Here is a 43524-nt window from a genome sequence, read left to right on the forward strand (position 1 = left end):
GAGCTATTCTTTGGTGATTTGTGGTGTGTGGTCTGGGGTTATGGTGGCATGCGGACACACTTTTCTTTACTTAACCCTCAAAAGCTGCATATTAGGTTATGCTAAGTTAATTCACGCTTGCTGCACTTGTGCCACCACTTTGGCCAACGCAGCCCATAAACCCGTTATTTCCGCATCATGAGACAAGGAGCGCGTGTTGTCTAGCAACCCGTTTGATGACGAACAGGGCAGCTTCTTCGCCCTTATCAACGACGAGGGACAGTACTCGTTGTGGCCTACGTTCGCCGCCGTGCCAGACGGATGGACCGTGGCTCTGGGAGACCCTTCCCGTGGCGTAGACGGCGGGGTATCGCGGGACGAGGCGATGGAGTTCATCGACCGCGAGTGGACCACCTTGCAACCGGCAGGAAAGTCTCACGCTTAAGTGAGTGCCGTACTTCCCACTGCTTTGCCTGGTGAGTCCGCTGCGGAGATTGGCCGCCTGCTCCGTCGCACCGCAACTCCAGCAATTAGTGCGGTGCTGTTCACTTTCGCCGGTGCCTTGCTCTCTCTGGTGCCCATTTATCTGCTGGCCAGCGTCATCGATGCGGTAGCCGCCGGTGACGGCAAGTCTGGCGTGCTGAAGGTGATTGTGTGGGCTGCCGTGGCGTGTGTTGGTACTGCCGTTGTCGCTGGCCTTGCGGAGGCGCTGACGGGTGTGACGATTGCCCAGGTAGTTGCGAAGTTGCGTGAGCGCGCCGTCGCCGCGGTGCTGAATCTGCCTTCCACCACGGTGGAGTCCCTGGGCCGGGGAGAGGTGCTGGGCCGAGTTGGTGCGGATGTCGCCGCGCTGGTGAGCAGTGCCCGCAAGTCGGTTCCATCGACCCTCAGCGCGCTGGTGATGGTCGTGGTGGCCAGCGCTGGAATAGCGGGGTTGGATTGGCGCCTCGCGTTGGCGGGGCTGTGCGGGATTCCGTTCTATGCGCTGGGGTTGCGATGGTATCTTCCTCGTTCTGCCCCTTTGTATCGACGCCAACGCGAATTAGAAGCCGGTGTCATCGGTTCCTTGCAAGGTTCTATGGAGGGCATTCGTTCGGTTCGTTCGCATCGGCTGGTGGATAGCCGCCAAGGTCTCACCAGGCGCTACGCGCAGGCTTCGCGGGACGAATCAATCGCTGCGTTTCGTGTGTTTTCCGGGCTGGTGGCGCGGGAGAACTTCGCGGAGTTCATGGGGTTGTCAGCCCTGTCTGTCGTAGGCTGGTTGCTCTTCCGCGAAGATGCGGTGACGGTGGGCGAGATCTCGGCAGCGTTGATTCTGTTCCACCGTCAGTTCGTGCCGATCGGCACGATTCTGTTCACCTTTGATGAACTGCAGCGCAGCGGGGCGGCCTTGGGGCGCATCGTGGGACTCATTCGCTCCGCGGGTGCGGATACGCCACAGCCGATTGATGACTACTCCTCGCATCGGCAGAGTCCAGCTGTAGAGGTCAAGGGCCTGAATTATCGGTACGAGGATGGCCCAGAGATCTTGCATGACTTGGCGTTCCACATCCCTGCGGGGTGCACGGTATGCGTGGTCGGCGGATCGGGAGCTGGCAAGTCCACGGTTGCGGAAATTGTCTCTGGAACCCTCGAGATGGCAGAGCCGGGTGTGATCACCGTTGGGGGGTGCGACGTGGTGGGAATGAGTGCGCAAGAAAGAAGCTCGATCTTTTGCGTTGCCTCCCAGGAAAACTACGTCTTCGCGATGAGTTTGCGCGATAATCTCCTGCTGGCAGCCGAAGGTGCCAGCGACGCAGAAATATGGGATGCGCTGCGCCGAACCGGTGCGGAAGATTGGTGCACATCCTTGTCCCATGGCGACAAGCAGGGCTTAGACACAATGCTGGGCGAAGGGGGCCTGCACGTAGATGCGGTGGCGGCACAGCGTCTGGCGCTGGCCAGGGTGGCATTGTCTCGGGCTGGCGTCGTCATTCTTGACGAATCAACGGCCGAAGATGACGGTGACCTCGAGGAAACACAGCAATCACACGAGGCCTTTTCGATGTCCTTGGAGGACGCTGCCCGCGCGGCGATCCGCGGACGGACGGCGATGGTGATTGCGCACCGGCTCAGCCAAGCAACCTCCGCCGATAGCGTGGTGGTGATGGAGCGCGGGCGCGTGGTGGAAACAGGTACGCACGAGGAGCTGGCAGCAAGAAACGGAACATATGCCGATATGTGGACCGCCTGGAATGAGCAGGGGAGGCAGGCGCGTGTCTGACAACAAGGTGGTGACGCTGCGCGGGCTGGTCAGAAAAAATTCTCGCGCGATGGCTCTGAGTGGCTTGTTGCTGAGCATCTACCACGTGGCAGAAGCCATGATTGCGGTGTTACTGGGATGGTTGGCGCACAGTCTTATCGCTAGCGAGAATGTGTGGCACCTGGTGGGTGGAATCGCAGCCTTAGGCGCTACGCTGGCGACGGTGTCTGTGAGCTGGCAGACAGGGTTCCGGATACTGCAGGCTACGTCGGCTCGGAACGTATGTGAATTGCGGGCAGGCATCACCTCGCAGGTGGTGAGCCATGGTGGGCATTCCGACGATGCGGACAGTCTGCCTCGCCAGGAATTGCCCACGGTGGTGGGTGAAGACGTGGTGCAGGCGGTAGACATCATCGAAGTGGTCCCGGTGGGGATCAGTGCGCTGGTGGGAGCCATTTTCTGCACGATTGTTCTGGCGCTGATTGATCTGCCACTGGGAGTGGTGGTGTTGGTGCTCAGCGCGGTGGTGTTGATAGTCCTGCACCGGCTGTCTCAGATCATTGAACGCCGCGCGGAGCGGCAACAAACTCTGCTCGCGCGAGTGACCGCGCGCATGACCGACATTCTGCAGGGGCTGCCGGTGATCTCGGGAGTGGCTGGCGCGCATCCGGCCTACCGTGGATATGCGCGTAAATCTGAAGAGGCGTGTGCGGATGCTCGGAAGCTCGCGTGGGTCAGCGGAGGTTATGAAGCCGTGGCGATGGGCAGCAATGTGCTGTTGCTGAGTGCGGTGGGCCTGTACGCGGGCTATCGAACCATTTCCGGCGATGTGACGTTGGGGGAGTTGGTCACCGTGGTGGCGCTGTCACAATTTATCGCGGAGCCGATGCGGCAGTGCAGCAGAATGCCGCGCTTCATTGGATTGGCGAGGGCTTCCGTTCGGAGGCTGCAGCGCGTGGCGGAAGCTCAGCGGCTGCGTGAGGGGCAGGGCGTGCCATCTGCTCAGATTGGCACGCCTGCCATTTCCATGCGCGGTGGAGACGGTGAGGCCGAAGGAGACGGCGAGGTCGAGGGATCAGAGCAGGCTTCCGTGGCGTTCGCAGAGGGGCGACTGACGGTGGTGCACTGTTCAGCCGCATGGGCAGATGCTCTGGTGGATGCGTTGGTCGCGGGGGAGTCGATGGAGCTTGGCTCCCTGACTAGGCCACAAACTCAACAACTGTGGATCCGGGGGCGCGATATTTGCGAGATCTCGGTAGACGATGTGCGTTCCGCTGTGCTTGCCGAGCCTCGGAAGCCGGCATTGTTTGGGGACACAGTGGGGCAGGCGGTGCTGCGGAGCTCTGGAGAGGGCAGGGCGGAGGATGCAGTAGACATTCTTAACGCCTTAGGGCTCGATGAACTGGCGCCGGGGGCGGCTCATTCAGCCGGGGTATTGGATCACGAGCTGACCGAAGGTGCGCGCAATCTTTCCGGTGGTCAGCGGCAGCGGCTGGGATTGGCACGAGCGCTACTGGCTGAGCCGGAGATGTTGGTGATGGTTGATCCGGTCTCGTCAGTGGATTCAATGACGGGCATGAAAGTGGCGCGTGCGGTGAGAGATATTCGCCGCGGGCGTACCACGGTGGTCCTGTGTGTGGGGAGGGCCTTCCAGTCGGTAGCCGAGGACGTAGTTGATGTGAAGCCTCTAGCTGGGAGTTTGCGGACGCGGGGTGAGCAATTCCCGCTAGGGGGTTGTTGAGCAATAGAAGATAGGTTAGCCTACCCTTTGCATTGCCTACCCTAAGAAGTTGGTTGGCGCATCCTACAGAGAGGCCATAGTGACCATCATCGATCGTCAAGCTCAGACATCCGCAGAGCGCAGTACCCACGAAAATTCCGTCCGCGACATCGTCGGGATCGGCATCGGCCCCGGAAACCTCGGGCTCGCGGTAGCTATCGAAGAGCAAGCTCCAGAACTCGATGCACTCTTTGTGGAAGCCCGCCCGGAATTCAACTGGCACCCAGGCATGCTCCTCGAAGGATCCAACATGCAGATCAGCTTCCTTAAAGACCTGGTTACGGTGCGCAATCCGCAGAGCCGCTTCAGCTTCATCAACTACTTGCATCACAGCGACCGCTTGATTGATTTCATTAACCGCCAAACCTTCACCCCGGAACGCGTGGAATTCGCCGATTACCTCCGATGGATCGCGGATCACATCACCGTGGACACGCAGTACAACACCACCGTGACGTCCATCGAGACGCTTCCGGAACTGGCCGCAGACGGAGCTCGTTTTGTGGTGCACGTCCGCAGGAAGTTAGGAAGCGGTGAGTCCGAAGGGCAGCGAGCTCAGCAGTCGGAGTCCATTCGCTGCCGCAACGTGGTGGTTGCCCGCGGGCTGGAAGCCAAGATGCCTGCGTGGGCAGAGGACAGCTCCTTGGACACCTCGCGCATCTTCCACAACATCGATTTGCTCCCGCGCACCAAGAAGCTGCTGAACAGTGGGTGGGATATCCGCCGAGCTTTGGTGATCGGCGCGGGCCAGTCCGCAGCCGAGGCCATCCGGTACTTCCACGATTGCCCGCATATCGATACCGTCACGGGCAGCTTGAACAGCTACGGCTTCATCCCCGCCGATGACAGCCCCTTCGCCAATCGGGTGTTCGACCCGGAGGCCGTTGATGACTTCTTCCATGCGCCCGATGCGATCCGCAACGAGCTGTTGATCCGCCACCGGTACACCAATTACGCCTGCGTGGAATCTGAGCTCCTCGATGAGCTCCACGACCGTCAGTATCGGGAAAGCGTCACCGGGCGTCAGCGGCTCGATATTCGCCGGACCACGGAGGTGCTCGGTGCGCGTAATTGTTCCGACGGCAGCGTCGACGTGGACATTCGCCACCGAGTAACCGGAGACGTGGTGACAGAAAACTTTGACGTGGTGGTGTGCGCCACGGGCTTCCGATCTCGCGGTCTTGCGGGGATTCACGCTGATAGTCACGGCAGTGAAGAATTCACCGTCACTAGGGATTACGGCGCCGTGCTCAATGGCGAGCGCGTGCCAGGACTCTTCGTGCAGGGAGCAACTGAGGCCACGCATGGACTCGGTTCCACGTTGCTCTCCAACATCGCGACCCGCTCCGGGGAACTGGTGGAGGCCATCACGGGTCAGCAACGCACGCATCGTGCGCCGGCGGATGAAGATCTCCGCTCCGAGCAACATCGGGATTCTTCGCACCTGATCGCAGGCTGATTTTCCCGAGCCGTGCTCCGCTTGAGGTTGGCTGACACCTAGCCCGACGTCCGCCATCCGCGTCTGATTCCCTGTTTCCCCATCAACCGAAAGGCTCTTTGTGCCCACCCGATCGTCTGCTCACACTCCGTTTTCCTCTGGCGATACGCTTGCTTCTCGAGATGGCGGCGCCGTCATCGGTCATGGCCGCAGTGAACAGGATCGGATCGCCCAGCAGCGCATATGGAATGACACGGATCAGGATCGCGATCGCCCGGACCTGATTAGCCTGCTCCTGCAGCATGCGCAGGAGACCCCGGATGCGCTCGCAGTGGTGGATGACCGGCACAGACTGACCTATGCGCAGCTCGTCGCCCATGCAACTGCTGTAGCGCGAAATTTGCGGGAACACGGTATTGACGCTGGTCAGAGTGTGGGAATCTCCCTGCCGCGCAGCGCGGAGATGGTGGTGGGTATCGTCGCCACGTTGCTCGCCGGTGGCAGTTTTGTCCCGCTAGACCCCTCGTGGCCGCAGGCGCGCCGGGAATCCGTCACCCACGATGCCAGCCTGAGCTTCGTACTCACGCCGGACAACTGCGCGCTCACCGAAGACGCGCTATTCGACCTCGATGCCACCCGCGAGCTGTTCACCCCGCCGTCCACGGACAGCGTTGCGTACGTCATCTTTACCTCTGGCAGCACCGGCCGCCCAAAGGGCGCAATGATCCGCCACGGTGCGATCGTGGAGCGCTTGCTCTGGCAGCGCGATCAGATCCTGTTCTTCGGCCGCGATGATGCCTCCCTGTTCAAGGCACCGCTGGCCTTTGATATCTCCATCAATGAGATCTTCCTGCCGCTGGTTTGCGGGGGCCGCGTGGTGGTGGCCGCGCCGGGCGTGGAGCAAGACCCCCAACGCTTGGCCCGCCTCATCCATCGCGAGGGCGTGACGTTTGCGTATCTGGTTTCGAGTGTTCTCGACGTCATGCTCAAACAGGCCGAAGGCACGAATCTATTAGACAGCTTGCGGCATGTCTGGTGTGGCGGAGAGATGCTCACCCAGGCGCTGTTCCGTCGCTTTCGCCAGCAGCTGGCCATCCCGCTGTACCACGGGTACGGGCCAGCGGAAGCTACCATCGGTGTCTCCCACGTCATATACCGTGACGACGAGGATCGCCTCAACACGAGCATCGGTGTGGCCAATCCCAACTGTCGGCTCTATGTGCTCGATGAGCACCTGCGGGTGGTTCCAGACCAAGAAATTGGTGAACTCTATGTGGCCGGATTCCTGCTGGCCAAGGGGTATATCAATGCCCCAGGACTCACGGCCAGCCGCTTTGTTGCGGATGTGTTTGCGTCGGACGGAACCCGGATGTACCGCACGGGAGACCTGGTGCGCCGGCACAACGACGGCTCGCTGGAATTCGTGGGGCGGGCCGATAATCAGGTGAAAATCCGTGGCATGCGTCTGGAGTTGGAGGACGTGGAATCTGCGCTGGTGGGACACCCAGATGTGGAGGCGGCGAGCGTGATTGCTCGGGAGGGGCGACTGCTGGGCTACGTGACGGTGACTGCGGGCCTCGTGGGTGCTGCGATCCGTAGTTGGTGTGCCGAGGTACTGCCCGAATACATGGTGCCCGCGATTATCACCGTCATGGATGAGTTGCCGCGGACGGCCAACGGAAAAGTGGATCGGAAGGCACTGCCGGAACCTGATTGGAGCTCGCTCACTGATGCCCCGGCCGATGCTGAACGTGACGGGGAAACCGTTGCTCTGCTCGCGGAGGCAATGGCTGAAGCATTGGGGGTTAGCGCGGTGGGTGCGGAGACGGACTTCTTCGATATCGGTGGCGATAGCCTGCGGGCCATCACCCTGGTCTCGGCTCTGGGACGGCGCGGGGTGGAGGTGAGTGTGGGAGATATTTTCTCTGCGCGCACTCCACAGCAACTGGCTCGGTGCGCCGAAGAGCGCGGAACCTTCGTGCAGGATCCAGACGATGAACCAACCGGTGAGGTGCAGTCGCTGCCGATTCTGCGCTGGTTCGATTCCATTACTGATCACGTGGACGGCTTCATTCAGTCCGTGGAGTTTTCAGTTCCAGAAGATGTGGATGCGCAGCTGGCCGGGCGAATGGTGGCTGACGTGCTGCAGGCGCACCCTGCACTGCGGGCCCGTGTGCAGCGGAATCCCTTGCGGCTGGAACTCCCGGAGGAATCTGCCGAAGAAGCGGTGGCGATCCACCCCACCACGGACATCGCTGCGCTTTCTGAACTGCTGGATCCGGCAGTCGGAGTGGTGGTAGCGGCTGGGCTGGTGCCCGGAAGATTGCGCCTTGTGGTGCATCACCTGGTGGTCGATGGCGTGTCATGGAACATTATCGGCGAGGACCTCGCCGCGGCGTATCGCGGGGAACAGCTCGCGCCGGAGCGGACGTCCCTGCGCCGATGGACGCAGCTGCTGCAACAGGCCGTTGATACTGGCGAATTCGCGGAGGATGCCAATAGTTCCCTGCCCCCATTGCCGAGTGCAGATGAACCTCTGCGGGACCCGCAGGTGCCAGCGCTTGCTGATAGTCCCGAGAAAGCGCCCACAGTCCGTGAGGAGCGCAGCGTGGTACATGAGGCATCAGTGCAGATCACGGACGAATTACTGGGTGCGGTGCCCCACGCTTTCCGCACGGGGGCGAATTCCGTATTGCTTACGGCATTGAGCGTGGCGTTGGCGCGTTGGCGTCGAAACAAACAAACATGGACCCTGGTGGAGATGGAGGGGCACGGCCGCGAAACCCGATTCGTACCCGGGCCACAGGGCAGGGAAGCAGACCTTTCACGCACGGTGGGCTGGTTCACCTGCCTATATCCCATGCTGATCGACCCCACCCGGGCGGCAGTGCAGGAGGCCTCCACAGAGGTCGAGGGCAGCATCGCCCCGCTAGCGCTGGCACTCAACGCAGTGAAAGACCAGCTCGCGGCCATCCCCGGCAACGGCGTTCCTTACCAGGCCCACACCTGGTTGCATCAGTCCGCGAAGACCCCTCCGCAGGCACAGGTGCTGTTCAACTACTTGGGGCGCGTATCCGCAGGAGCACAAGATTTCGCTCCCGCGGGTTCCACCGGCCAACTCGGCGAGCAACGCGACCCGGACCAGCCGTTGGTCCGCGAGCTGGAGTTCAACGCGATCGCCGAAGACACCGGCGAGGGATACGTCCTGCGCACCACGATCTCCTGGGCGCGCGGCAGGATCTCCCCCGAACGGATCGACGAATTGGTCGCGCACTGGGATGTGGCATTGCGCGAGGTGGCAGCGCTTGCCGATCACGGCGTGTTGTCCGTGGGCGACGTTGCCCCCGCACCCGTGAACTCTGCGGACCTGGCACGAATCACTGCGCAGAGCTCCGCGGAGCTGCAGGACGTGCTGCCGCTGACCCCGCTGCAGCACGGCATGTACTTCCACTCGCTATTCGAGGAATCGGCCAGCTCGTATGTGGAGCAACAGGTCTTGCGGGTGGAATGCAGCGAACCGTTTGACCGGGAGCGATTCGCCCGCGCTGCGCGTAATTTGATCCGACGCCACCCCGCACTGAGCACCCGCCCTTGGGAAACTGACGGTGGCGATGTGGTTGCCGTGATTGATCCGGGGATTGCCGAGCATTTGCGGGTGGACTTTCGGGACGTGACGGTGCCTGCCGAGTTGGCTGGGCCTGGATTAGACGGGTGGCTCGTGCAGCGTACGGAAGAGATTGCCGCTGATGACCTCTCGCGGGGAATCTCCTTGCAGCCGCCCGGTGATGCCGCGCCCGAGCCGCTCATGCGATGGACCGTTGTGCTCCCGACCAGTGTCGATGGTGCGGTGTGTGGCCAGGACATCGCCGTGATCCAGACGGTGCATCACCTGATCGCCGACGGATGGTCCGTGCCCATCATGCTGCGGGATCTCCTGGAGATCTACCGGGATGACGATGCCCGAATCCCGCGCTACGACCCGGACGCCGGAATGGCCGGCAGCGTGCGATGGGTGGCGCGCAGAGACGCGGAAGCCGATATGTCCGTCTGGCGCGAGGAAATGCGCGAGGTACGCCCCACGGTGCTGTGCCCTAATCCTTCGAGTTCGCTCGAGCGCCGGGAGTTGCTGGTAGACGATCCGCGGACTGTTGGCTTGTCTGAGCGTGCTCGGGCAGCGGGTGTGGGCCTGCCGGATGTGGTGCACGCGGCGTGGGGGCTGGTCCTTCGCACCTTGGTGGGCTGCGAACCTGGGGCTGACGTGGTGTTTGCCACTTCCGTTTCCGGCCGTGACATTCCCGTTCTTGGCGTGGCCGATGCCGTGGGCATGCAGCTCAACACCATCCCGGTGGTCGCGCCGGGGCAATCTGATCCCACCCTGCCGGTGACCAGCATGCTGCACGCCATGGTCCATCACAACAATCAGGTCCGCGATGTGCAGCACGTCAGCCTGGCTGATATTGCCCGCGACCTGGGAACCAACGCCAGCGAACTGCTGGATACGTTGATGGTGGTGGAGGTGCCGCTATCTCCACAGGACGTGGGCTGCCCCGGCTCGCCACTACAGGTTGCTGACGTGCGCAACAATGGCGCGCCGCACTTTCCCCTGTCCGTCGTGGTCAACCCTTCCGCTGAGCACCCACTGCGCCTGATCTACGATCCGCAGCGAATCACCGAGGTACGTGCCGAAAGGATCGCGCAGATGCTCGCGGTGAGTGTGGATTCTTTGCTGTCTGAATCCGGTGCGGTGGCGACCGTGGGTGAGGTTGCAGAGGCGTTGGGTGCGGTATCTGGTGTGGACACGCTTCCTTCTTTGTGGCGACGCAGCTTCGAGCACTCCCGCGACCGGCCCGCCCTGACCAGCATCGGAGAAGACGGTGCTGCGGAGCATTGGACCTACGAAGAACTAGACGACGCCGCTCAGCGTATACGCGCTGTGCTGGACCGGAAGGTTGCCATCCACACCCCGAGAGTAGCCCTGCTCATGGAGCGCGATGCGTGGCAGGTTGCGGCCATTCTGGCGACCACGATGTCCGCCGGCACCTACGTTCCCGTGGATCCGTTGTCCCCGCAAGCGCGGGTGGAATTGATCCTGGAGGATTGCCAGCCCGATGCCGTGCTGGTGTCTCCCAGCGCGGAAAAAATGGTCTCTGAGCTGGTAGATTGTCCCGTCCTCGTGGTCAGTGAACAGACGATGAGCGGGGAAGCGAAGCCGCCTGCGGGCCGGTCGGCAAGCGTGGCCCGTGCCAATGACATCGCCTACGTGATCTACACCTCCGGCTCCACAGGGCGGCCGAAGGGCGTGGCCGTCACACACGCCAACGTGACCGCGATGCTGGGCAATGCTCGCAGCCACGTGGAGTTTTCGCAGGAGGACGTGTGGTCGATCAGCCACAGCTTCGCCTTTGACTTTTCGGTGTGGGAGATGTGGGCAGCGCTGAGCTCCGGCGGGCGTGCCGTGGTGATGCCGTATGCGCTGATGCGCTCGCCCGAGGATGCCGCAGAGGTGTTGCGTGCCGAAGCCATCACGGTGCTGAGCCAGACCCCAACCGCCTTTGCCGCGTTGGAGCCGCACCTCGGGCAGGACTCTGCGGTGCGCACGGTGATCTTCGGCGGCGAGGCCTTGGAGGCCCGCGCGGAGGCTGCCTACTGCAGTGCTCATCCGAATGTTCGGTTTATCAACATGTATGGCATCACGGAGACGACAGTGCACGTCACAGCACACGAATGCTCCGAGAATGCAGGGGAGGCCCGCAGCCCGATCGGCCGCCCGATGGACGGGTTGCGTACCTATGTTCTGGACGCGCAATTACAGCCGGTGCAGCCTGGAGAGACCGGCATGATGTACGTTGCCGGGCCGCAGGTCACCGCGGGTTATTGGGGGCTTGCTTCTACCACGGCCTCCCGCTTCGTGGCCGATCCTTTCGTTGGCGGCGGCGCGCGGATGTACTGCAGCAATGACATGGCAAAGGTGCTGAACAACGGTCATCTGGATTACGTGGGCCGCGCCGATAGGCAGGTGCAGCTGCGCGGTTATCGCGTGGAGCTGGGGGAGATCGAGAGCGCGCTGGAGAAGGTCAGCGGTGTGCGGGAGGCCACCGTGGTGGTCGTCGATCTGCCCGAAGGCCAGGTGCCGGGTGCGTTGTTGATTACGGATTCTCGTGCCGACGCAAAGGCGATCACCTCCCGAGCTGCCGCAGCGGCCCGAGACGCGCTCCCTGCCTACATGGTTCCGCAGCTATTCGCGGTGAGTACGCAGGTGCCGCAGACCATCAATGGCAAGCGGGATGAGCGCGCGATCCTGGACCTTCTGGGTGAGATTCCTGCTGCTCAGCAGGCTTCGGGCACCTCGGATCTGGTGGAGGCGATCTCGCAGGCAATTGCTGATGCACTTCGCTTGGACCGCGCCGAGGTGGAGCCGGACTCGGACTTCTTCCGCTTAGGTGGAGACAGTATTCTTGCCATCCGCGTTACTCACGCGCTGGCGCGCGCTGATCTCAACGTGACTCCGCGGGACTTCTTCTTGGGCCGCACGCCACGCAAGATTGCCGAGCGGGTCACGCCGCAGGCCACCCAGCAGAAAATCCAGGAAACAAGGCAGAGCCAGGAAGAAGCCCTGCCCAAGGACGGGCACCAGGAGATCTCGGGGGCTTTCCCCATCCCGGCGATGCTGCGCAGGCAGATGGAAAGAGGCATGAGCGACCGCTTTGTGCAGGCGCGCCGCTTGGATCTGGGGCCAGTCGCTGTGGAGGACTTGGAACAGGCCCTGCAGCAGGTAGCGCAGGCACATCCGATGCTTCGTACGCGCGTGGACACCAGTTCTGCGTTCGCGCACTTTGTTGGTGCCGAGGGAGACGGCCCTATGGTTGTGCGGGCTTTGGACGTGGATGCATTGATCGATCACATCGATATTGCTGCTGGTCGTAGCGTGGTGCTCGGGTGTGTGGATGGGTACGTCAAGGCCGTTGCTCATCACGCGGTGATCGATAGCGCCAGTTGGATGATTCTGGAAGACGATCTGCGCGATGCGCTCGCAGGGCGCAGGATTCTCTCCGGGCAGGCGAGCTACAAGGATCTTTGCCTGCAAGAACTGCACGATGCTCACACCGCAGCAGCTCAGGATGCCCTGCACTGGAGTGAACTGGCTACGCTGCCACGGCCCGTCGAGGACTCGAACCAGTGGAGTACGGATCATGTGAGCACGCTCGAAGTGAACATTGACGGACAGACCGCGCAGGTCCTGCAGAGCGTTGCACCCGACGTGATGGGTGTGGACGTTCAGGACCTCGTGGCAGGACTGGTGACCGTCGCGGTGGCTCGAACAATGGGCACGGACGCGCGGAGCTGGGCCGTGGACGTAGAAGGCCACGGACGTCCGGCTGATCATTCCTATGGTCGAACCCTCGGATGGTTTACCACCATCGCGCCGGTGGAAATCCCGTTGGCTGATCCAGCGGATGCAGCACGTGCCGCAGCGGAAATGCGCGCGCTCCACGAGGACGGCACAGCCCCGGACCGCCGCACTTATCAGGCACTGCGATACACACACCCGCAAGGGCAGCGAACCCTGGCCCATGGGGCACAGATCCTGGTCAACTACCTCGGACGGGGAGAGACTGGCGCTGTCCTCCACGCGCCGGGCGATGCCGCCTGCCAGTGGACGGATTACCTGGTGGAGGCCGATGTGTGGTCTAGCGAGCGGGCCGTAAGCATGGAGCTGTCCGTGGTGAATGCGGTGATTTCCGCCGAGCGTTTGCGCAGCGCCATCGGCGAGGTTGCTCGCGAGTTGCAGGAGCACGTCAGCCGCGAGCAATCCTCAGGACGCCGCGCTCCGCTGAGCGTGCTGCAGCGCGGAATCTGGTTCCAGTCACAGGTGGCAGCACCGGGTGCCTACGTTGCACAGACTGCGTTGACGTTTGACCGGAGACTGGATGCCGAGGCCGTGGTGGAAGCCTTCCGGGACACAGTGACCGTGCATCCAGCCATGGGCGCGGAGTTCCACACCGATGCTTCCGGCCAACCCGTGCAGAACTTGCCGTGGAGTGGACAGGGCATTGACCTCCCCGTCGAGACCACCGAAGGGGATCTCGAGGCGATCATGCACGCTGATCGCAGCGCGGGCATCGATCTCGCATCCGTGCCGCTGGCGAAGGCAACCATCGTCACCGGCCGAAGTGACGGACAGCCTGGCGACACGCTGCTTCTTACCTACCACCTGGTTCTGGTCGATGGTTGGTCGCGTGCAGTGATGCTGCAAACCTTCCTCGAGAGGCTGACGTTGAGGTCCGGCCAGGCCCGCACGCAGGGTGCGGGAGAGTTGGTTCCTCGCGGTTGTTCTATTGCTGACGCCCTGCTCGAGTCCGTTGACACTCGCAAAGAGCAGGCAGATAGCGACTATTGGGTACATCGCCTAGAGACGTTGTCTCAGCCCACGCTCGTTGCCCCGCAGGCCGCGGATATCTCTTCAGAGCACGCTGGTAGCGAGTTGCCTCGCCAGGTGTTTGCCGAGGTCAGCGAGCAGCTGACCGGCGCACTGCAGGAAAAGATCCGGGCGCAGGCCGTGACGTTGACCTCCGTGGTCAACGCAGCCGTGGCCGTGGCCTTGGGTGCTGTCACAGGGGATTCGGATGTGGTGTTTGGTCAGTCTGTCAGTGGCCGCGATGCCTTGAGCGACCCCGCCATGTCTGATGTGGTGGGAGTGCTGCTCAACACAGTGCCAGTGCGAGTGACAGCTCGGCCCGGCCAGAGCATAGAAGAACTGGTCCAGGATGTTTATCGCCAGCGCATCGAGGATATGGACCACGATTCCGCGGACCTCGGCGCCATCCAGCGGCAGCTGGGGGTAGGCACGCTGTTCGATTCCATGGTGGTGGTGCAGAACTTCCTCGATCCGCAGGCAGCAGCGGAACTTCGGGAACGCCACGGGGTTGTGGAGGAGCGCGCGGAAGATTCCACGCACTTCCCTCTGACCTGGGTATTCACTCCGGGGCCGAAGCTGGGCATCAAGCTGGAATTCCGCCACGACGTGGTGGACGAGTCCCTCGCACATTCCGTGCTCAAGGCCGCGACCGAAGTCCTGACCGCGTTTGTGGACACACCAGAGGTCCCGCTCGCTCAGCTGGCCCAGTTGGCGCCAGCCCGAGCGGAGGATTCTTCCCCGCAAAGCACGACGGAGCAGATGGCTTCCTGGCAGAAGGCCGAAGGCATTGACCGCACCATTGCGGATGAGCTCAAGGACACCGCCCAGCGCTTCCCAGATCGCATCGCGCTAGCGGATGACGCACAGCAGTGGACGTTCGGTGAGCTGATTGCTCGCTGTTCCGACATTGCGGAAAAGATCAAGAATTGCGGCGTGACCAGCGGCGATACTGTCGCCATTGCGGTGGAGCGCTCCGCGCATTCGGTGGTGGCTCTGCTGGGAGCCCTGTGGGCAGGGGTGCGCTACGCGCCGCTTGATCTGACGCACCCCGATGGGCGGCTCCGGGTCCTCGTGGAGGACAGCCAGCCCGCAGCCGCGCTGGTGGACTCGAGTTCTCGGGAGCGCATGGAGCGGATCGGTGCGCTTCCTTGCGTCGACGTCACCACTGCCGATTCCCACGCCACCACCCACACGCCTGCGGCGGTGCCCGGGGACGATGCCTACCTGATGTACACCTCCGGATCGACCGGCAAGCCCAAGGGCGTGGTGATCAAGCATCGCGGGCTGCACAACATGCTGGACAATCACCGGCGCAAGATCTTCGCCCCAGCTGCTGCCGATGGGCGGACGTTGCGGATCGCGCATGCCATCAGCTTCGCCTTCGATATGTCGTGGGAAGAGCTCTTTTGGCTGGTGGAAGGCCACGAGGTGCGGATCTTCTCCGAGGATTTGCGACGCGATGCTGCGGCCATGGTTGAGGCCATTCGCGCGCATCAGGTGGATGTCATCAACGTCACCCCGACCGTTGCCGAGCAGCTGCTCGCGGAGGGGATGCTGGAATCCGGCGCGCATCGCCCGCGGCTGGTGCTCTTGGGCGGCGAGGCTGTCTCGCACGGCGTGTGGGAGACCTTGCGAAAGGCCGATGACGTGCGCGGATACAACCTCTATGGACCCACCGAGTACACCATCAACGCCCTGGGTGCTGGCACGGATGAGAGCGCCACGCCCGTGATCGGAATGCCGGTGGATCGCACGGCGGCGTTCGTTTTGGACCCGTGGTTGCGCCCCGTTCCTACAGGAGCGCCGGGTGAGCTCTACCTCGCGGGCAGCGGCTTAGCGCAGGAGTATCATGGGCTCGCGGCGCGCACCGCCAGCTCCATGGTCGCCTGCCCGTGGGGCGCCCCGGGTGAGCGGATGTATCGCACGGGAGACATCGTCCGCGTGCGTGCGGATGGCATGTTCGAGTACCTCGGACGCAGCGACGATCAGGTGAAAATTCGTGGTCACCGCGTGGATCCCGGCGACGTCTCGGCCGCCGTGTCCCGCGGCGTTGATCCCCGCATCCTCCACTGCGTGACCGTTCCTGTTCGTATATCCGACGCCACACTCCTGGCCTGTCACCTCGTGGCCCCACAACTGCGCGATGCGGACCAGGGGGAGCGGCAGAGTTTCCTGACTGGCGTGCGTAATGCATTGCGCGAGGAACTGCCCAGCTACATGATCCCGGATCGATGGTCGATCGTGGATGAGTTGCCGGTGACGTCGAATGGAAAGACCGACCTTGCTGCACTGGGTGAGGGAGAAAGGATCACGGAGAAGGGCCGCGAACCGGCGAACGAAACCGAGGAGATCACGGCGGAGCTGTTTGCCGAATCGCTAGATATTGAGCCCGAGGACGTGCCGGTGGATGCTGATTACTTTGACATGGGTGGGCACTCCATGGCGGTCATCAAGCTCTGCGCACTGCTGCGTGGAGAGCTGGGAGTGGAGGTTGGCGTGCGCGAATTCTACGGTCTGCGGACAGTCGAGCGCGTGGCGGAGTTTGTGGAGGCGCGCTCGTAGATTCAGCCCAGCAATTCGGCGAGTGCCGGGATGATCCCGTGGCGCCACATCGCAGGGTCGTGGCCACCGGGCGTGCGGTGATTGGTGGTGGGAAAGCCGCGGCGTGTCAGGGCATCGGCCACTGCATCCACGTGTCGTTGCATGGGCGGCTCTTCTGCACCGCACGTCAGTACGATGCGTGCCAGACCGGAGCCACTGTGAGCCGCAGGATTTTCGAGTGAGGGGCCAGTGAGCTGTGCGGCAATGTCGCCTCCTGCGGGCCCGTCCGAGAGCGTGTCCGCGAGCTCTGCAGAACGGTCAGCGGACCACCAGACGGCAGGGGACTGGGCGATGGCTCCTTTGATTGCAGGCGTGGTTTCGGTGGAAGCCGTAAGAGCTGCGCGCAGGGCGGAGAGACCGCCGAAGCTTTGCCCCACCAGGACTATGTGGCTGCTGTTGATGATCGGCGGAAGCTCGGTGGCCAGTGCGCTGGCGAATGTTTGGGAGGTGTACTCCTCGCTGCGGTCTTTGGCTGCCGGCAGGAAGACGCGGTTGATCTGGGGGATAAGCCCTGCCGTGACTGCCCGGTCCAGTGCGCCCGTGAGGTCATGCAGATGGATCCAGTCATCGCCATCCAAAAACACCACGGTGGTATCCGCACCGCGGTCATCGAGGCGCGCGGTGCAGCGCCTGCCGAATACCTTCCGGTCGATGGACAGGCGTGCGCCGGGCAAGTCCGCGATGACTTCTGGGGAGCGAGGCGGCCAGAGTGTCTGGTCCACAGAATCGCCGCTCAATAGGCTCGCCTGTGGGCCTGCGCCGTGTGCGTTATGTGGATCGGGATATTTCAGCTCGCCGGATTGAAAGCTATAGGTCACTGCTGAGTGCGCCGGGATGCGCACATCGACGGTGGACATCGATTCGGTGAGCTCGACGTTCGAGCGGTAGGGGTCCGGGAAAACGAGGGCTTCCGCATCCGCGGGCACCGAGATTCGGTGAAGGGTGGTCACGTCCGGGGAGTCTGGCATGAAAATTGCGCCACTTTCATCATTGACTACATAGGTAAACCTAAGCTAACATCCCCTGCATGCGAGTTGCTGTTTTCGGCTATCAGTCGTGGGGACACCGGACGTTGTCTGCGGTCATCAATGCTGGTCATGAAGTAGTTTTGGTAGTTACGCACCCTGCCAGCGATCACCCTTATGAGCAAATGTGGGCAGACTCCGTTGAGGAGCTCGCCAGCGAACATGAGCTCCAGGTGTGTGTCACTGAGCGCGTGGGTCAAGACGTCATTGAGGCGTTGCGCGATGCTGCACCAGACATCATCGTGGCCAACAATTGGCGAACCTGGCTTCCTCCCGAGGTTTTCAGCCTGGCCAAGCACGGCGCATTGAATGTCCACGATGGTCTCCTGCCCGAGTACGCCGGATTTTCGCCCATCCTGTGGGCGCTGTTGAACCGGGAAACTCACGTGGGCGTCACTGTGCACGAGATGGATGAAGTGCTGGACGGCGGACCCATCGTTGCCCAGCGCGCGATCCCCGTGGGTCCGCAGGACACCACCACGGATCTCGTGGCCAAGACCATCGACCTCATCGAGCCCCTCGTGGAACGCGCATTGAGTGACGTCGCCCAAGGCACCGCCACTGCGCAACCTCAAGATCCCACCCGCGCTACGTACTTCCACAAGCGCGGCGAGCAGGAATCTCGCATAGATTTCACCCAACCTGCGGAAGATATCGCCTTGCTGGTCAGGGCGCAGTCCGACCCGTACCCCAATGCTTACTTTGAATTCCGAGGCCAGCGCGTCCGCGTGCTTTCCGCGCACGTCTCGCAGGGCCGCTTCGGCGGAACCCCCGGCCGAGTCACCATCCCTCACGAGGGAGGAATCGCGGTGGTCTGTGGATCGCCCCGTGCCAACGTGCCGGCGCCGGCGATTGTTCTGGATCGTGTTCGTCTCGACGACAACTCGGAACTGACCGCCACCGAATTCTTTGGACATAGGGCTGGATATATCCAACCAAAGGTTTGACCTTTCCCTTTTGTGTACGGGCCACGCCTCGCGCGGAAATCCGTCACCAGTAACAACGGAGAAAAATGACACTCAAGAAGATTCTCGTTAGCACCGCTGCTGTGCTGACCTTGGGCGCGGCACTGACCGCTTGCTCGACTGATGACCAGTCCGGAAATTCCGGGGACTCCCAGGCAGTCAACGCCGAGCAGGGCGCATTCCCCACCACCATCGAGCACCGCTACGGCTCCACCGAAATCAAGGAAGCCCCGCAGCGCGTGGTCTCCTTGGGCTACACGGATCAGGACGCACTGCTGGCGCTGGGAGTTACTCCTGTCTCCGTGAAGTACTGGGACGGAATGACCCCGGATGGTCAGGCTGCGGGCAACTGGTCCAATGACAAGATCGAGGGCGACACTCCTCGGATCGACAAGGACACAGAAGTCAACGCGGAAGCCATCGCCAAGGACAATCCAGACCTCATCGTGGCCGTGTACTCGGACATCGATGAAGACACGTACAAGAAGCTGTCTGAGATCGCCCCTGTCGTCGTACAAAAGGGCGAATACGAAGAACTACAGCAACCATGGGACGTGACCACGGAAGAGATCGGGCAGGCCGTGGGCAAGCCTGAAGAGGCAAAGCGCCAGGTGGAGCAGGTCAAGGAGAAGTTCGCAGAGCTCAAGGGCCGCCACCCAGAATGGGCCGAAAAGGAACTCGGCGTGGCCACTGTCTCCGACGAGAGCCTGGCTGTCTTTGCCGAGGGCGATCCGCGTAGCCGCTTCTTCACCGAGCTGGGATTCAAGATCAACCCGGCCTACGCGGGCATCACCAAGGACAAGTTCTACGGTGAGGTCTCCAAGGAAAACGCAGACCAGATCAACTCTGACGTGCTGGTGTGGGATCAACTGTCTTACTCTCCGAAGCAGAGCAAGGCTTCTGTGACCGAGGATCCGATCGTGGGCAAGCTGCCCGCCGTGAAGGACGGACACAGTGTCTACCTGGAAGGCGACCTGGAAAAGGCCTTCGGATGGCAGACCGTGCTGAGCCTGAACTACCTGCTGGACAAGATCGAGCAGCCGTTGGCAGACGCCACGAAGTAGTCTGAATCAACTGCCGAACCGCCCCGCATGAACGTGCTGGGGCGGTTTTGCTGTTGCTGGCTAGGGGACGGGCACTCATGGGGATAACGGATGCACGCTAGGGGCGAGCTGCCTGTATTCCGGTCAGAAACCGGGGTAAGAATAGACCAGTTGTTTTCTAGAAGGGATTCCCTGTGCACTTAAGCGACCTCATGGACGCCACCACCCTGCTCCAGAACTTTGGCGGCTGGGCGCTCGGCGGCATTGCGCTGATTATCTTTATTGAATCCGGCGTGCTCTTCCCGTTCCTCCCCGGCGATTCCATGCTGGTCACCGCGGCAATCTTGCGCGATCAGCTGGGCTTGAACGTTCCGATTCTGGTGGGCGTGGCCATCGTCGCGGCGTTCTTGGGCGACCAGGTAGGTTTCTGGCTCGGCCACCGCTTTGGCCGCAAGTTGTTTAAGCCCGACGCCAAGATCCTCATAACCGAGCACCTCGAACAAGCCGAGGCTTTCTTCCTGAAGTACGGGCCGTTGGCTCTGGTACTGGGGCGCTTCATCCCGATCGTGCGTACCTACATTCCCGTGGCCGCTGGTACCGCGGAGATGCCGTACAAGAAGTTCGTGGGATGGAACGTCACGGGTGCAGTGCTGTGGATTGTCAGCATGGTCGGCATTGGCGTGCTGCTGGGGGATATCCCGGGCATTGCGGATCGCATCGACATGATCGCCATCGTCATCGTGCTGGTGTCTGTGACTCCGGTGGTGATTTCCGCGATGATCAACTGGCGGAAGTCCAAGAAGACTCCCGCCCAGGAGCTGATGGAGGACTAAGCCCTGATCGTCACTTGGGGACGATCAGCGGACCGCCGGTGACAGGATCCTCGATGACTAGCGCGTTGAGGGCAAACGCCTCGAGCAGTAGCTCTGGGGTAATGACCTCGCTGGGACGCCCGGTGGCGAGGACCTGTCCATCCTTCATCACCACGAGATTATCGCTGTAGCGTACAGCCAAGTTGAGATCGTGCAGCACCATCACCACAGTCCGATCCAGCTCTCGGCGTAGACGCTGCACCAGCTCCAAAATCTCTACCGACGTGGCCAGATCCAGGTAGGTGGTGGGCTCGTCCAGGAACAGGATGTCCGTGTTCTGCGCAAGAACCATGGAGATCCACACACGCTGCCGCTGCCCTCCGGACAGAGAATCCAGGGTGCGCTCCGCCAGCCCCATCGAGCCAGTCATTTCCAGCGCCTTGTGCACCTCGGCTTCGTCCGTGGACGACCACTGACGGATCCACGATTGGTGTGGGTGCCGACCGCGCGAGACGAGATCAGCCACGTTGAGTCCCTCCGGGGCGGTAGGGGTTTGTGGCAGCACGCTGATGGTCCGTGCGAGGTCCTTGCGCCTGATGGATGAGATATCGGCGCCGTCTAACAGCACTTCGCCCTCATTCGCCGGAAGGAGACGAGACATGGCTCGCAACAACGTGGATTTGCCGCAGCCATTGGGGCCGATGATTGTGGTGATCTGCCCGCGAGGAAAGTCCACGTCCAAGCCTTCGATGACCGTCCGGTCGCCGTAGCCCACGGCGAGGCCGCGTGCGCTCATGCTGTGCTTCTGAGTCATGTGTCCTTCTTTGTTCGCGGCACTGCTAACTTCCAGGGTGGGATCTTTTCTCATGCCGTGGTTGACCTATTCCGTTGGACCAGCAAATAAATAAGGAACGCACCGCCGATTGCCGAGGTGAGAATGCCCACCGGCAGCTCTACGGGCAGAAGAGTTTGGGTGCTGATATCTGCCAGCAGGAGTAGCGCAGCGCCGGTCAGCGCAGAGGCCAGAAGCGGTGGTGCAGAGCAGTTGCACAAGCGCAGCGCCACCTGTGGGGCCACGAAGGCGACGAACCCGATGGGGCCAGCGGCCGAGACCGCCACTGCTGCCAAAGCCACGGCAGCGGCGAGCAGAAGCACCTGCACACCCTGGACGTTTTGTCCCAAAGCCCGTGCAGTATCCGAGCCCAGCAAGGTGGCTAAAAGTTGGTGACCAATCCAGGCCAGCAGCGGTGTAAACACCAACACAACAATGGCGATGGGCCACATCTTGGACCAGTCCGCAGTGCTCAGGGAGCCAGTAAGCCAGAACTGCGCGGCCGCGGCATCGCGCAACTCCGTGCGGATCATCAGGAAGTTGATATACGAGGTCAACAGAGCAGAGATGATGATGCCGAACAGCACTAGCCGGAAGGAATCAGTCGATCTCCTCCACGCCAGAGCCCACATCACCGTTGCGGTGACAGCCGCACCAAGCACCGCGGCCAAGGGAATGCCGATGCTGCTGAGCCAGCCGAGGAAACCACCAGCGCCACCACCCAGAGTGATGACGGTGACCGCGGCCGCGGACGCGCCCGTAGTGAAGCCCAAGATATCCGGGCTGGCCAGCGCATTGCGAGTCACGGACTGAGTGAGGGCTCCGGATAATCCCAGCGCACAGCCCACCAGAATGGCCGTCAGCGCACGAGGCATGCGCCAATCCAAAACCACCAGACGCTCAATGCGGGTGCCCTGGCCGGTGAACAGCACCTCCAGCACACGAGCCGGGGACACAGGATAGTCACCCAGGCCGATGGAGACCGCCGCTAGCAAGACGATCGCCACGAGCAGCAATAGAGACACCGTCAACGCGCGAGGGCGCCAGACCACAGAAAATGAGCCCACGCGGAATGGCGGGCGCCCAGGGATAGTGGAAGAGGTAGGGCGGGCAAGGAGGGAACTCATTAAATGGCCACCACCCGGCGTCGATAAATAAGGGCGATGAAGAACGGCGCGCCCACGAACGCGAGGATGATGCCTACTTGCAACTCGCCCGGACGAGCGATCAGACGGCCCACCACGTCTGCGAACAGCATCATCACCGCACCCGTCAGGGCAGAGTAAGGGAGGATCCAGCGGTAATCAGGGCCCGTGATGGCGCGCACGAGGTGCGGGACCACCAGGCCGATGAAGGTGATGGGGCCGGCGGCAGCTGTCGCGGCACCGGCCAGCAGTGCGATCAGAGCCATGCCAATCAGGCGGGCGCGCTGGGTGTTGATGCCCAGTCCGGAGGCGATGTCATCGCCCAGATTCAGGAGGTTTAGCTGCGGTGCCGTGATGAACGCCAGCAGGAGGCCCACCAGGATAAACGGCAGCACGCCGTAGAACACGGTGAGATCCCGGCCCGCGATGGAGCCGACGGTCCAGAAGCGCATGCGATCCAGATTGGCATCGTCAGTGAGGATAAAACCGCTGATGATGGCGCTGAGGACCGCGGACAAAGCCGCGCCGCCGAGGACCAGCGTCATTGGATTGGCCTGTCCTCCTCCTATGGACGCCAAACTAAACACCAACGCAGTAGCAGCGATGGCCCCACCGAACGCCCACATGCTGGTAGCCCACACGGACGTCACACCCAGCAAGGAGAAGCTGGCAACCACGGCCAGGGACGCACCGTAGTTGATGCCGAGAATGCCCGTGTCCGCGAGAGGGTTGCGCGTGTGCCCTTGGATCAATGCACCGGAGGCGCCAAGGGCAGCACCGGCGACTAGGCCCAACAGGGTGCGGGGAATGCGGAGCTCGACGATCACGCGCTGATCCACATTCAGCCCCTCCGCGTGGCCGAACGCCGTGCCGAGATCGCGGAACACGGCGGACACTTCTCCAAAAGGGATCTGCCGTGATCCAAACACGATGCTGGCAACGATGCTGGCGAGCAATAGGAGGAAAAGGACGCCGAGGCCGACGAGGCGACGCGGGATTTTACCTGATGGAGCGCTGGCAGAAGCGTCCGCAGTAGCGTCCGCGCGAGACCCCAGGTGTGATTGAGAAGGGGATTGCGCATGCGGGGTAGAGATAGCCATGCATCCCTCCTTGACGCGTGAAAGTCCATGATCTTAACGGGAGCAAGCTTATATGAACAAGGTAAGCCTAATCAAAGTACTACAAGGAGGGATTGTGGAGCTGTGCAGGTGAGTGTGTGAGCCAGCAGGTGCGGCTAGTGAGGTCGGTCGGCCCTGAATGGCGCCGACCCTACACCTCAGCTCTATGCTTCTGAGCAGGGATTTGGACATGTTTTAGCTGGTTGCTAGGCTAGTCAGGTCTTGCCGTAGGTAGGTACCCCCATGTTCTTTTTTTCGACGCTAACGCGTCAAAATCCCGGGAATGCCACATGACCTGCGGAAAGAGTCTCCCGCTACAAGGGAGAAAAACTGTACATCCACTTTGTTACAGGCCCCTCGCCCGAAGCGGCCGCACGGATAAAGGCAGCGAGCACCCCTAACTACTGAGTTAGGCGGAGCGTGAGTAGCCAGCGATCGTGCGGTACACGCGATTCATCAAGGGTGAGCACGGGAACCGTAACGAAAAAGGCAACAGGTCACTTCACATGACCATGACTGATCCGATTGCGGACATGTTGTCACGAGTGCGCAACGCAAACAATGCGTTCCACGACACCGTGTCTATGCCATCCTCCAAGATCAAGGCCAACATCGCCGAAATCTTGAAGCAGGAAGGCTACATCGCCGACTACTCCGTTAACGACGAGACCGTCGGCAAGACCCTGGAGCTTAACCTGAAGTACGGCCCATCTCGCGAGCGTTCCATCGCTGGCGTGCGTCGTGTTTCCAAGCCGGGTCTGCGCGTTTACGCAAAGTCCACTAATCTGCCAAAGGTTCTCGGTGGCCTGGGCGTGGCTATTATCTCCACGTCCCAGGGTCTGCTGACTGACCGTGAGGCCAACAACAAGGGCGTGGGCGGAGAAGTCCTCGCCTACGTCTGGTAAGAGGAGGTTTAACCATGTCTCGTATTGGCAAGGCACCGGTGACCGTCCCCTCTGGCGTCACCGTCACCATCAACGGCCAGAACGTTGAAGTCAAGGGTCCTAAGGGCACCCTGGCTGAAGAGATTCCGGCACCAATCACCGTGGCTCAGGAAGGCGAAGAACTCGTCGTCTCCCGCCCCGATGACCGCCGCAAGAACCGTTCCCTGCACGGCCTGTCCCGCTCCCTGATCAACAACATGGTCGTGGGCGTTACTACTGGCTACACCATCAAGATGGAAATCTTCGGTGTGGGTTACCGTGTGCAGCTCAAGGGCCAGAACCTGGAGTTCGCACTGGGCTACTCTCACCCAGTCCTGATTGAGGCGCCTGAGGGCATCAAGTTTGCCGTCGACGGAAACACCAAGTTCTCCATCGAAGGCATCAACAAGCAGCAGGTTGGACAGATCGCCGCTAACATCCGCCGTCTGCGGAAGGATGACCCATACAAGGGTAAGGGCATCCGTTACGAAGGCGAGCAGGTCCGTCGCAAGGATGGAAAGACGGGTAAGTAATGAGCAACAACGCAACGAACAAGGAAGGCCAGCGTTTGCCGGTGGGCAAGGACATCTCCACCCGCCGTCGCAACGCTCGCGCACGTCGCCACTTCCGTATCCGCAAGACCCTGTCCGGCACCCCAGAGACTCCACGTCTCGTTGTGCACCGTACCTCTCGTCACATGCACGTTCAGGTCATCGACGACACCGTCGGTCACACCCTGTGCGCTGCGTCCACCCTCGAAGCAGAGGTCCGTGGAGTCGAGGGCGACAAGAAGGCACGTGGCGCCAAGGTTGGCGAACTGATCGCACAGCGTGCGAAGGAAGCTGGCATCGAGGCAGTCGTCTTCGACCGCGCTGGCTACCAGTACCACGGCCGCGTCGCCGCTCTGGCTGACGCCGCCCGCGAAGGTGGTCTGAAGTTCTAATGACCACCAACACCATGAACTCCAACGGAAGGAACGCGTGATGTCGGAACGTGACCGTAACGGCGGACGCTCCGCCGATAACAACCGCAACGATCGCAACGAGCGCGGCGGCCGCAACGACCGCGGTGGCCGTAACGATCGTCGCAACAACCAGCAGGACGAGCGCAACCAGTACATCGAGCGCGTCGTCACCATCAACCGTGTGTCCAAGGTCGTCAAGGGTGGTCGTCGCTTCAGCTTCACCGCTCTGGTGATCGTGGGTGACGGCCAGGGCATGGTCGGTGTCGGCTACGGCAAGGCCAAGGAAGTCCCGGCTGCTATCCAGAAGGGTGCCGAGGAAGCTCGCAAGAACTTCTTCCGTGTCCCGATGATCAACGGCACCATCACCCACCCGGTGCAGGGCGAGGCCGCAGCAGGCGTCGTCATGCTGCGTCCGGCTGCACCAGGTACCGGTGTTATCGCCGGTGGCGCAGCCCGCCCGGTGCTGGAGTGCGCTGGCGTCCAGGACATTCTCTGCAAGTCGCTCGGCTCGCCGAACGCCATCAACGTTGTTCACGCAACGGTGGCCGGCCTCAAGGAGCTCGTGCGCCCAGAAGAGGTCGCCGCACGTCGTGGCAAGAGCCTCGAAGAGGTTGCTCCGGCAGCCATGCTGCGCGCTCGTGCTGCAGGACAGGGGGCATAACCCATGGCACTGAAGATCCGTCAGATCAAGGGCACTGTTGGTAGGAAGCAGAACCAGCGTGACACGCTGCGTTCCCTCGGCCTGAAGCGCATCGGTCAGGAGATCATCCGCGAAGACAACGCTGTCACCCGCGGCATGGTCCACACCGTTCGCCACCTGGTCGAGGTTGAAGAAGTGGCAGGGGAGTAAAAATGAGCGATCCAATCAAGCTCCACGACCTCCGTCCGGCCAAGGGTGCAAACAAGGCCAAGACCCGCGTGGGTCGTGGTGAAGCATCCAAGGGTAAGACCGCTGGTCGTGGTACGAAGGGCACCAAGGCCCGCAACAAGGTTCCTGCATACTTTGAGGGTGGCCAGATGCCACTGCAGATGCGTCTGCCGAAGCTCAAGGGATTCAAGAACAACAACAAGGTCATCTTCCAGGTCGTGAACGTCTCCGACCTCGAGAAGGCCTTCCCGAACGGCGGCGACGTCGCAGTTGCCGACCTCGTCGCAGCTGGCCTGGTCCGCGCTAAGCAGCCGGTCAAGGTTCTGGGCAACGGCGAGATCAGCGTCAAGCTGAACGTCACCGCACAGAAGTTCTCGGGCTCCGCTAAGGAGAAGATCGAGAAGGCAGGCGGCTCCGTCACGGAGGCTTAAGCCTGATCAACGCCACCCGGCGAGGGGCTTTCCCCTCCCGGTAGCGTCGCAGCAAGACCCCGCATGGTGCATCACGCACCGGCGGGGTCTTCTGCTTTCTGTGACCTGCGCGCCTAGCAGGCCGGAAACTTGGGTTAAGTAAAGAAAAGTGTGTCTTTTCTTTACTTAACCCCTAGTCGGCAATCCCATCAATGTGCGCCAGCAGAGCAGAGTTGTAGTACTCCGGGGTCTCCTGGTTAAGCAGGTGCTTGGCCGGCGAAATGACGACCATGGTCGAGCCCGCGATGCCGTCGTGAAGCGAAGTGACGACGTCGAGTGACGTAGAGGTGTCTTGCTTGCCGGCGATGACCAGCGTCGGAGCGGTGATCTCGGCGAGGCGCTCGCGGGTGTCGAAGCGGGACAGTGCTCCGCAGGCGCCGATGTAGCCGTCATCGGGGCAATCTGCGATCATGTCGCGGAAGCGGGCGGGGAGCTCAGGGGTGGTGTCGAAGCACTCGTCGGTAAACCAGTTGCGGACGACAGCGTCTGCGAGCTCGACCGTGCCCTTGTCGCGCACGAGCTCGGCCTTTTCCTGCCAGGCCTCGGGTGTACCGAATTTCGGCGCCGTCGACGACAGTGTCAGGCTGACCACACGATCGGCGTGTTCTAGTGCGATGGTCTGGGCGATAGCGCCGCCGAGGGATAGTCCCACAAAATGTGCGCGGTCAACATCCTCCTCGTCGAGGACCTCGATGATGTCGGCGGCCAAGTGGCTCATGTCCCACTCACCCTCGGGGATAGGGGATTCGCCATGGCCACGGACATCTGGCGTGATGACCTGGTACTTTTCGCTCAAAGCGGCTACCTGTGGCTCCCACATCCCCTGTGTGGTGCCCAGCGAGCCAATCAGGACAACCGTACCGTTGCCCTTGTGGTTGATTGCATGTGCGGTGTAGTCGATGGCCACGAGGATCCTCCTTGAAGACGTCGGCTGTGTCTGCTGTGTCTGCTGTGTCTGCTATTTCTCGGCGTTGCGAGCAGCTTCGGCGGCAGCCCGACCAGGGCCGTCGTCCTTCTTGGACTCTGCCTCAGCGGCTTCCGCGCGCTGCTTCGCCATGGACTCACGAGCGGCCTCCAGCCACCCCGGCATCTGCTCGAGCAAATCCTTAATCTCCGCCGTTGTCAGCGGCTTGTCCATGTCATTCTTCTTCAACGCCGTGATAGTAATGCCCAGCTTGCGGGCAACTTCCGGGCGCGGGTGCGGTCCGTTGCGGCGTAGCTCAGCGAGCCACTCCGGCGGATTGGACTGCAGTTCCGCAAACTGCGCGTGCGAAATCTCACCAGTGCGAAATTCCTCGGGTGTGGCCGGGAGGAAAATGCCAAGTTTCTTGGCTGCGGTTAGGGGTTTCATGGGTTCAACGCTAGCACCCATTCGAGTAACCTTGCGGAGTATGTCGACTCCTGAACCCGCCGTCCTGCGCATCGTGTTCGCCACCGGCACCAGTCCCGAGAAGTGGTTTCGCCGCTTTAGAGATCGGATTCCGGGAACACTGCACACCCACGCCGCCGACGATCCGATGTCCGACCTGGTCGGCGGTGCCGCTGACATGGTGCTGGTTCGGTTAGAGTCCGAAGGCTCGCTGCCCGAGTCGCTCCATCGCATCCGGCTTTACGACGAAGCCTGGGGCGTGGCCTACGAAAAAGAACACGTATTCTCCCTCACAGAGTCCGTGCCGGAGGAGCTGTTGGCGGACGAAACTGTGCTGCTGACCTCCGTGGATGCGGACGAGCTGCGACAGATGCTGCCTGTCGCAGCCACTGGTGCAGGTGTCGTAGTGGGGCCTCGCACGATTTTGAAGGCGCTATCGAAGAAGGCGGTGGCCTCATCGAACTTGGTGGCTGAGGAAGGTGCCACAGATCCGCTGTCCCGAACAGCTATTTGGTTGGTGTGGCCGAAAGCAGAGGACGACGAGCTCCGGCAGGAGTTCGTCGGCATTGTCCAGGGGCGTCGGGAGGGATCGACACGCACGCAGCTGGGGCGCAGGAAGGCTGACGAAGCTCCAAAGAAGTTGTCGGCCCGAGAAAAGACGCTTGCTAAGCAAGCCCGTCGGCAGCGCGCTGGGGCCGTCGTAAAGCATGCGCGCAGTGGCCGTGGCGGACGTCGAAGCGGTGGCGGAAGCGGGCGACCACGCAGGAGAAAGTAATCTTTTTACAATATTTTTGGCGTTTCGTTCGACGTGCGCGAAAAAATTAGCCACACTTGTAGTTATGGCTGAAAAGAAGCGCGATTTCACGATCCGAATGATGCGTGAAGAGGACTATCCACAGATCCAAGAAATCTATGAGATTGGCCTTGATACGGGGCACGCGTCCTGGGAGCACTCCGCTCCCGAATGGGACGAATTTATCGCTCTAAAGCGCGTTGACCTGTGTTATGTCGCAGTCGATGCGGAGAATCCAGACAAGATTTTGGCATGGGCATCAGCCGCGCCAGTGTCCAAGCGCCCGATTTTCAATGGCGTCATTGAAGACTCCATCTACGTCCACCCTGACGGGCAGGGCATGGGGCTGGCGGCGACGCTGCTGCAGAAGCTTATCGACGATGCCACGGAGCGCGGCTGCTGGTCGATTCACTCGTGGGTCTTCCCGGAGAATGTGGGATCGCTAAAGCTGCATCGAAAGCTCGGCTTCCGTGAAGTGGGGATTTACCACCACATGGCAAAGATGACCTACGGCCCAATGGCGGGGCAGTGGCGCGATGTCATTATTTTGGAAAAGCTCCTGGAAAAGCCAGAGGAGCGCGCACTGAAGCGCGTCCAGGAAGAAGCAGAAGCCGCCGGTGAGCCGAACCGTCCGATTCTAGACAAGCTCGACCGCGCCGACGGCCAGGTGGGGGCATAGCTGCCGGGAGCCGCGGCTCCCGCGAATTAATTATTCGACGGTTTCCTTCAACGGATCCTCGCGAACAAAGAACACAATGATTGCTGCCAGAATAATCACTGGCATTAGTACCAAGAAGATCGGCGTCAAACCATCGTTGTAGCTGGAGATCAGCGCTTCATGGATTGGCGCCGGCATGCTATCCAGCACATGCGGCGTCAGTGAACCAATCGACTTAGAGGAAAAGCCCTCCGGGCCCATCTGCTTTGCGAACTCTGCTGCAGCCTCCGGTGATGCGGCCTTGATCTGTTCGACAGCAGCCGGAACGCGTTCGCCTGCCAGGTCCTTCATGCGGTGGATGAAAATCGAACCCACAATGGAGGAACCGACCGCACCACCAATCTGGCGGAAGAAGTTATTCGCAGCGGTAGCGGTACCGACCATCGCGACCGGGAAGGAGTTCTGCACGATGAGAACTAGAACCTGCATGCCGGTGCCCAGGCCGAAGCCCATGATGAACAGGTACACACCAACCTGCCACAGCGGGGTGGTGGTCTCCAGCGTGGACAGCAAGTAGAGGGAGACAGCCATAATCATCAGGCCGACGAAGGGGTAGAAGCGATACTTACCAGTCCGCGAAATAATCTGGCCAACGCCAATTGAGGTGAGCAGCATGCCGACCATCATCGGCGTCATCATCAAACCTGCAGCGGTCGGTGACATTGAGTGCACCATCTGCAGGTAGGTCGGAATATAGGCCATAGTGCCGAACATCGCGATACCCAGAATGAGACCCGACACAGTCGTGAGCACGAAGTTCCGGTTATTAAACAAGTGCGTCGGAATCAGTGGGTTGGAAACGCGAGTCTCGGTGAGGAAGAACAGCACCCAGGAAACGACAGAGGCAACGATAAGCGAGATGATGACCCCGGAGTTCCAGTCGTACTGTGTACCGCCCCACGTGGTGGTGAGAATTAGCGTCGAGGCAGCGGCAGTCAAGAACATCGTGCCGATGTAGTCGAAGTTTCCTTCACTCTGGCGTCGGGGCAGCTTCAGGAAGGCCGCAGCTGCCGATAGTGCAACCACGCCCATCGGGACGTTGATCCACAGGCCCCAGCGCCAGCCCGGGCCGTCGGTGAACCAGCCTCCCAGCACTGGTCCCAGCACGGAACTCAGACCGAACACAGCACCCATGATGCCCATGTACTTACCGCGCTGGCGTGCGGGAATAACCTCGGCCAGGATGGCCTGTGAGGAAACCATCAATGTACCGCCAGCAAATCCCTGAAAAGCGCGGGCGGCGATGAGCAGGCTCATGGAGCTGGTGACTGCACCCATGACGGAACCGATTATGAACAGAGCGATGCCCATCATGAACAGGCCCTTGCGCCCAATCATGTCACCGAGCTTGCCGACAATCGGCATTGCCACAGTCTGTGCCAACAGGAATGCAGAAATAACCCACGACATGTGGTCAACTCCGCCGAGCTCGCCGACGATGGTCGGCAGGGCGGTGGCGAAAATCATCTGCCCCAGCGAGCTCATCAGCATAGTGAGAATGAGCGCGAAGAAGATGATTCCCAAGTGGGACTTGTTGCCAGAAACCGTGGTGTCGGTTTGTCCTTGAGCAGTGGTGTTGCTAGCTGTCACTATTCCTCCTCCAAAAATTTTTAACGACGTCGGCGGCGTCGTGAAGCGGTGTGTCTGTTGTGAATTCGTCCCGATGAGCCGATGAGTAGAGCACGCATTCGCGGACGAAACCGACTGACAGGGCTACCTCGTGCTCGACGGGCAGCTCGGGGTGCGTGCGCGACTGTGGATTCACCTCGAAATAGCGCTCAAATGCGGACCGGACGCGGCGCATTGAGCTGCCAAAATTGGAAATGACAACCGTCGAGAGCTTTGGCTCATTGCGCAAAATCTCGCGGATACGCTCCTTGAGCATGCAGTGAAATTCCTCGGTTGCCCCCAGCTCTTTATATCGGAGTAGCTGGGCCCGCTGCTTTTTCTCGATGAAATTGAGCATGTCCGCGATGGGGTCTTGGTGGGTTTGGGCGAGGAATGTCTCTTCATCGTCAGCATCGAATGACATGATGCCGTTGCCGAAGATGGATTGATCCTTGGAGTCGAAGTAATTGAAGAATGTGCGTCGACTGATATTGACCCGCTGGCAGATGTCTTCGATGTTGACGTGGTCGTATCCGCGATCCAACACAAGAGTGGTTGCGGCATCGGCCAAAGCGCAGTGTGTTTGAAACCTTTTGAGCTCCCGGAGACTGCATTCGGGACGTTCGCCCGGGTCCAATCTGGGAGAAGCTTTTTCATCAATCTGCACAAGGTGCAAAGTTACACCGAGTGCAATGTGGTGGCAAGTTGACTAATCAACATAAAGTTTGCCGCAGGGCGCATCCCCGGCGGTATGGCAGGGGTCGAATGGGGGACACGAAGTCACTCTCCGATCATTGCGAATGGAGAGTACCAAAACAAAGGACCCCGGAGTCTCTCAACGAAGTGAGACTCCGGGGTCTTATACGGAAGGTGCATTCACACCTTTGAGCTCAGAAAAGAACTAGTCACGATCAGTGTTGGCCATTGCCAGCACGTCGAGGCGCTTGTCCAGCTCTTCCTCGGTCAGCTTCTCGCCGTCGACGAAGCCCATGTCGATAACAGTCTGACGGATGGTCTTACCTTCCTTCAGAGCAGTCTTAGCGACCTTAGCTGCGTTCTCGTAGCCGATGGCGGAGTTCAGCGGGGTCACAATCGACGGGGAGGACTCAGCCAGAGTCTTCATACGCTCAACGTTCGGCTCGATGCCGTCCACCAGCTTCTCGGCGAAGACGCGTGCGGTGTTCGCCAGCAGCTTAGCGGACTCCAGCACGTTACGTGCCATGACCGGGATGAAGACGTTCAGCTCGAATGCGCCGTTAGCGCCAGCAAACTCAACAGCGGTGTCGTTGCCCAGAACCTGCGCTGCGACCTGGGTGGCAGTCTCGCACAGAACCGGGTTGACCTTACCCGGCATGATGGAGGAACCCGGCTGCAGATCCGGCAGGTGAATCTCAGCAAGGCCGGTCAGCGGGCCGGAGCCCATCCAGCGAATGTCGTTAGCGATCTTGTTCAGGGAGACTGCGACGGTGCGCATAGCGCCGGAGAATTCGACCAGGGCATCGCGGTTAGCCTGAGCCTCGAAGTGGTTCTGAGCCTCGCGCAGCTCCTTGATGCCGGTCAGTTCGACGAGCTCAGCGGTGACCTTGGCACCGAAGTCCGCCGGGGTGTTCAGGCCGGTGCCAACAGCGGTACCACCGATTGGCAGCTCGCCCAGACGCGGCAGGGTGGCCTCGATGCGCTCAATGCCAGCCTCAATCTGGCGAGCGTAACCCGAGAACTCCTGACCCAGGGTCACCGGGACAGCGTCCATCAGGTGAGTGCGGCCGGACTTAACAACGGTCTCCCATTCCTTGGCCTTCTTAGCCAGGGACTCCTGCAGAACCTTCAGTCCCGGGACGAGGTCCTTGACAGCTGCCTCGGTTGCTGCGACGTGAGTGGCAGTCGGGAAGGTGTCGTTGGAAGACTGACCCATGTTGACGTGGTCATTCGGGTGAACCTCAACGCCGTTGGCCTTTGCGATGGACGCAATGACTTCGTTGGTGTTCATGTTGGAAGAAGTGCCCGAACCGGTCTGGAAGACGTCAATCGGGAACTCAGCATCGTGCTTGCCTTCGGCAATTTCCTTGGCAGCGGCGACGATGGCATCTGCCTGCTCAGCAGACAGCAGGCCGCGCTCCTTGTTGACGATGGCGCAAGCTGCCTTCAGCAGACCCATAGCGCGAATCTGTGCAGACTCCAGCGGACGGCCGGAAATCGGGAAGTTCTCAACTGCACGCTGAGTCTGTGCGCGCCACAGGGCGTTAACCGGAACCTTAACCTCGCCCATGGTGTCGTGCTCGATGCGGAACTGCTGCTCTGTCATTCGTTGCCTCTTTCAGTTAGGGGAACTTGAGTGCGCGCAGAACGACCCCTCATTGCGCATGCAATTTTCATGCGATGCAGAACCGTTAGCGCATTCGTCTTCAAGTATGAATCAGTTTGTTAAAAAAGTGGTGCCCTGAGGGCACCACTAAAGGGGTAGTTACTTACAGATCGATGTCAGGCATCTCGCCCTTGCCGTAGTCGATGCTGGCGTACTTGCGCAGCTTCTCCAGGGAGTGGAAAGCCTCGATGCGACGAATGGTGCCGGACTTGGAGCGCATAACCAGCGAGCGGGTCCACGCGCCGTTACCGCGGTAAGCGACACCGCGCAGCATGTCACCGTTGGTGACACCAGTGGCAACGAAGTAGCAGTTGTCGGATGCGACCAGGTCATCGGTGGTCAGAACACGAGAAAGATCGTGCCCAGCGTCGAGAGCCTTCTTTATTTCGGCCTCATCGCGCGGGTGCAGTTTGCCCTGGATTTCGCCGCCCATACACTTCATGGCGCATGCGGTGATGACACCTTCTGGGGTGCCGCCGACGCCCATCATGATATCGACCGAGTTCGTGTTCTGAGCTGCGGCAACAGCGCCAGCAACGTCACCATCGCCAATCAGTCGAACCTTGGCGCCAGCTTCGCGGATGTCACGAATCATGTCAGCGTGGCGCGGGCGATCCAGCACGACAACAGTGACATCTTCCGGACGCAGCCCCTTGGCCTTAGCAACGACCTTGATGTTGTGCTCAACTGGAGCCTCGATGTCAATCTTGCCGGCAGCCTCCGGGCCAACAGCAATCTTATCCATGTAGAACACAGCCGACGGGTCGTACATGGAGCCGCGGTCTGCAGCAGCAAGAACAGCGATAGAGTTCGGGCGGCCCTCTGCCATCAGAGTCGTGCCGTCAATCGGGTCAACCGCGATGTCAACGGCCGGGCCTTGGCCGTTGCCGACCTTTTCGCCGTTGAACAGCATCGGGGCTTCGTCCTTTTCGCCCTCGCCAATAACAACGACACCGTTCATAGCCACGGTGTTGATGAGCTGACGCATGGCATCGACGGCAGCGCCGTCGCCCTTTTCCTTCTGACCACGACCGACCCACTGACCAGCTGCCAGTGCAGCGGACTCAGTAACTCGGACGAGCTCCATCGCAAGGTTGCGATCTGGTGCTTCAGGATTCGAGGCGTTCATTGACTTCTGGCCCTTCCGTGGTTTTTGAGAACTCTTTTGAGGTTTGAGAATGTGCTGGGAGACGCCACGCCAGGAAACTGGGGTTTAGCGTTGCAACAATTTCTATTGATTGATGTTTGGCGCATCAGTTTTAGCGCCTTTGCATCTGTTACTAGTGTTCCACCTTTTTGGTGTTCGGGGGTGGACGCAGCGCCAAAGTGGGGGGAGTTTCAGGGCTAAACCCCCACATCACGCGGGTATCAAGAGTTTGTTCCGGCGTCAGTTCGCTTGACGACGTGGACAGCGTCCGTCATCAAGTATTTCTAGTCGCAGCTGTGCGGATGCGACTGATGACTAGGTTCGTTGCGGGGCCTTTGGCATACTTGAGCGCGTGGCGAATGAGAAACCTAGGATTTTGCAGGACAGTCGAGACATGATTCTCACCCTCGTGGTGATGTTTCTTGCGGTGGCTGTCACCATTGGCTTTACCGGCCTGTGCAGTTTTAACCCCGGGAAGCCGGAAAACGGTCCGGTGCGCGAAGTCGATGCCGCCCCATTCGTGAACGTGGAGGCTCGGCGCGTGGACTATCCAGTTCGCCTGCCGAAGGTGCCTGAGGGCTGGACTTCAAACTCGACCCGCGCGGGTATGGCGGCGGGGAAGCAGACGACCATTATTGGCTATGTCACCGCTAGCGGAGCATTCATTCAGGTCACGCAAACAGATGCGGAAGCAGGTCAGCTGCCGTCTGATGGTAAGAACCGTCTCCGGGACGGTACTACTGACGTGGAAGGTACAACCTGGACTAAGTATGAGCCGGCTGAGGACAACGTGCGTCGCGTATGGGTTGGGGACCTCGGTGACTCCCGCGCAATTATCGAGGGCACTGCCAACGACGAGGAGTTCACACAGTTGGCGGCGGCATTGCAGAAGGCCGAGCCAATTGATCCGGACACGACAATGCCGGATTCGTCACAGCCGCAGCAGACTGCTTCCGAGATGCCGTCGGCACCAGCAAAGTAGGCCGAGTCGAGCACTCACCTGGAGTGGTAATCCCGACTAGGGCCATATAATAGCTGAACTCAGCTATCAGCGAAGAGACGAGAAACGATATGAACTGACAATCGTTTCTCGTCTCTTTTTAGTCCTCATCGCCCACATTCTCGGCAGAAGCCGCGACATCCTGATTCTTGCTGGCCAAGGCGGCTTCAACCTTTGCCCGGGCGCCAGCCAAATGCTCCTCGCAGCGGCGGGCCAGCGCCTCGCCTCGCTCCCACAGCGCCAGGGATTCATCCAGGCTCATCTGTCCGAGTTCTAGGAGCTTGACGGTCTCGACCAGCGCATCTCGAGCCTGCTCGTAGCTCAGGTTCTCCACCGGTACCTGTTCCTCCGAAGAGGGAGCCTGACCCGCGCCGAAAACATTGTCATTCATTAGCGAATACGTCCTTCACATTTAGTAGTTAAAGCTTCAAGGTTGGAAAAGTCATTGCTTACTAATTCGCCGGCTTCGTAGCTAGCGTCGCTGCAGAGATGGAGCCGTCACTGACGCGAATTCGCAGTTGGGAACCCATCGGAGCATCTGCAATAGAGGTCACAATCTGTGGTTCCGGCTGAGTAGCCGATTGTGCCTGCACGATGGCATAGCCGCGAGCGAGTGTGGCAGAGGGGCCAAGTGCTGAAACCTTGCCGCGCAATCCCGATACCACGGCTTCCTCACGTTCCAGACTGCGGTGGATGAGAAAACGCAGCCGATCAACCTGCGCCGTGACAAACTCTTCACGCACGCGGATGGGAGTGAGCGGATCGCGCAGTACCGGCCGCGACGTCAAATCCCGCAGAGTCGCTACTTCACGGTCAACCCATCGTCGCAGAGATGCCGAGGAGCGCTCACGCAGCTGTGCAATGAGGCGTCGTTCCTCAGCAGCATCGGGCACTGTTTTCTTTGCCGCATCCGTCGGTGTGGCAGCACGTAAATCAGCGACGTAATCCAACAGCGGAGTATCCGGCTCGTGCCCGATTGCAGAAACCACCGGTGTTGTCGCCTTACTCACCGCACGAATCAGAGCCTCATCTGAAAAAGGCAGCAAATCTTCGACACTGCCACCGCCACGGGCGACGATGATGACATCAACCTCCGGGTCGGCGTCGAGCTGTGCAAGCGCCTCAATAATCTCCGGAACAGCCTTGGCACCCTGCACAATCGTGTTGATTACCCGGAAATTCACCTCGGGCCAGCGGGCGCCCGCGACCGAAAGCACATCGCGTTCAGCCGCTGAACCGCGACCAGTAATCAACCCGATCTTGTTGGGGAGATAGGGCAGAGGGCGTTTCAGCCGTGGATCAAAAAGTCCTTCCGCCGCTAGCGCCTGGCGCAGCTGTTCCAACCGCGCCAATAGTTGCCCCAACCCCACGGGTCTCCACTCCGTAGCCCACAGGGAAAACTGCCCCCGCCCGGCATAAAACGCAGGCTTGCCCAAAACCACTACGCGGTCGCCGTTGCGCAACGGATTATTGCGCAGAGCCGCCGTAGAACAAGTCACCGACACCGAAAACTCCGCGGAGGTGTCACGCAGAGTGATGTAGGAGAGCTTCCAGCTCGGCTTGGAGTTGACCTGGGCGATTTCCCCCTCGACCCAAATCTGTCCAAGGCGCTCAATGTAGTCCTTGACTAACTGGTTCAGGCGTCGAACCTGAACCGGTTTCTCGGCCGACGTTTCCAATTTCGACATACATCAACACTTACACGATGGCGCGGATTGCCCTGCTAATAAACGCACGTTGCCCACAGGCTAAATCTGCCTGTGGGCAACTGTGACGGTAAGGTGCAAGTCCGAGCTACTTGCGGTAACGAGACCTGGTATCGCGCCCGGTTATGCGCTCCTGGCGAGGGCGCTGCTGTCGCGGTGGCCACTCCTCGGTGCGACGGTGGTTGCTCCCCGGGCGTGCGGGGCTCTGTTGAGGCTTTTCGGACCGGGACTCCGGCGAAGACCGTTCTCCCCACATCCGTGCCGTTCCTGCCGCTTGACGACGGGGAAACTCCTGCGTTGGCCGCTGCGGTGCGTTTGGCCGTTCAATCGGACGACGAGGCTGCTGTCTGGTCGAGTTTGGCGAAGTGGAATCCTGAGTGAACTGCGCCTGGCCCGGATGCGGGCGAGACTGCCAACGGGATGTTGGCTGCTGGGCCCGCTGGGCGAAATTCGAGCGCTGCTGGGCGCGCTCCCCAGAGCGGTCAACTGGTCGCTCACGCAGTTGCTCGGCGTTGCGCGATGCCGAGCTGGCGCTCGCTGCCGGTCGGGCACCAGAACGAGAAGTCTCCTGCCGAGAGCGTGCAGCCTGCTGGCGCGCCTGGCGGCGAGCTTCGGCATCTCGGATAATGTCCGCAGCGGGACGTCGTGAAGCAGGGCGTTCCTGAGAGCGAGAAGCTACGCGGCGATCAGATTCGGCGAGACGACGGCGAACCTGAGAGCTGGATTCGACAGCGGCTTCGTCACGGTGCTGGCGTTGTTTAGCGGCCTTGCGCTGGGTGTTGAGGGATTTCTCCTGGGTGCGGGTGATTTCGAGGTAACGCCACACTGCGATGATGACACAGATAATCATCAAGATCAGCAGCCACGGGAACTGCTGGATGATGGGATATGCGGAGGTCACCAGGCGAGCGCGTTTAGAGGTCGTCGCGGTCGCGCCACCATTTTCGGGATCGGCGAGAGAACCGGTAAACCACGCTGTGAAAAAGGTGACAAGCGCGAACAAAATAGGGATTTGAGCGACGGTAACTACCAGACCGCGAGGAACCACCAACAGTGTTCCGGCCACAGCAGCCACGGCAAAAGCAATGAAGTAGGGCTTGCCAAGCGAACCGTTGGGAACAGAAAAGAGCAAACCAAAAACGCCGGCCAGAAGCATCAGCAACGGCGGCACAAACATTGGCACGCGTGGAAGCAGGGGTTTGTTCCCACTGCCTTTACGGGTTATTGCTGATCTGTTCGACACGAATGCGTATCCTACCGGTTATTAGTGATAAAAACGGGCAAGCCCGGTATAAGAGCCTGCCCGTGTCTTGGAATCTCGCCCTACTTGTTTTTCTTAGAGAAAGGCCCGGAGACGACTTCAGTGACCTTGTGGAAGGCCTTGGTCATCGCTCCCTCTTCCTGCTTGGTCGGACCAGCATCGGGGGAAACTTTACCGGCGGTGCGAGCATCTGCCTTCACAGCGCTCTCCGCGGAGCTGTCGGAGTCATCACTGCCCAGACGGAACGAAGCCAGTCGGTCGCGCATCGCACGGCCGGCAGCTTCAATCTGAATGCCGGAGATTGATCCGGCATCCGTGGCGAACTCGATGTCCTTTGCGGTCTTGTCACCCGTTCGCAAATCCGTGAGGTCGCCGAGGTAGCGGAACCAGACCGCGACGACTGCAGTGACTGGCACAGCCAGGAAAGCGCCGATGATGCCGAAGATACCGCCACCGAGCAGAACCACCAACAGGACGATTGCGGCGTGCAGGTCCATAGCCTTGGACTGCAGAATCGGCGAGAGGATGTTGCCCTCAATCTGCTGGACGGCAATGATGATGAGCAAGACAAAGATTGCTGTGGTCAGGCCGTTGGCAACAAGTGCGACAACCACCGCAATGAAGCCGGCGGTGAACGCGCCGACAATAGGAATGAAGCCAGCGAAGAAAGTCACCACGGCCAGGACCATTGCCAGCGGCACATTCAAAATCGCAAGACCGGCACCGATGAAGACCGCGTCGATAAGCGAAACGATAGCCTGCGTGCGGATGTAGCCCGACAGCGTGTTCCAGGAGCGGGTGAGTACCTCCGTGAGATGCCAGCCGAGGCGACGTCCGGTCAGGCGGCGGAGCCATGGCAGGAAGTCCTGGCCGTCCTTGATGAAGAAGAACGTCAGAACCAGCATTGCCATCATGGTTACGGCGACCGAGGAGACCACCGAGATGCCTTGGAAGACTGTGTTGGCAATATCGCCGGAGCGCTCCTGAAGCCATGTGGAACCCTGGTCCAGGGCATCGAGAATTTGCTCGTCCTTGACGTTAAATGGCGGTGCCTGAATGATGTTCTGGACTTCTTGAATGCCATCAGTGAACTGGCGACGCAATTCTGGGAACTGCGACTGCACAGTCGGTGCGAGGACCGCGACAACGCCGCCAAGCACCGCCAGCGCGCCTAGGATGACCGTCAGTGCGGCGAGAGCGCGGGGCCATCGGTGCTTCATCAGGAACACTGCGGGCGGAGCCAGCACCGTGGAGACAATCAGGGCCAACAGAATCGGCAGAACGCCAGCCCAAATCTTTCCCAGAATCATAGCGCTGACGTACAGCGCCGCTGCGGTGATGAGGAAACGCAGGCACCAACCTGCGAACCATCGGGCGCCCTCGCCAATGACGTCGGCGCGGTCGATGGACTCGGAGTTGTTTTCGCTCATAAGCTCGTCGAGGTTTTTAGCATCTTCCGGTAAATCCGGTTGCGTTGTCGCTGACTTATGGGCGTCGGAGGGGATAGACAGAGACTGTTCTACTCGCAGAGGCTCCGATCCCATTACGTGATCGATAGCGTCTTTTTCGGACTGTGCAGTCCACTCTTCGCCTTCATTGGGTTTATTGCTCACATATTCATTATGGAGGTTCGGAGGGGATAGGGGGCAACTTCACGAAGTTAGGGCGAGTTCAAATCTATCTCCCCGAGCCCGTAAGATGGGCAATGTGAGTCTTACACTTGGAATCGTCGGTCTGCCCAATGTCGGAAAGTCAACCCTGTTTAACGCCTTGACGCGCAACGATGTGCTGGCTGCGAATTATCCGTTCGCCACCATCGAGCCGAACGTCGGCGTTGTGGAGCTTCCCGATCCCCGTTTGAATAAGCTCGCCGAAATTTACGGCTCTGAGCGTATTCTTCCGGCTACAGTGTCGTTTGTGGACATCGCCGGCATCGTCAAGGGTGCATCGGAGGGCGAAGGTCTAGGTAACAAGTTCCTCGCCAACATCCGCGAGGCTGACGCGATCTGTCAGGTCGTCCGTGTCTTCAATGATGATGATGTCGTGCATGTCGACGGCAAGGTTGACCCGGCCTCTGACATCGGTGTGATTGAAACCGAGCTGATTCTGGCTGATATCCAGACTATTGAGAAGGCGCTGCCGCGTCTGGAAAAGGAAGCCAAGAAGGATAAGGAAAAGGTCGGTGAGGTTGAAGCCGTCAAGCAGGCTCTCGCTGTGCTGGAAGAGGGACGCACTCTCTTCGCAGCTTCCGATGACGTGAAGCTCTCCGCTCTGCGCGAGCTGCACTTGCTCACCGCAAAGCCGTTCCTCTACGTCTTCAACGCTGATGAGGAAGTGCTTGCCGACGAGGACCGCCGCGCGGATCTGGCCGCTGCTGTGGAACCGGCGGACTGTGTGTTCCTCGACGCCAAGGCTGAGTCGGACCTTCTGGAGCTGGATGAGGAATCCCGCAATGAGCTCCTGGCTGAAATTGGCCAGACCGAGCCGGGTCTGCATTCGCTTGCTCGCGCTGGTTTCCGCACTCTTGGTCTGCAGACTTACCTGACCGCTGGCCCGAAGGAGTCTCGCGCCTGGACCATTCCGAAGGGTGCTACGGCCCCGCAGGCTGCCGGCGTGATTCACACTGATTTCGAGCGTGGCTTCATTAAGGCTGAAATTGTGTCCTTCAATGACTTGGTTGAGGCCGGCTCAATCGCTGAAGCGAAGGCCAAGGGGAAGGTCCGCCAGGAGGGCAAGGACTACATCATGCACGACGGCGACGTGGTCGAATTCAAGTTCAACGTGTAGCTAGGGGCCTTATTAATAGCGTTTGACACACGCGCTCCTATTTGCCGTCGCATCTCACGAGACGCTGACGTGGATGGCCGCACCATCGACCGGCAGCGTCAGGACTGTGAAGCCATTGCAAAGCAGTGTGGCTTGCACGTTGGACATAGAACATAACGACGTCGATCAGTCCATTTCCGCGTCAAAGAAGAATGTGGCTCGCCCCGACTACGACGCCATGGTGGCATCCTTTGAACGCGGCGAAATCGACGCGATCATCTGCTGGGACCTCGAACTACCCGCCCCACGTCGGTGGACAGTCCGATCGGTCGAACAAAATTACGCACCCCAGCTTAATCAGGGGTGCACCTTAAAAGCATTCGGAGGTGGGGGTAACTGCCCCTCGTTGCCCAGAGACAAAATACGCCAGTGGCGTCTGTACGACGAGCCAAAGGTGGCACAAACCCCAATCCAGAGAGGTCTTGCACTGTTGCGGTGCAGTTGTCTTCTTTCTCACAGTATTGCACCCTTCGAAATTAATTGGTACGATAAGGCCCATGTTGATTTCAGGTTCCGTTTTCATGCGGCCGCTCACCAACCGCTAAGGCGGTTTTCTCCCTCCCGCGGGTCAAAAACCGCTCCGGTCCTTTAGCCGGGCGGCCATTTGCCATGCCCGGCTCCGTTTCAACTCCACGGAGCACACCTGATGTCTACATACGGATACGGCCGTCACGAACATGGCCAAAATTTTCTCACAGACCAAAAGATCATCAACACCATCGTCGATCTTGTAAAACAAACCTCGGGCCCCATCATCGAGATCGGGCCGGGAAGCGGTGCCCTCACTCACCCGATATCCCGCTTGGGGAGGGCAATAACGGCAGTTGAAGTGGACACAACACTAGCTGCAAAACTCACAAAAAGGACCGCCTCGGCGGCGATCGAAGTGGTCCATGATGATTTCCTTAACTTCCCGTTACCCGCCACTCCCTGCGTCATTGTGGGAAACATTCCCTTTCACCTCACCACTGCCATTCTTCGAAAGTTGTTCCATGCGCCGGCATGGACTGACGCTGTACTCCTCATGCAGTGGGAAGTCGCTCGCCGCCGGGCCGGGGTAGGCGCAAGCACAATGATGACGGCTCAGTGGTCCCCATGGTTCACATTTCACCTTGGTTCCCGAGTACCAAGGTCTGCGTTCCGGCCACAGCCAAACGTTGACGGGGGGATCTTAGTAATCCGCCGTGTGGGTGACCCGAAGATCCCGATAGAGCAACGCAAAGCCTTTCAGGCGATGGTGCACACCGTTTTCACCGCCCGGGGACGCGGGGTAGGGGAAATTCTCCGAAGGGCAGGGCTGTTTTCATCACGCTCAGAGACACAATCATGGTTGCGCTCGCGAGGAATCGACCCCGCAACCCTACCCCCCAGATTGCGCACCAGCGACTGGATCGATCTCTTTCAGGTGACTGGTTCCTCTCCATCGCACCATCGGCGAATTTCACAATCGGGAAGTAGTCAACACCCTCCTCAACGGAAAAAACGAGGCCGGCGGCGTTAATCCCCCCGCCACCCAAACCGAAATCCACCAGTAGTAGTGGACGACCAGTGCTGGTCTACCGTGAGCCGGGTTATGACAGTGACGTGTTCTCGTCGGGCACAGTCATAGTTCCCGGCGTTGCCGGCGACAGGGTTCTATACCCAGCAGCGGGGTCGATCAAAATTACCCACACGGGGAACGACCCTGCTGGTGGTTTCGATCTTGATGGAAGCGAGGAGATTAGCCCCTCGACAACTCCCCGTAGCTGGCGAACAGTAGCTCCTGGCGCTGGCGCTCGTTGGTGAGTTTGCGTGCCACACCGAAAGCTTTATTTACTTCTCGGTCCAATTCGTCGTGAGCCTTGAGCAGAATTTGGTCTATCGCTAACGGGTTGTAGTGCTCCGCGAGTGGCCCCTCGGGGTGCCGCTCGCGGGCCCGCAGTACCAACTGTCCAGCGTCGATGATTCGCTGCTGCGCTTTCTCATCTAGTTCACACAGAGCTGGTCCGAAGGAGTAGCTCCCGATGTACTCCGAAGAACGGAAAAATGAATAGTGGGGGCGGGATCAAGCGGTTAATGCGCCACGATTGAATATTTGCTGGAGTATCTCACGTGGGGTTGCTCCGCCGAGGAC

The 43524-nt window shown here is 60.4% G+C and carries 34 protein-coding genes; 19 read left to right on the plus strand and 15 right to left on the minus strand.

What is annotated here, in order from left to right; all coding sequences use genetic code 11:
* Positions 1-196 precede the first annotated feature (196 nt).
* The 5 genes from QP981_RS09235 (at position 197) to QP981_RS09255 (ending at position 16417) form a co-directional block, all read left to right on the plus strand.
* Complete coding sequence (locus QP981_RS09235) at positions 197-424, plus strand: MbtH family protein (RefSeq protein ID WP_011274127.1); 228 nt, start codon at positions 197-199, stop codon at positions 422-424.
* Positions 425-2242, plus strand: coding sequence for an ABC transporter ATP-binding protein (locus QP981_RS09240; protein ID WP_011274126.1), 1818 nt, complete (start codon positions 425-427; stop codon positions 2240-2242).
* A complete protein-coding gene (locus QP981_RS09245; RefSeq protein ID WP_011274125.1) occupies positions 2235-3962 on the plus strand; it encodes an ABC transporter transmembrane domain-containing protein in 1728 nt (575 codons plus the stop codon). Before QP981_RS09240 ends, QP981_RS09245 begins: the two co-directional genes overlap by 8 nt.
* Positions 3963-4041: 79 nt before the next feature.
* Positions 4042-5460 (plus strand): lysine N(6)-hydroxylase/L-ornithine N(5)-oxygenase family protein, encoded by a 1419-nt coding sequence (locus tag QP981_RS09250; RefSeq protein WP_011274124.1) that lies wholly within the window; start codon positions 4042-4044, stop codon positions 5458-5460.
* A 100-nt stretch (positions 5461-5560) separates the two neighbouring features.
* Complete coding sequence (locus QP981_RS09255) at positions 5561-16417, plus strand: non-ribosomal peptide synthetase (RefSeq protein ID WP_011274123.1); 10857 nt, start codon at positions 5561-5563, stop codon at positions 16415-16417.
* 2 nt (positions 16418-16419) lie between these two features.
* Here the strand turns inward: QP981_RS09255 and QP981_RS09260 are convergent, their stop codons facing one another.
* Positions 16420-17406: an alpha/beta hydrolase gene (locus QP981_RS09260; protein WP_224784305.1), complete on the minus strand. Its 987-nt coding sequence runs from the start codon at positions 17404-17406 to the stop codon at positions 16420-16422.
* A gap of 77 nt (positions 17407-17483) precedes the next feature.
* Here QP981_RS09260 and QP981_RS09265 point away from each other — a divergent pair, with 77 nt between their 5' ends.
* The 3 genes from QP981_RS09265 to QP981_RS09275 all read left to right on the plus strand — a co-directional run bounded on the left by QP981_RS09265 (position 17484) and on the right by QP981_RS09275 (position 20322).
* A complete protein-coding gene (locus QP981_RS09265; RefSeq protein WP_005325328.1) occupies positions 17484-18428 on the plus strand; it encodes a methionyl-tRNA formyltransferase in 945 nt (314 codons plus the stop codon).
* A gap of 65 nt (positions 18429-18493) precedes the next feature.
* Entirely contained in the window at positions 18494-19510 is a 1017-nt protein-coding gene (locus tag QP981_RS09270; RefSeq protein WP_005291893.1) for an iron-siderophore ABC transporter substrate-binding protein, read from the plus strand.
* Between the two features lie 173 nt (positions 19511-19683).
* Positions 19684-20322 (plus strand): DedA family protein, encoded by a 639-nt coding sequence (locus QP981_RS09275; protein WP_005325329.1) that lies wholly within the window; start codon positions 19684-19686, stop codon positions 20320-20322.
* 10 nt (positions 20323-20332) lie between these two features.
* Here QP981_RS09275 and QP981_RS09280 read toward each other — a convergent pair whose 3' ends face one another.
* From QP981_RS09280 to QP981_RS09290, 3 genes are read right to left on the minus strand one after another with little or no spacing between them, the layout of a single operon-like run.
* The gene (locus QP981_RS09280) at positions 20333-21115 is read right to left on the minus strand and encodes an ABC transporter ATP-binding protein (RefSeq protein ID WP_019176090.1); all 783 of its coding nucleotides are present in this window, start codon (positions 21113-21115) and stop codon (positions 20333-20335) included.
* A 50-nt stretch (positions 21116-21165) separates the two neighbouring features.
* Complete coding sequence (locus QP981_RS09285; RefSeq protein ID WP_005325330.1) at positions 21166-22260, minus strand: FecCD family ABC transporter permease; 1095 nt, start codon at positions 22258-22260, stop codon at positions 21166-21168.
* A complete protein-coding gene (locus QP981_RS09290) occupies positions 22260-23378 on the minus strand; it encodes a FecCD family ABC transporter permease (protein ID WP_005325331.1) in 1119 nt (372 codons plus the stop codon). Before QP981_RS09290 ends, QP981_RS09285 begins: the two co-directional genes overlap by 1 nt.
* Before the next feature lie 524 nt (positions 23379-23902).
* Here QP981_RS09290 and rpsH point away from each other — a divergent pair.
* The 6 genes from rpsH to rplO are packed head-to-tail and all read left to right on the plus strand — an operon-like array spanning position 23903 to position 26582.
* Positions 23903-24301: a 30S ribosomal protein S8 gene (gene rpsH, locus QP981_RS09295; RefSeq protein WP_034986964.1), complete on the plus strand. Its 399-nt coding sequence runs from the start codon at positions 23903-23905 to the stop codon at positions 24299-24301.
* Between the two features lie 14 nt (positions 24302-24315).
* Positions 24316-24852 (plus strand): 50S ribosomal protein L6, encoded by a 537-nt coding sequence (gene rplF / locus QP981_RS09300; RefSeq protein WP_035004244.1) that lies wholly within the window; start codon positions 24316-24318, stop codon positions 24850-24852.
* Positions 24852-25262: a 50S ribosomal protein L18 gene (gene rplR / locus QP981_RS09305; RefSeq protein WP_035004242.1), complete on the plus strand. Its 411-nt coding sequence runs from the start codon at positions 24852-24854 to the stop codon at positions 25260-25262. Before rplF ends, rplR begins: the two co-directional genes overlap by 1 nt.
* Positions 25263-25302: 40 nt before the next feature.
* A complete protein-coding gene (rpsE, locus tag QP981_RS09310; RefSeq protein ID WP_012359604.1) occupies positions 25303-25944 on the plus strand; it encodes a 30S ribosomal protein S5 in 642 nt (213 codons plus the stop codon).
* A 3-nt stretch (positions 25945-25947) separates the two neighbouring features.
* On the plus strand, positions 25948-26133 hold the full coding sequence (rpmD, locus tag QP981_RS09315; RefSeq protein ID WP_048733820.1) for a 50S ribosomal protein L30: 186 nt from the start codon (positions 25948-25950) through the stop codon (positions 26131-26133).
* 2 nt (positions 26134-26135) lie between these two features.
* Entirely contained in the window at positions 26136-26582 is a 447-nt protein-coding gene (gene rplO / locus QP981_RS09320) for a 50S ribosomal protein L15 (protein ID WP_012359606.1), read from the plus strand.
* Positions 26583-26754: 172 nt separating this feature from the next.
* Here rplO and QP981_RS09325 read toward each other — a convergent pair whose 3' ends face one another.
* Together QP981_RS09325 and QP981_RS09330 are read right to left on the minus strand one after the other, a co-directional pair.
* The gene (locus tag QP981_RS09325; protein ID WP_049181651.1) at positions 26755-27528 is read right to left on the minus strand and encodes an alpha/beta fold hydrolase; all 774 of its coding nucleotides are present in this window, start codon (positions 27526-27528) and stop codon (positions 26755-26757) included.
* 51 nt (positions 27529-27579) lie between these two features.
* Positions 27580-27972, minus strand: a complete 393-nt coding sequence (locus QP981_RS09330) for a DUF5997 family protein (protein ID WP_070628935.1) — start codon at positions 27970-27972, stop codon at positions 27580-27582.
* Positions 27973-28012: 40 nt separating this feature from the next.
* Here QP981_RS09330 and QP981_RS09335 point away from each other — a divergent pair, with 40 nt between their 5' ends.
* Positions 28013-28765 carry a type 2 periplasmic-binding domain-containing protein gene (locus QP981_RS09335; protein ID WP_284857902.1) on the plus strand — a complete coding sequence of 251 codons (753 nt, stop codon included), beginning with the start codon at positions 28013-28015 and terminating at the stop codon, positions 28763-28765.
* Positions 28766-28829: 64 nt separating this feature from the next.
* Positions 28830-29462, plus strand: a complete 633-nt coding sequence (locus QP981_RS09340) for a GNAT family N-acetyltransferase (RefSeq protein WP_038626150.1) — start codon at positions 28830-28832, stop codon at positions 29460-29462.
* A 30-nt stretch (positions 29463-29492) separates the two neighbouring features.
* Here QP981_RS09340 and QP981_RS09345 read toward each other — a convergent pair whose 3' ends face one another.
* The 4 genes from QP981_RS09345 to glpX all read right to left on the minus strand — a co-directional run bounded on the left by QP981_RS09345 (position 29493) and on the right by glpX (position 34600).
* Positions 29493-31091, minus strand: a complete 1599-nt coding sequence (locus tag QP981_RS09345) for an MDR family MFS transporter (protein ID WP_284857903.1) — start codon at positions 31089-31091, stop codon at positions 29493-29495.
* Positions 31081-31776 carry a TetR/AcrR family transcriptional regulator gene (locus QP981_RS09350; RefSeq protein WP_224433652.1) on the minus strand — a complete coding sequence of 232 codons (696 nt, stop codon included), beginning with the start codon at positions 31774-31776 and terminating at the stop codon, positions 31081-31083. Before QP981_RS09350 ends, QP981_RS09345 begins: the two co-directional genes overlap by 11 nt.
* Positions 31777-32010: 234 nt before the next feature.
* Positions 32011-33411, minus strand: a complete 1401-nt coding sequence (locus tag QP981_RS09355) for a class II fumarate hydratase (protein ID WP_016423173.1) — start codon at positions 33409-33411, stop codon at positions 32011-32013.
* A gap of 163 nt (positions 33412-33574) precedes the next feature.
* Positions 33575-34600, minus strand: a complete 1026-nt coding sequence (gene glpX, locus QP981_RS09360) for a class II fructose-bisphosphatase (protein ID WP_005510610.1) — start codon at positions 34598-34600, stop codon at positions 33575-33577.
* A 370-nt stretch (positions 34601-34970) separates the two neighbouring features.
* On the opposite strand from glpX, the gene QP981_RS09365 reads away from it, so the two are divergent.
* The gene (locus tag QP981_RS09365) at positions 34971-35600 is read left to right on the plus strand and encodes a DUF4245 domain-containing protein (RefSeq protein ID WP_284857904.1); all 630 of its coding nucleotides are present in this window, start codon (positions 34971-34973) and stop codon (positions 35598-35600) included.
* Positions 35601-35718: 118 nt separating this feature from the next.
* On the opposite strand, the gene QP981_RS09370 is transcribed toward QP981_RS09365, so the two are convergent.
* The 4 genes from QP981_RS09370 to QP981_RS09385 form a co-directional block, all read right to left on the minus strand.
* Positions 35719-36009: an exodeoxyribonuclease VII small subunit gene (locus QP981_RS09370; RefSeq protein WP_070595522.1), complete on the minus strand. Its 291-nt coding sequence runs from the start codon at positions 36007-36009 to the stop codon at positions 35719-35721.
* Positions 36010-36070: 61 nt separating this feature from the next.
* Positions 36071-37306, minus strand: a complete 1236-nt coding sequence (gene xseA, locus QP981_RS09375; RefSeq protein WP_272707930.1) for an exodeoxyribonuclease VII large subunit — start codon at positions 37304-37306, stop codon at positions 36071-36073.
* A gap of 106 nt (positions 37307-37412) precedes the next feature.
* Positions 37413-38567: a DUF6542 domain-containing protein gene (locus QP981_RS09380; RefSeq protein WP_070429179.1), complete on the minus strand. Its 1155-nt coding sequence runs from the start codon at positions 38565-38567 to the stop codon at positions 37413-37415.
* Between the two features lie 80 nt (positions 38568-38647).
* Complete coding sequence (locus QP981_RS09385) at positions 38648-40198, minus strand: AI-2E family transporter (protein WP_284857905.1); 1551 nt, start codon at positions 40196-40198, stop codon at positions 38648-38650.
* Positions 40199-40292: 94 nt separating this feature from the next.
* On the opposite strand from QP981_RS09385, the gene ychF reads away from it, so the two are divergent.
* Both ychF and erm read left to right on the plus strand, forming a co-directional pair.
* Entirely contained in the window at positions 40293-41372 is a 1080-nt protein-coding gene (gene ychF / locus QP981_RS09390; RefSeq protein ID WP_038629114.1) for a redox-regulated ATPase YchF, read from the plus strand.
* A gap of 685 nt (positions 41373-42057) precedes the next feature.
* A complete protein-coding gene (erm, locus tag QP981_RS09395; RefSeq protein WP_070642086.1) occupies positions 42058-42912 on the plus strand; it encodes a 23S ribosomal RNA methyltransferase Erm in 855 nt (284 codons plus the stop codon).
* Between the two features lie 219 nt (positions 42913-43131).
* Here the strand turns inward: erm and QP981_RS11255 are convergent, their stop codons facing one another.
* The gene (locus QP981_RS11255; protein WP_350309474.1) at positions 43132-43416 is read right to left on the minus strand and encodes a type IIL restriction-modification enzyme MmeI; all 285 of its coding nucleotides are present in this window, start codon (positions 43414-43416) and stop codon (positions 43132-43134) included.
* Between the last annotated feature and the right edge of the window lie 108 nt (positions 43417-43524).

The sequence above is a fragment of the Corynebacterium sp. MSK047 genome (assembly GCF_030232285.1).
Classification (GTDB): Bacteria; Actinomycetota; Actinomycetes; order Mycobacteriales; family Mycobacteriaceae; genus Corynebacterium; species Corynebacterium jeikeium_D.

Excerpts from the sequence above, each read along its gene's own strand:
- QP981_RS09265 (WP_005325328.1), top strand. The coding sequence starts at position 17,484 with ATGCGAGTTGCTGTTTTCGGCTATCAGTCGTGGGGACACCGGACGTTG.
- QP981_RS09270 (WP_005291893.1), top strand. The coding sequence starts at position 18,494 with ATGACACTCAAGAAGATTCTCGTTAGCACCGCTGCTGTGCTGACCTTG.
- QP981_RS09280 (WP_019176090.1), bottom strand. The coding sequence starts at position 21,115 with ATGACTCAGAAGCACAGCATGAGCGCACGCGGCCTCGCCGTGGGCTAC.
- QP981_RS09285 (WP_005325330.1), bottom strand. The coding sequence starts at position 22,260 with ATGAGTTCCCTCCTTGCCCGCCCTACCTCTTCCACTATCCCTGGGCGC.
- QP981_RS09290 (WP_005325331.1), bottom strand. The coding sequence starts at position 23,378 with ATGGCTATCTCTACCCCGCATGCGCAATCCCCTTCTCAATCACACCTG.
- rpsH (WP_034986964.1), top strand. The coding sequence starts at position 23,903 with ATGACCATGACTGATCCGATTGCGGACATGTTGTCACGAGTGCGCAAC.
- rplF (WP_035004244.1), top strand. The coding sequence starts at position 24,316 with ATGTCTCGTATTGGCAAGGCACCGGTGACCGTCCCCTCTGGCGTCACC.
- rplR (WP_035004242.1), top strand. The coding sequence starts at position 24,852 with ATGAGCAACAACGCAACGAACAAGGAAGGCCAGCGTTTGCCGGTGGGC.
- rpsE (WP_012359604.1), top strand. The coding sequence starts at position 25,303 with ATGTCGGAACGTGACCGTAACGGCGGACGCTCCGCCGATAACAACCGC.
- rpmD (WP_048733820.1), top strand. The coding sequence starts at position 25,948 with ATGGCACTGAAGATCCGTCAGATCAAGGGCACTGTTGGTAGGAAGCAG.
- rplO (WP_012359606.1), top strand. The coding sequence starts at position 26,136 with ATGAGCGATCCAATCAAGCTCCACGACCTCCGTCCGGCCAAGGGTGCA.
- QP981_RS09330 (WP_070628935.1), bottom strand. The coding sequence starts at position 27,972 with ATGAAACCCCTAACCGCAGCCAAGAAACTTGGCATTTTCCTCCCGGCC.
- QP981_RS09335 (WP_284857902.1), top strand. The coding sequence starts at position 28,013 with ATGTCGACTCCTGAACCCGCCGTCCTGCGCATCGTGTTCGCCACCGGC.
- QP981_RS09340 (WP_038626150.1), top strand. The coding sequence starts at position 28,830 with ATGGCTGAAAAGAAGCGCGATTTCACGATCCGAATGATGCGTGAAGAG.
- QP981_RS09355 (WP_016423173.1), bottom strand. The coding sequence starts at position 33,411 with ATGACAGAGCAGCAGTTCCGCATCGAGCACGACACCATGGGCGAGGTT.
- glpX (WP_005510610.1), bottom strand. The coding sequence starts at position 34,600 with ATGAACGCCTCGAATCCTGAAGCACCAGATCGCAACCTTGCGATGGAG.
- QP981_RS09370 (WP_070595522.1), bottom strand. The coding sequence starts at position 36,009 with ATGAATGACAATGTTTTCGGCGCGGGTCAGGCTCCCTCTTCGGAGGAA.
- xseA (WP_272707930.1), bottom strand. The coding sequence starts at position 37,306 with ATGTCGAAATTGGAAACGTCGGCCGAGAAACCGGTTCAGGTTCGACGC.
- erm (WP_070642086.1), top strand. The coding sequence starts at position 42,058 with ATGTCTACATACGGATACGGCCGTCACGAACATGGCCAAAATTTTCTC.